Source organism: Mesorhizobium sp. WSM4904 (assembly GCF_029674545.1).
Taxonomy (GTDB): Bacteria; Pseudomonadota; Alphaproteobacteria; order Rhizobiales; family Rhizobiaceae; genus Mesorhizobium.
On sequence record NZ_CP121354.1, the window covers coordinates 111392 to 168146 of the forward strand.

Annotated in this window: 51 protein-coding genes (1 of these 51 only partly in view); 29 read left to right on the plus strand and 22 right to left on the minus strand. The window is 64.6% G+C overall.

The window, feature by feature from the left end; all coding sequences use genetic code 11:
- Positions 1-250: 250 nt before the first annotated feature.
- The 10 genes from QAZ47_RS00535 (at position 251) to QAZ47_RS00580 (ending at position 9809) form a co-directional block, all read left to right on the plus strand.
- The gene (locus QAZ47_RS00535; protein ID WP_278232127.1) at positions 251-1009 is read left to right on the plus strand and encodes an SDR family NAD(P)-dependent oxidoreductase; all 759 of its coding nucleotides are present in this window, start codon (positions 251-253) and stop codon (positions 1007-1009) included.
- Complete coding sequence (locus tag QAZ47_RS00540; protein ID WP_278232128.1) at positions 1003-1467, plus strand: MarR family transcriptional regulator; 465 nt, start codon at positions 1003-1005, stop codon at positions 1465-1467. The genes QAZ47_RS00535 and QAZ47_RS00540 overlap by 7 nt, the downstream gene beginning before the upstream one ends.
- On the plus strand, positions 1464-2276 hold the full coding sequence (locus QAZ47_RS00545; RefSeq protein ID WP_278205011.1) for an enoyl-CoA hydratase family protein: 813 nt from the start codon (positions 1464-1466) through the stop codon (positions 2274-2276). The genes QAZ47_RS00540 and QAZ47_RS00545 overlap by 4 nt, the downstream gene beginning before the upstream one ends.
- Before the next feature lie 231 nt (positions 2277-2507).
- A complete protein-coding gene (locus QAZ47_RS00550; RefSeq protein WP_278232129.1) occupies positions 2508-3656 on the plus strand; it encodes an acyl-CoA dehydrogenase family protein in 1149 nt (382 codons plus the stop codon).
- A 29-nt stretch (positions 3657-3685) separates the two neighbouring features.
- On the plus strand, positions 3686-4081 hold the full coding sequence (locus QAZ47_RS00555) for a RidA family protein (RefSeq protein ID WP_278205013.1): 396 nt from the start codon (positions 3686-3688) through the stop codon (positions 4079-4081).
- 403 nt (positions 4082-4484) lie between these two features.
- Positions 4485-5213 carry a GntR family transcriptional regulator gene (locus QAZ47_RS00560; protein WP_278232130.1) on the plus strand — a complete coding sequence of 243 codons (729 nt, stop codon included), beginning with the start codon at positions 4485-4487 and terminating at the stop codon, positions 5211-5213.
- 447 nt (positions 5214-5660) lie between these two features.
- Positions 5661-6800: an aminotransferase class V-fold PLP-dependent enzyme gene (locus tag QAZ47_RS00565; protein WP_278232131.1), complete on the plus strand. Its 1140-nt coding sequence runs from the start codon at positions 5661-5663 to the stop codon at positions 6798-6800.
- An 82-nt stretch (positions 6801-6882) separates the two neighbouring features.
- Positions 6883-7668 (plus strand): ABC transporter substrate-binding protein, encoded by a 786-nt coding sequence (locus QAZ47_RS00570; RefSeq protein ID WP_059189761.1) that lies wholly within the window; start codon positions 6883-6885, stop codon positions 7666-7668.
- A 111-nt stretch (positions 7669-7779) separates the two neighbouring features.
- Entirely contained in the window at positions 7780-8457 is a 678-nt protein-coding gene (locus QAZ47_RS00575; protein WP_278205017.1) for an amino acid ABC transporter permease, read from the plus strand.
- A 41-nt stretch (positions 8458-8498) separates the two neighbouring features.
- The gene (locus QAZ47_RS00580; RefSeq protein ID WP_278232132.1) at positions 8499-9809 is read left to right on the plus strand and encodes a cysteine desulfurase-like protein; all 1311 of its coding nucleotides are present in this window, start codon (positions 8499-8501) and stop codon (positions 9807-9809) included.
- A gap of 234 nt (positions 9810-10043) precedes the next feature.
- On the opposite strand, the gene QAZ47_RS00585 is transcribed toward QAZ47_RS00580, so the two are convergent.
- The 5 genes from QAZ47_RS00585 to QAZ47_RS00605 are packed head-to-tail and all read right to left on the minus strand — an operon-like array spanning position 10044 to position 15300.
- The gene (locus tag QAZ47_RS00585; RefSeq protein WP_278232133.1) at positions 10044-10868 is read right to left on the minus strand and encodes a dipeptide ABC transporter ATP-binding protein; all 825 of its coding nucleotides are present in this window, start codon (positions 10866-10868) and stop codon (positions 10044-10046) included.
- Positions 10869-10881: 13 nt separating this feature from the next.
- Positions 10882-11733 (minus strand): ABC transporter ATP-binding protein, encoded by an 852-nt coding sequence (locus tag QAZ47_RS00590; protein ID WP_278232134.1) that lies wholly within the window; start codon positions 11731-11733, stop codon positions 10882-10884.
- Positions 11733-12617, minus strand: coding sequence for an ABC transporter permease subunit (locus QAZ47_RS00595; protein ID WP_278077346.1), 885 nt, complete (start codon positions 12615-12617; stop codon positions 11733-11735). The genes QAZ47_RS00590 and QAZ47_RS00595 overlap by 1 nt, the downstream gene beginning before the upstream one ends.
- A 26-nt stretch (positions 12618-12643) precedes the next feature.
- Positions 12644-13651: an ABC transporter permease subunit gene (locus tag QAZ47_RS00600; protein ID WP_278205020.1), complete on the minus strand. Its 1008-nt coding sequence runs from the start codon at positions 13649-13651 to the stop codon at positions 12644-12646.
- Positions 13652-13701: 50 nt separating this feature from the next.
- Positions 13702-15300 carry an ABC transporter substrate-binding protein gene (locus QAZ47_RS00605; protein WP_278205021.1) on the minus strand — a complete coding sequence of 533 codons (1599 nt, stop codon included), beginning with the start codon at positions 15298-15300 and terminating at the stop codon, positions 13702-13704.
- A 479-nt stretch (positions 15301-15779) separates the two neighbouring features.
- Here QAZ47_RS00605 and QAZ47_RS00610 point away from each other — a divergent pair, with 479 nt between their 5' ends.
- On the plus strand, positions 15780-17780 hold the full coding sequence (locus QAZ47_RS00610) for a long-chain-fatty-acid--CoA ligase (RefSeq protein ID WP_278232135.1): 2001 nt from the start codon (positions 15780-15782) through the stop codon (positions 17778-17780).
- Positions 17781-17856: 76 nt separating this feature from the next.
- Positions 17857-18495: a 50S ribosomal protein L11 methyltransferase gene (locus tag QAZ47_RS00615; RefSeq protein ID WP_278233742.1), complete on the plus strand. Its 639-nt coding sequence runs from the start codon at positions 17857-17859 to the stop codon at positions 18493-18495.
- A gap of 72 nt (positions 18496-18567) precedes the next feature.
- On the opposite strand, the gene QAZ47_RS00620 is transcribed toward QAZ47_RS00615, so the two are convergent.
- Positions 18568-19293 (minus strand): HAD family hydrolase, encoded by a 726-nt coding sequence (locus QAZ47_RS00620; protein ID WP_278232136.1) that lies wholly within the window; start codon positions 19291-19293, stop codon positions 18568-18570.
- 6 nt (positions 19294-19299) lie between these two features.
- Positions 19300-20907, minus strand: a complete 1608-nt coding sequence (pgi, locus tag QAZ47_RS00625; RefSeq protein WP_278233743.1) for a glucose-6-phosphate isomerase — start codon at positions 20905-20907, stop codon at positions 19300-19302.
- Positions 20908-21413: 506 nt separating this feature from the next.
- Here pgi and QAZ47_RS00630 point away from each other — a divergent pair.
- Together QAZ47_RS00630 and QAZ47_RS00635 are read left to right on the plus strand one after the other, a co-directional pair.
- Positions 21414-22907, plus strand: a complete 1494-nt coding sequence (locus QAZ47_RS00630; protein WP_278077293.1) for a PLP-dependent aminotransferase family protein — start codon at positions 21414-21416, stop codon at positions 22905-22907.
- Between the two features lie 219 nt (positions 22908-23126).
- Positions 23127-24716, plus strand: coding sequence for a trimethylamine methyltransferase family protein (locus QAZ47_RS00635; protein WP_278232137.1), 1590 nt, complete (start codon positions 23127-23129; stop codon positions 24714-24716).
- A 15-nt stretch (positions 24717-24731) separates the two neighbouring features.
- Here the strand turns inward: QAZ47_RS00635 and QAZ47_RS00640 are convergent, their stop codons facing one another.
- Positions 24732-25130: a hypothetical protein gene (locus QAZ47_RS00640; protein ID WP_278232138.1), complete on the minus strand. Its 399-nt coding sequence runs from the start codon at positions 25128-25130 to the stop codon at positions 24732-24734.
- A 121-nt stretch (positions 25131-25251) separates the two neighbouring features.
- The gene (locus QAZ47_RS00645) at positions 25252-27057 is read right to left on the minus strand and encodes an IlvD/Edd family dehydratase (RefSeq protein ID WP_278232139.1); all 1806 of its coding nucleotides are present in this window, start codon (positions 27055-27057) and stop codon (positions 25252-25254) included.
- 150 nt (positions 27058-27207) lie between these two features.
- Here QAZ47_RS00645 and QAZ47_RS00650 point away from each other — a divergent pair, with 150 nt between their 5' ends.
- The gene (locus QAZ47_RS00650) at positions 27208-27660 is read left to right on the plus strand and encodes a carbon monoxide dehydrogenase subunit G (protein ID WP_278232140.1); all 453 of its coding nucleotides are present in this window, start codon (positions 27208-27210) and stop codon (positions 27658-27660) included.
- Positions 27661-27768: 108 nt separating this feature from the next.
- Here the strand turns inward: QAZ47_RS00650 and QAZ47_RS00655 are convergent, their stop codons facing one another.
- Entirely contained in the window at positions 27769-28944 is a 1176-nt protein-coding gene (locus tag QAZ47_RS00655; protein WP_278232141.1) for an Mrp/NBP35 family ATP-binding protein, read from the minus strand.
- A gap of 253 nt (positions 28945-29197) precedes the next feature.
- On the opposite strand from QAZ47_RS00655, the gene QAZ47_RS00660 reads away from it, so the two are divergent.
- Positions 29198-29575 (plus strand): VOC family protein, encoded by a 378-nt coding sequence (locus QAZ47_RS00660; RefSeq protein ID WP_278232142.1) that lies wholly within the window; start codon positions 29198-29200, stop codon positions 29573-29575.
- A gap of 28 nt (positions 29576-29603) precedes the next feature.
- Here the strand turns inward: QAZ47_RS00660 and QAZ47_RS00665 are convergent, their stop codons facing one another.
- The gene (locus QAZ47_RS00665) at positions 29604-30608 is read right to left on the minus strand and encodes an inorganic phosphate transporter (RefSeq protein ID WP_278205030.1); all 1005 of its coding nucleotides are present in this window, start codon (positions 30606-30608) and stop codon (positions 29604-29606) included.
- 3 nt (positions 30609-30611) lie between these two features.
- Positions 30612-31253 carry a DUF47 domain-containing protein gene (locus tag QAZ47_RS00670; RefSeq protein WP_278233744.1) on the minus strand — a complete coding sequence of 214 codons (642 nt, stop codon included), beginning with the start codon at positions 31251-31253 and terminating at the stop codon, positions 30612-30614.
- 155 nt (positions 31254-31408) lie between these two features.
- Between QAZ47_RS00670 and QAZ47_RS00675 the strand changes: the two genes are divergently transcribed.
- From QAZ47_RS00675 to QAZ47_RS00720, 10 genes are all read left to right on the plus strand, one after another.
- On the plus strand, positions 31409-32308 hold the full coding sequence (locus QAZ47_RS00675; protein ID WP_278077309.1) for a LysR family transcriptional regulator: 900 nt from the start codon (positions 31409-31411) through the stop codon (positions 32306-32308).
- A 194-nt stretch (positions 32309-32502) separates the two neighbouring features.
- A complete protein-coding gene (locus QAZ47_RS00680) occupies positions 32503-32982 on the plus strand; it encodes a formate dehydrogenase subunit gamma (protein WP_278205031.1) in 480 nt (159 codons plus the stop codon).
- Positions 32979-34535, plus strand: a complete 1557-nt coding sequence (locus tag QAZ47_RS00685; protein ID WP_278232143.1) for an NADH-quinone oxidoreductase subunit NuoF — start codon at positions 32979-32981, stop codon at positions 34533-34535. Before QAZ47_RS00680 ends, QAZ47_RS00685 begins: the two co-directional genes overlap by 4 nt.
- A 10-nt stretch (positions 34536-34545) precedes the next feature.
- Entirely contained in the window at positions 34546-37458 is a 2913-nt protein-coding gene (gene fdhF / locus QAZ47_RS00690) for a formate dehydrogenase subunit alpha (protein WP_278205033.1), read from the plus strand.
- A 378-nt stretch (positions 37459-37836) separates the two neighbouring features.
- Complete coding sequence (gene fdhD / locus QAZ47_RS00695; RefSeq protein ID WP_278232144.1) at positions 37837-38661, plus strand: formate dehydrogenase accessory sulfurtransferase FdhD; 825 nt, start codon at positions 37837-37839, stop codon at positions 38659-38661.
- Positions 38651-38965, plus strand: a complete 315-nt coding sequence (locus QAZ47_RS00700) for a formate dehydrogenase subunit delta (protein ID WP_278232145.1) — start codon at positions 38651-38653, stop codon at positions 38963-38965. Before fdhD ends, QAZ47_RS00700 begins: the two co-directional genes overlap by 11 nt.
- 162 nt (positions 38966-39127) lie before the next feature.
- Positions 39128-40642, plus strand: a complete 1515-nt coding sequence (locus tag QAZ47_RS00705) for an alpha/beta fold hydrolase (RefSeq protein WP_278232146.1) — start codon at positions 39128-39130, stop codon at positions 40640-40642.
- Between the two features lie 108 nt (positions 40643-40750).
- Positions 40751-41224: a carboxymuconolactone decarboxylase family protein gene (locus tag QAZ47_RS00710; RefSeq protein ID WP_278232147.1), complete on the plus strand. Its 474-nt coding sequence runs from the start codon at positions 40751-40753 to the stop codon at positions 41222-41224.
- A gap of 72 nt (positions 41225-41296) precedes the next feature.
- Positions 41297-41659 (plus strand): nuclear transport factor 2 family protein, encoded by a 363-nt coding sequence (locus QAZ47_RS00715; protein ID WP_278232148.1) that lies wholly within the window; start codon positions 41297-41299, stop codon positions 41657-41659.
- 40 nt (positions 41660-41699) lie between these two features.
- Positions 41700-42014: a hypothetical protein gene (locus tag QAZ47_RS00720; protein WP_278077318.1), complete on the plus strand. Its 315-nt coding sequence runs from the start codon at positions 41700-41702 to the stop codon at positions 42012-42014.
- 79 nt (positions 42015-42093) lie between these two features.
- Here QAZ47_RS00720 and QAZ47_RS00725 read toward each other — a convergent pair whose 3' ends face one another.
- The 8 genes from QAZ47_RS00725 to QAZ47_RS00760 form a co-directional block, all read right to left on the minus strand.
- Positions 42094-42579: an ester cyclase gene (locus tag QAZ47_RS00725; RefSeq protein WP_278232149.1), complete on the minus strand. Its 486-nt coding sequence runs from the start codon at positions 42577-42579 to the stop codon at positions 42094-42096.
- Between the two features lie 187 nt (positions 42580-42766).
- Positions 42767-44194 carry a gamma-aminobutyraldehyde dehydrogenase gene (locus tag QAZ47_RS00730; protein WP_278232150.1) on the minus strand — a complete coding sequence of 476 codons (1428 nt, stop codon included), beginning with the start codon at positions 44192-44194 and terminating at the stop codon, positions 42767-42769.
- Positions 44195-44298: 104 nt separating this feature from the next.
- Entirely contained in the window at positions 44299-45114 is an 816-nt protein-coding gene (locus tag QAZ47_RS00735) for an ABC transporter permease (protein ID WP_278232151.1), read from the minus strand.
- Positions 45104-46069 (minus strand): ABC transporter permease, encoded by a 966-nt coding sequence (locus tag QAZ47_RS00740; protein ID WP_278232152.1) that lies wholly within the window; start codon positions 46067-46069, stop codon positions 45104-45106. Before QAZ47_RS00740 ends, QAZ47_RS00735 begins: the two co-directional genes overlap by 11 nt.
- A gap of 253 nt (positions 46070-46322) precedes the next feature.
- A complete protein-coding gene (locus QAZ47_RS00745; RefSeq protein ID WP_278232153.1) occupies positions 46323-47321 on the minus strand; it encodes an ABC transporter ATP-binding protein in 999 nt (332 codons plus the stop codon).
- Positions 47322-47508: 187 nt separating this feature from the next.
- Positions 47509-48663, minus strand: coding sequence for an ABC transporter substrate-binding protein (locus QAZ47_RS00750; RefSeq protein ID WP_278205044.1), 1155 nt, complete (start codon positions 48661-48663; stop codon positions 47509-47511).
- 204 nt (positions 48664-48867) lie between these two features.
- Positions 48868-49779 carry a LysR substrate-binding domain-containing protein gene (locus QAZ47_RS00755; protein WP_278205045.1) on the minus strand — a complete coding sequence of 304 codons (912 nt, stop codon included), beginning with the start codon at positions 49777-49779 and terminating at the stop codon, positions 48868-48870.
- A 110-nt stretch (positions 49780-49889) separates the two neighbouring features.
- On the minus strand, positions 49890-50654 hold the full coding sequence (locus QAZ47_RS00760) for a DeoR/GlpR family DNA-binding transcription regulator (RefSeq protein WP_278232154.1): 765 nt from the start codon (positions 50652-50654) through the stop codon (positions 49890-49892).
- Between the two features lie 400 nt (positions 50655-51054).
- Here QAZ47_RS00760 and QAZ47_RS00765 point away from each other — a divergent pair, with 400 nt between their 5' ends.
- Both QAZ47_RS00765 and QAZ47_RS00770 read left to right on the plus strand, forming a co-directional pair.
- A complete protein-coding gene (locus QAZ47_RS00765; RefSeq protein ID WP_278232155.1) occupies positions 51055-51954 on the plus strand; it encodes a phosphotransferase family protein in 900 nt (299 codons plus the stop codon).
- Positions 51951-54404 carry an FAD-dependent oxidoreductase gene (locus QAZ47_RS00770; protein WP_278232156.1) on the plus strand — a complete coding sequence of 818 codons (2454 nt, stop codon included), beginning with the start codon at positions 51951-51953 and terminating at the stop codon, positions 54402-54404. The genes QAZ47_RS00765 and QAZ47_RS00770 overlap by 4 nt, the downstream gene beginning before the upstream one ends.
- A 323-nt stretch (positions 54405-54727) precedes the next feature.
- Here the strand turns inward: QAZ47_RS00770 and QAZ47_RS00775 are convergent, their stop codons facing one another.
- The gene (locus QAZ47_RS00775) at positions 54728-55360 is read right to left on the minus strand and encodes a class I SAM-dependent methyltransferase (RefSeq protein ID WP_278205049.1); all 633 of its coding nucleotides are present in this window, start codon (positions 55358-55360) and stop codon (positions 54728-54730) included.
- 97 nt (positions 55361-55457) lie between these two features.
- On the opposite strand from QAZ47_RS00775, the gene QAZ47_RS00780 reads away from it, so the two are divergent.
- Positions 55458-56360, plus strand: coding sequence for a phosphotransferase family protein (locus QAZ47_RS00780; RefSeq protein WP_278232157.1), 903 nt, complete (start codon positions 55458-55460; stop codon positions 56358-56360).
- Here QAZ47_RS00780 and QAZ47_RS00785 read toward each other — a convergent pair.
- On the minus strand, positions 56357-56755 hold the end of the coding sequence (locus tag QAZ47_RS00785; RefSeq protein WP_278232158.1) for a DMT family transporter. 522 nt of this gene lie beyond the right edge of the window; 399 of the gene's 921 nt are visible here — the last part of the coding sequence; its start codon lies beyond the right edge, outside the window; its stop codon occupies positions 56357-56359. The genes QAZ47_RS00780 and QAZ47_RS00785 overlap by 4 nt on opposite strands.

Genomic DNA, 56755 nt, shown 5'->3' on the forward strand with positions numbered 1-56755 from the left:
CGTCTCGGCTTCGCCGATCCACCTCTCCCCCGATCGACGGGGGAGAGGAAGGGCGCGAGCCGATGAGGCTCCCTTCCTTTCCCTCCGGAGGGGGGAAAGGTGGCGCTGCGAAGCAGCGACGGATTGGGGGAACCACCTGGCAACCAAGCATCGGGCCAATCAGTCACACCAGTCACAGAATATCTTTGCATGCCATGGCGTTGGTCTGGCGTGAGGGTGAGGAGCAGCGCGATGTTTCGAGGGTTGGCGCATGATCTCCGGCAGGCACGCCCTCGTCACCGGCGGCGGTTCCGGCGTTGGCCGCGCCATCGCGCTGGCGCTGGCGAAAGCGGGCGTTGACGTCACCATCTGCGGCCGGCGCGAAGAAGCGCTCGCCGAGGTCGCAAAGGAAAACGACCGCATCTTCGGCATCGCCGCCGATGTCACCGACGAAGCCGAAATGGCGACCCTCTACGAGAAGGCGGGGGCCGCGCGCGGACCGTTCGACATCGTGGTCGCCAATGCCGGCATGGCCGGCAGTGCGCCGGCGCATAAGGCCTCGCTGGCCGACTGGCAGCGCACGCTCGACGTCAACCTCACCGGTGCCTTCCTGACCGTTAAGCCGGCGCTTGCCGGCATGCTGGCGCGGAAGACGGGCCGCATCGTCTTTGTCGCTTCGACGGCCGGCCTGAAAGGCTATGCCTATGTCGCGCCTTATGTCGCCGCCAAGCATGGCGTCGTAGGATTGATGCGGGCCTTGGCCACTGAGACCGCCAAGTCGGGCGTCACCGTGAATGCCGTCTGCCCCGGCTTCGTCGAGACGGACATGCTGGAAGAATCCATCCAGCGTATCGTCGAAAAGACCGGACGCCCCGCCGACGAGGCGCGCGCGAGTCTTGTCGCGACCAACCCGCAAGGGCGTTTCATCCAGCCCGAGGAAGTCGCCGAAGCCGTGCTGTGGCTGTGCAGTGACGCGGCGCGGTCGATCACCGGACAGGCGATCTCGGTCTCGGGGGGCGAGACATGGTAGCGGGACCGACGTCCACCGGGCCGGGCAAGGACAGGCTGCGCCTATGGATACGCCTGCTGCGCGCCTCGCGCACCATCGAGGCCGAGCTGCGCGAGCGGCTGAAGAAGGAGTTCGACACCACGCTGCCGCGCTTCGACGTGATGGCGGCGCTCTACCGGTCGCCGGAAGGCATGCTGATGAGCGACCTGTCGCGCTTCCTGCTGGTGTCGAACGGCAATGTGACGGGCATCGTCGACCGGCTGGTCTCGGAAGGGCTGGTGACACGGGCGCGGCGCAACGGCGATCGTCGCACCTCGATGGTGCGGCTGACCGAGGAAGGTTCGAAGTCTTTCGCGGCAATCGCCGCCGCGCATGAAAGCTGGGTCGGCGAGCTGCTCGGCACTGTCAGCGAGGACGAGGCGCGAAGCCTGACCGGCATGCTGAAATCGTTCCGCAGCAATTGGGAGGGACGCGAATGAGCGCCATGGCCAAGCTCAAGCCGAAGCACTTCCTCTGGGAGGTCGAAGGCCGGGTCGCAAGGATCCGGCTCGACCGCCCGGAGCGCAAGAACCCGCTGACCTTCGACAGCTACGCCGAGCTGCGCGACACGTTTCGCGAGCTCGTTTATGCCGAGGATGTCGACGCCGTGGTGTTCCTGCCCAATGGCGGCAATTTCTGCTCGGGCGGCGATGTCCACGACATCATCGGCCCGCTGGTCAAGATGGATATGAAGGCGCTGCTCGCCTTCACGCGCATGACCGGCGACTTCGTCAGGGCGATGCTCAACTGCGGCAAGCCGATCATCTCGGCAGTCGACGGCGTCGCGGTCGGCGCCGGCGCGATCATCGCCATGGCTTCCGATATCCGCGTCGCCACGCCTGAGGCAAAGACGGCTTTCCTGTTCACCCGCGTCGGGCTTGCCGGCTGCGACATGGGCGCCTGCGCGATCCTGCCGCGCATCATCGGCCAGGGCCGCGCCGCCGAGCTGCTCTACACCGGCCGCACCATGAGCGCTGCCGAAGGCGAGCGCTGGGGGTTCTACAATCGCCTGGTCGATGCGGCGACGCTCGAGGCGGACGCGCTCGATATGGCGGCGCGCATCGTCTCCGGGCCGACCTTTGCGCATGGCATCACCAAGACGCAGCTCAACCAGGAATGGTCGATGAGCCTCGACCAGGCGATCGAGGCGGAAGCGCAGGCGCAGGCGATCTGCATGCGGACCGGCGATTTCGAGCGGGCGTACAAGGCGTTCGTGGCGAAAGAGAAGCCGGTGTTCGAGGGGAATTGAGGATGGATTGTTTATTGGAGACGCTGGCGGGACAGCGCCCCCCTCTGGCCTGCCGGCCATCTCCCCCACAAGGGGGGAGATCAGATGTCACGTCGGCTTTCGCTAATTTCCAACGTCGAAGGAAGAGCGTCGCCGGCGAAGCTGCCGATCTCCCCCCTTGTGGGGGAGATGTCCGGCAGGACAGAGGGGGGCGCCGTAGAGCGGAGATCTTAGAGAGTAGCGGGGGCGCCAATGCCTGACCGCACCTTCCTCGACTGGCCTTTCTTCGAAGACCGCCACCGCCAACTCGCCGAGCGCCTCGACGCCTGGTGCGCGAAAAACCTGCCGGTCGATCATCACGACGTCGACGCCGCCTGCCGCGCGCTGGTGGCGATGCTTGGCCAGGACGGCTGGCTCAAGCCGACCGCGCTCGATCCGGACAATCCCGCACCGCTCGATGTACGCGCGCTCTGCATCACGCGCGAGACGCTGGCGCGCCATGACGGCCTCGCCGATTTCGCCTTTGCCATGCAGGGGCTGGGCACCGGCGCGATCTCGCTCTTCGGCACGCCGGACCAGCAGCGCTGGCTGGAAAAGACGCGGGCCGGCGAGGCGATCTCCGCCTTTGCACTTTCGGAACCGCGCTCAGGCTCGGATGTCGCCAACATGGAGATGACGGCCGTCCGCGACGGCGGCGACTATGTGCTTTCCGGCGAAAAGACCTGGATCTCCAATGGCGGCATCGCCGACGTCTATACCGTCTTTGCACGGACCGGCGAGGCGCCGGGCGCCAAGGGGATTTCCGCCTTCGTCGTGCCCGCCAACGCGAAGGGCCTCGGCGTTGCCGAACGGCTGGAAGTGATTGCCCCGCATCCGCTGGCTAGGCTGTCTTTCGACAATGTGCGCGCTCCTGCGTCCGCCATGATCGGCAAGCCCGGCGATGGTTTCCGCATCGCCATGTCGGTGCTCGACGTCTTCCGCTCGACGGTCGGCGCCGCGGCTCTCGGCTTCGCCCGCCGGGCGCTGGACGAAAGCGTCAAGCGGGCCGCCGAACGAAAACTGTTCGGCGCGCCGATGGCAGAGCTGCAGATGGTGCAGGGCCACATCGCCGACATGGCGCTGGATGTCGACGCCGCCGCGTTGCTCATCTATCGCGCCGCCTGGACCAAGGACATGGGCGCCGCGCGCGTCACACGCGAGGCGGCGATGGCGAAGCTCTTCGCCACCGACAAGGCGCAGGAGGTGATCGACAAGGCGGTGCAGCTGCATGGCGGCGACGGCGTGCGCAAGGGTCACATCGTCGAGAGCCTCTATCGCGAGATCCGGGCGTTGCGCATCTATGAGGGAGCATCGGACGTGCAGAAGGTGGTGATCGCCAGGCAGGTGATGGGTGCGGCGTGAGCCGGAAAAATGAACTCAAGGGGCTAGATATGCACACCATCCTGCAGCCGAAAGGCTGGGCCAAGCCGATCGGCTACGCCAATGGCGTCGCGGCGCGCGGACGCCTCGTGTTCGTCGGCGGCCAGGTCGGCTGGAACGCCGAATGTCGTTTCGAAACCGACGACTTCGTCGGCCAGGTGCGCCAGACGCTCGCCAACATCGTCACGGTGCTGGCCGAAGCGGGCGGAGAGCCGCAGCACATCACGTCGATGACCTGGTATTTCACCGACAAGGCCGAATATCTCGCCAATCTCAAAGGAATCGGCGCGGCCTACCGCGCCGTCATCGGCCGGCATTTCCCGGCGATGGCCGCCATGCAGGTGATGGCGCTGGTTGAGGATCGGGCGAAGGTCGAGATACAGGCTACGGCGGTTATACCGGAGTGAGGTCTGGGCTTGGGTTTGATTGCTCGACAATAGGTCGCTGGCGCCCCCAGCCTGGACGGCCAATTTTCAACATCGGCGCTGCCCCTCATCTGGCTGCCGCCATCTTCTCCCCGTAAAACGGGGAGAAGGGGCTGTCATCGGCGGTTTCGCCAATCGCCAGAGTTGTTGAGCAAGCGCCAACGCTGCGATCAGCCCCCTTCTCCCCGTTCGCGGGGAGAAGGTGCCGGCAGGCAGATGAGGGGCGGCGCCAACGCCGGTAGTTAGAACCTCAGCCCAGGTTGTTGATCGCGATCCACACGCGTCGCTTGGCTCCCGCCACAATTTGTGATCAGATGATCATGCCTGCTTCGGTGGGCCGCTTATGTGTCTTCGCACATAGGCTTTATCGGAGGAAAGCAAAAGCGTGGCTCTGGGCTTCGAACCGGTATCGGGACGCATCACCGTCCAGGATGGCGTCTATCAGCAGCTTCGCCATGCCTTGATGGTCGGCAGCTTCGATCCCGGGCAGGTGCTGACCATCGCCTCGCTGGCCGAGGCTTTCGGCACGTCGAACATGCCGGTGCGCGAGGCCTTGCGGCGGCTGGCGGCGGAGAACGCGCTGGAAATCTCGCAAAACGGCTCGGCCTGCGTGCCGGTGGTGACGCAGGCGCGGCTCGACGACCTCTGCCGGGCCCGCCTCGCCGTCGAGGGGCTCGCCGCCGAGCTTGGCGCGCCGCGCCTGACCGCGGCCGAGATCGCCACCCTGCAGAGGGTCACCGACGAGCAGCAGGCGATCGGCCGCGACGGCAGCATCTACGAGCTGATCGCCAAGAACCAGCAGTTCCACTTCACCATCTATCGCGCCTCCGGCTCCGACGTGCTGTTCCAACTGATCGAGACGCTGTGGCTGCGGTTCGGCCCTTACATGCGGCTGTTGTCCAACCATGTCGCGCCGCTGATGCGCGCAGGTGTCATGGAGCCCTCGGGCCGGCACGTCGCGATCATCGCGGCGCTCAAGGACAAGGATTTCGCGCGAGCCCGCGAGGAAGTGGTGGCCGACATCACCGCGACGCAACAGACCCTGCGCACGATCTGCCCGGATGTGCCCGAGCCCCGTGCGGTGGATTTCGCCGCCTTCGGCAAGGCTTCCTGATTCCCAACAGGTCGCTGACATGTCGGCGGCCAAGGGTTTCATGGCTCGCTTTGCTCAATCATCGCAAACGTTTGGCATTGGCTGAAGCCTCCACAACGTCGTCATCCTCGGGCGTAGCGACGCGAAGCGGAGCGAAGACCCGAGGATCCATGCCGTGACGCTTGAGCGCTCCCGCGGTGCAGAATTCTGCTCCGCTGCACCCTTCGACCAAGGTAACGGCATGGATCCTATGGTCTGCGCAGCGTCGCTTCGCTCCTTGCTCCGCTGTAGGATGACGAAACTGAGAGGCGCTTCGACCTATCCCCACAGTGTGCGATTTTGCAGCGGCTTCCTGGACCAAAACAATCGCACATTTTTTGCCCGCCAAACCGGTCCTTTCCGACCGCCGGCGATTGATCCCTGTCCGGTTTTGTGATCACATGATCACAAGGGAGCGAGAGACAGCAAATGTCCGGCTATTTTCTCTACCATTCGATCGGCACTTTCCCCGGCAAGGCCGAGCGGATGGCCACCGCGCTGACGGAGTTTTCCAACATCTGGTCGGCGGGGGATGATGGCCAATGGCCGGCCGCGCTTGCCGCGCGGCAGCGCTTCATCGATGCCTGGACGCGGCTGATCGAGGCGCCGCGGGGCACGCTCACCACTGCCGAAAATGTCACCGCCGCGCTCTACAGCCTGATCGGCGGCCTGCCGGCCGTGCGCCCGGTGGGAAAACGCCTGCTGGTTGCCGGCGACTGTTTTCCGAGCCTGCATTTCCTGCTCGCCGGTCTCGCCGAGCGCTTCGGGTTCACGCTCGACACGGTGCCGCTGCGGCCAGGCGAAAACTGGGTGCGCGACGAGGATTTCATCGCCCGCTGGCAGGAAGACGTCGGGCTGGCGCTGATCACCTTCGTCACCTCGACGGCCTCGCACCGCTGCGATGTCGGGCGGCTCGCCGCGCATGGCCGCGCCATGGGCAGCATCGTCGGCGTCGACGTCACGCAAGGCATCGGCGTCGCGCCGTTTTCCGTGGCAGCGACGCCGGTCGATTTCGTCGTCTCGACATCGCTGAAATGGCTGTGCGGTTCCTCCGGCGCCGGCATCCTGCAAATCACCCCCGACCTGCTCACGACCTGTCGGCCGGAGCTGCGCGGCTGGTTCAGCCAGCCGAACCCGTTCTCCTGGGACCTCGACGCCTTCACCTATGCCGACGATGCGCGCCGCTTCGACCACGGCACGCCGGCGATCCTCGCAAGCGTGGCCTCGCTGCCCGGGCTGGAATGGGTGGAGAAGACCGGCATCGACGCCATCCGCGCGCAGAATGCAATGCTCGTCGAGCGCATCATCAACGCCGCTCTGGACAATGGCTGGGCGGTCCGCTCGCCACTCGATGCCAAGGAACGCGGCGGCAGCGTCATGCTCGGCCTGCCGCAAGGCGCAGAGCCGGCAAAGATCGTCGCTTCGCTGCGCAACGAGCGGCTTTACTGCGATGCGCGTGGCACGACGCTGAGGCTGTCGCCGGGCATGGTCACGACGGAGGCGGCGACCGAAGCGCTGATCGCGCGGCTCAAGGAGCATATCGGTTCGCGGCGGCGCCGCGCATCCTGAATTCAGGCACCGCCTCGCCTGCGGCGCCCGGGAGTTGGGCGCCGAAAGGGGCGGATGAGGAACCGAACCAGAGGGAAGCAAGATGTTGAAACGTCTAGGACTGATTGGGGTGATCATCGCCGCAGGCGTCGCCTTCGCGGCACCTGCCTTTGCCGACAAGATCATGGTTGGCGCCTACCCGGCCAACCCGCCATGGGAATACAAGACCGATTCCGGCGGCTTCGAAGGTTTCGAGATCGACGTCGCCAACGATGTCGCCAAGCGCATCGGCGCCGAGGTCGAATTCCAGGATCTCGGCTTCCAGGCGCTGTTTGCGGCAACCGCTTCGGGCCGCATCGACTTTGCCGTCTCCTCGATCTCGGTGACCAAGGAGCGGCTGCAGAACCAGGGCTTCACGCAAGCCTATTACGACAGCGACGGCACCATCGTCGGCAAGGCGGATTCCACCATCAAGTCGCTCGACGACCTCAAGGGCAAGACCATCGGCGTCATCGCCGGCTCCACCGGCGAGGCCTACATGAAGGAAAACGCCGCCAAGCTCGGCGTCGCCGAGACCAAGAGCTACAACGCCCAGCAGGACCTTTTGCTCGACGTGCAGAACGGCCGCATCGACGGCGGCGCCGGCGAGCTCGCCGGCTTCCTGTTCGCCATCAAGCAGATGCCGGCGCTGAAGATCCTGGTCCGCATCCCGACCGGCGAGCGCTTCGCGATGATGACCAAGAAGGGCCATCCGCTGCTGGAGAAGGTCAACGACGCCATCAGCGAAATGAAGAAGGACGGCACGATGGCCGCGATCCACAAGAAGTGGTTCGGCGTCGATCCGGAGGCCGGTACCAGCACGGTGACGCCGGGCCCTATCCCGCAGTAAGCCGGCTAATCACAATATTCGACGAGAGCGGCGGCAAGGGCTGGCGCTCTCGCTTCGACAATTCGGGTCCTTGCCGAACATGGCGGGCCTTGTCTGACGGTGAGCGCGCCGATGGAATTGATCGATACCTTCTTCAACTGGGGCATCCTGGTCCGATCCTTTCCGATCCTCATTCGCGGGCTCGGCAACACCATCCTGCTCGGCTGCGCCGCGATCGTCTTTGGCACCATCGCCGGGCTGGCGATCTGCCTGGTGCGGCTCTACGCCCCGAAGCCGCTCAGGCGGCTGGCGACGCTCTATATCGACATGTTCCGCGCGCTGCCGATCCTGGTGGTGCTGATCCTGATCTACTACGCCCTGCCCTTCATCGGCATCCGGCTCTCGTCCTTCGTGTCGGCTGCGCTTGCGCTGTCGCTGGTGCTCGCGGCCTTCACCGCGGAAGTCTGCCGCGCCGGCATCCAGAACATCCCGAAAGGCCAGTTCGAGGCGGCCGCGGCACTCGGCCTGCCCTTCTGGGTCGCCATGCGCAAGGTGATCCTGCCGCAGGCGATCCGCGTCGTCATCCCGCCGCTCACCAGCAACTGCGTCTCGGTGTTCAAGGACACCGCGCTCGCCTCCGTCGTTGCGATGCCGGACCTCTTGAAACAGGCGACCGACGCGCAGGCGCTGATGGCCAACCCGACGCCGCTGATCGGCGCCGCGATCATCTACCTCGCCTTCCTGTGGCCGCTGGTGCGGCTGGTCGGCTACCTCGAAGAGCGCGGCAAGGCCCAGTCCGGCGCGCACTAACCTCCCCTCGAATGACATTGATGACCTAAAGGAGACTCCTCGTGAACCAGCACCATGTTTCGAAAGCGCCGAATTCGAAAGCGCATGATGGGGCCGCTTCGTTCCCGGTCGAGAGGATCCGCGCCATGTTCCCTGCGCTGAAGCAGGCCGGCGACTTCATCTTCATGGACAACGCCGCCGGCGCGCAGATCCCGCAAAGCGTGCTCGACGCCGTGACCAACCATCTGGTCGGGCACAACGTCCAGCGCGGCGGCCGCTACGGCCGCAGCGTCACCGTCGACCAGTCGGTCGCCGACGCCCGCGAAAGCGTTGCGCTTTTGATCAACGCCTACAGCCCATCCGAAATCTGCTTCGGCATGAACGCCACCTCGTTCATCCGTCTGGTCAGCCTCGGCATCGGCCAGATGCTTGCCAAAGACACAGATGAGGGACGCGACGAGATCGTCGTCACCGACATGGACCATGACGCCAACATCGCCACCTGGCTGGCGCTGGAGCAGGCCGGCGCCAAGTTTAGATGGTGGCGCATGCGCGAGGACGGCAATCTCCATGTCGACGACCTCAAGCCGCTGGTCTCGGAGCGCACCCGGCTCGTCGCCTGTACGGTGACGGCGCATTCGATCGGCTCGATCGTAGACGTCGCTTCCGTCTCCCGGATCGCGCATGCGGCAGGCGCGGAAGTGTTTCTCGACTGCGTGCATTACGGCCCGCACGGGCTGATCGACGTGCAGGCCTGGGACTGCGACTATCTCGTCTGCTCCGGCTACAAGAATTTCTCGCCGCATATGGGCTTCCTCTGGGGCCGCTTCGACACGCTGAAGCAACTGCCGACCTTCCGCGAGGACTTCATTCCGGACGAGCCGCCCTACAAGGTTGAAGCTGGCACCTTCATCTACGAGAACGTCTCCGGCATGGATGCGGCGGTGCGCTATCTGGAATCGGTCGGCCGCAATTTCCTAGCTCAGAACAACCGCTCGCGCCGCGACAACATCGTCGCCGGCATGAACGCCATCCGCGACTACGAGCTGATGCTGGCGCGCGAGATGCTGAAGGTGCTGAAGGATTGCGGCGCGACCATCTACGGCGTCGCCGACGAAGCGCGCATCAACGAGCGCGTGCCGACCTTCTGCTTCAACATCGGCACGCTGTCGCCGCAAAGGATCGTCGAGGAGATGGCCGCCATGCAGATCGGCATCCGCGACGGGCACATGTACGCGCCACGGCTGATGAAGCGGCTCAACCTGTCGATGGACAGCGGCGCAATCCGCGCCTCACTGGTGCACTACAACACGGTGGAGGAGGTGCACCGCTTCGGCGAGGCGCTGCGGGCGATCATCGCGAAGCTGTCGTGAAACAACCGAGCCTTCTTGGGGGAAGTGGTGCGTAGCAAGTTCCGCTTCGTCATCCACGGGCGAAGCAAGGAGCGAAGCGACGCGGCGCAGACCCGAGGATCCATTCCGTGACATACGAGCGTCGCAACGGTGCAGAATTCTGCTCCGCTGCACCATTCGGCTGAGGAAACGGAATGGATCCTAGGTCTGCGCGACGCTTCGCGTCGCTCCGCCTAGGATGACGACCTCCTAGGCCTAAGCCGCCTTCTTCGCCAGCCGCGCCTTGATACTAGCCACGTCGGCGCGCGGCGTCGCGGCGAAGAGCGTCTTGGTGTAGCTGTGCTTGGGGTCCGAAAAGACCTCGTCGCGCGAGCCGTATTCGACCGCTTCGCCGAAATACATCACCATCACGTCGTCGGCGATGTAGCGCACCACCGAGAGGTCATGGCTGATGAAGACGTAGGTCAGCTTGAACTCGTCCTGCAGGTCGGCGAGGAGGTTGAGCACCTGCGCCTGCACCGAAAGGTCGAGCGCCGAGACCGGCTCGTCCAGCACCAGCAGGCTCGGGTTCAGCATCAGCGCGCGGGCGATCGCGATGCGCTGGCGCTGGCCGCCGGAGAACATGTGTGGATAGCGGTTGTAGTGCTCCGGGCCGAGACCGACCTTCTTCAGCATCTTCATCGCAAGGTCGCGGCGTTCCTCGGCCGGCTTGTCGGTGTTGATCAAGAGCGGCTCGCCGAGCACGTCGCCGATCTTCTGGCGCGGGTTGAGCGAGCCGTAGGGGTTCTGGAAGACGATCTGCACCTTGCGGCGCATCTCCTTGGTCAGTCCGTCCCTGGCGATGTCGACCTTCTTGCCGTCGATCAAAAGCTCGCCGGCCGTCGCCGGATCGATCAAAGTGATGATGCGGGCGAGCGTGGACTTGCCGCAGCCGCTTTCGCCGACGATGGCAAGCGTCTTGCCCTTCTCGACGCTGAAGGAGACGCCCTTCACCGCATGCACTGTGCGCGCAGGGCGGAACAGGCCGCCGCCGACATGGTAGTCGCGCTTGATGTTCTTGCCTTCGACGACCTTGGTCATGCGGCGGCTCCAGTCATGCACTAGCTCCCTGGGGCGCCGGCTCGAACAGCATGTCGGAGACGGTCGGCAGCCGGTCGCCGACGGCGTTTTCCGGCAGCGCCGACAGCAGCGCGCGCGTGTAGTTGCTCTTCGGCGATTCAAAGAGCGACAACACGTCGGCCTCTTCCATCTTGCGGCCCTTGTACTGGACGATGACGCGATCGGCGGTCTCGGCGACCACGCCCATATTGTGGGTGATCATGATCAGGCCCATGCCGTATTTGGCCTGCAGTGAAACCAAGAGATCGAGGATCTGCTTCTGGATGGTGACGTCGAGCGCGGTGGTCGGCTCGTCGGCGATCAGGAGCTTCGGATTGCAGGCGATCGCCATCGCGATCATGACGCGCTGGCACTGGCCGCCCGACATCTGATGCGGGAAGGAATTGAGCCGCTCGGCCGGCTCGGGAATGCCGACCTGCTTCAACAGCTCTATGGCGCGCGCCCGGCGCTGCGCACGGTCCATTCCGAGATGGAAGCGCAGCACTTCCTCGATCTGGAAGCCGACGGTGAAGCAGGGATTGAGGCTGGCGATCGGCTCCTGGAAGATCATGGCAATGTCCTTGCCGATGATCTTGCGACGCTCGGCCGGATTGATCTTGAGGAGATCGCGGCCGTTGAAGGTCATGCGGTCGGCGGTGACGGTGGCCGTCCACGGCAGAAGGCCCATCACCGCCAGCATCGACACCGACTTGCCTGAGCCGGATTCGCCGACGATGGCGAGCACCTCGCGCTCGTCGACATGGAGCGAAACGCCGTCGACGGCGCGGAACGGGCCGGACGCGGTCTGGAATTCGACGACGAGGTTATGGATGTCGAGCAATGCCATCACGACCTCCTGAGCTTCGGATCGAGCGCGTCGCGCAGGCCGTCGCCGATCAGGTTGATGGCGAGCACGGTGATGAGGATGGCAAGACCGGGGAAGGTCACCACCCACCAGGCGCGCAGGATGAACTCGCGCGCCGAGGCGAGCATCGTGCCCCATTCCGGCGTCGGCGGCTGCGCGCCGAGGCCGAGGAAACCCAGCGCCGCCGCTTCGAGGATGGCGTTGGAGAAGGACAGCGTGCCCTGGACGATCAGCGGCGCCAGGCAATTGGGCAGGATCGTGCGAAGCATCAGCCTCAGATGGCCGGCGCCGGCGACCTTCGCCGCCACGACATATTCGCGGCTCTTCTCGGCCATGACGGCGGCACGAACCAGGCGGGCGAAATGCGGCTGGAGCACCAGTGAGATCGCCAGCATCGCATTGAACAGGCCGGGGCCGAGGATGGTCACCAGAACCAGTGCCAAGAGCAGCGACGGGAAAGCCAGGATAAGGTCCATGACGCGCATGATCGCGACGTCGACCCAGCCGCGGAAATAACCGGCGAGCAGGCCAAGCGTGATGCCACCGGTGAGCGCCAGCGTGACCACGACCGCGCCGATCAGCAGCGAGAAGCGCGCGCCGTAGAGCAGGCGCGAAAGGATGTCGCGGCCGACCGGATCGGTGCCAAGCAGATATTGAGTGCTGCCACCCGTCTGCCAGGCCGGCGGCCTGAGGAACGCGGTCTTGTCCTGGATGTCGGGCGCATAGGGCGCGAGCAGCGGCGCGAAGAGTGCCGCCAGCACCAAAAGGATGAAGACGAAGAGGCCGATGACGGCGCCGCGGTTGACCGAGAAATAGTGCCAGAAGGTCTTGAAGCCGGTCAGTCGGTCCGGGCTGCCGGCGGCCATGGGGGCGATTTCGGTCGACTGACTCATCACGCCGCCCTGATGCGCGGGTTGATGACGGCATAGAGCACGTCGACGATGAGATTCACGGCCATGACGATGAGGGCGATCAAAAGCAGACCTGACTGCACGACGACATAGTCGCGCTTGAAGATGGAATCGACCATCCACTTGCCGATGCCCGGCCAGGCGAAGATGGTTTCGGTGAGAATGGCGCCGGCAAGCAGCGTGCCGACCTGCAGGCCGATGGTGGTGACGACCGGGATCAGCGCGTTGCGCAGCGCGTGCACGCCAATGACGCGGGCGGCGGAAAGCCCCTTGGCGCGGGCGGTGCGGACATAGTCCTCGCCCAGCACCTCGAGCATGGCCGAGCGCGTCTGGCGCGCGATCACCGCCAGCGGAATGGTGCCGAGCACGATCGCGGGCAGGACGAGATGGCTGAGCGCCGAGCGCAGCGCGTCCCATTTGCCATAGAGGATGCTGTCGATGGTCATGAAGCCGGTGATCGGCTTCAGGAAGAACTGCAGGCCCATGCGGCCCGACACCGGCGTCCAGCCGAGATAGCCGGAAAAGAAGATGATGAGCAGCAGGCCCCACCAGAAGATCGGCATGGAATAGCCGACGAGCGCGGTGCCCATCAGCGACTGGTCGAACCACGAGCCGCGCTTGACGGCAGCGAATATGCCGGCCGGGATGCCGATCACCATGGCGAAGATCATGGCGAAGAAGGACAGTTCCAGCGTCGCCGGGAAGAGCGTCTTGAACTCCTCGAGAACCGGGCGCTTGGATGAAATCGAGACGCCGAAGTCACCCGTGGCGACCTCGCCGACATAGCGCGCATACTGCTCCCAGATCGGCAGGTTGTAGCCGAACTGTTCCTTGAGCTCTTCGTAGCGGGCGGGGGTGACGCCATGCTCGCCGGCCATGGCCAGGATCGGATCGCCGGGCAGCAGCCGGACGAAGGCGAAGGCGCAGATGGTGATGCCGACCAGGGTCGGGATCAGAAGTGCTATTTTGTTGAGAAGATATCGGAGCATCGTCGAATGGAATGGGGCGGCGCTAAAATCGCGCCGCCCCGTTCGCAATATTACTCGGCCTTGTCAACGCCGTCGAAGCGATGAATGCCGAGCGGGTCCATCTTGAAGCCGCTGACATTGTTGCGAACGACCGCATAAACCTGGCTGTGAGCCAGCAGGAAGGCGGGCGCCTGCTTGGCGAAGATTTCCTGCGCCTGCTCATAGAGCTTGGTGCGCTCGCCCTGGTCGCTGGTCTTCTTGGCCTTCTGGATCAGGTCCTCGAAGTCCTTGTCGCACCAGCTGGAGTAGTTCGAGACGCCGATGGCCGAGCAGGCGAAGAGGGTGGCGAAGAAGTTGTCCGGATCGCCATTGTCGCCGGTCCAGCCGATCTGGAAGGCGCCGGGACGGTCCTTCTTCTTGCCTTCCTCGCGATACTTCGTCCATTCGTAGTTGACGATGTTGGCCTTGACGCCGACCTTGGCCCAGTCGGCCTGGATCAGCTCAGCCGCGCGCTGGAAGTTCGGGTTGTACGGACGCACGCGGTCGGCGGCCCAGAGCTGGATTTCCTTCAGCCCGGCATCGGCCAGCACCTTCTTGGCCGCTTCAGGGTCGTAGGAATCGAACTTCACATCCTTGTTCCACGACCACATGGTCGGCGGGATCAGGTTCTGGGCCGGCGTGGCACCTGCATCCTGGAACAGCGACTTGATCAGGGCTTCCCGGTCGATCGCCTGGTTGAGCGCATGACGAACCTCGGGCTTGTCGAGCGGCGGGATCGTCGTGTTGTAGCTCATGTAGCCGATGTTGAGGCCGGCCTGGTCCATCAGGGTCACGTCCTTGTTGGCCTTGATGGTGGCGATGTCGGCCGGGTTCGGATAGGGCGCGACGTCGCATTCGCCGGCCAGCACCTTCTGGATGCGGGCGGTCGCGTCAGGCGTGATGGCGAAGACGAGGTCGTCGATCTTCTCCTTGCCCTTGAAGTAGTCGGGGTTCGCCGCATAGCGGATGACCGAATCCAGCTGATAGTCGACGAACTGGAACGGGCCGGTGCCGATCGGCTTGGTCGAGAAGTCGGCCATCTTGCCATCCTTCTCGAGCTGGTCGGCATATTCCTTCGAGACGATCGAGGCGAAGTCCATGCCGAGATTGGCCAGCATCGGCGCGTTCGGCTCGGTCAGCGTCAGCTTGACGGTCAGGTCGTCGACCTTTTCCCACTTGGCGACGTATTTCGGCATGTCCATGCCGGTGTAATAGTCCCAGGTCAGGTTCGGCAGATACTTCTCGCCGTTCCACGGATTCTGCTTGTTGAACTGACGGTCGAAGGAGAAGACGACGTCATCGGCATTGAGATCGCGGGTCGGCTTGAAATAGTCGGTGGTCTGGAACTTCACGCCCGGATGCAGGTGGAAAGTATAGACCAGGCCGTCGTCGGAGATTTCCCATTTGTCGGCGAGGCCGGGCTCGATCTCGGTGCCGCCATGCTTGAACTCGACGAGGCGCGAATAGACCGTGCGCGACGAAGCGTCGAAGTCGTTACCGCCCGTCGTCGTACCCGGGTCGAAATTGGCCGGCGACGCTTCCGAGCAATAGACAAGCGTCTTTGCATTGGCCATGCCACCCAGGACGCTTGCAGCCAGCAACGCGGCTGCAAAAGTCATTGTCTTTTTCATTGAGCACTCCCTGATGTTCTTCCAAGCCCCTCTATCAGGCTCGCGAAGCGCGCATATAAGCACCGTTTTTCGGGCTTTGGAACACCCCGTTTGCGTACCCCATGGTAAGCAGGAAAAGAATCCGTATTCTCCTCAAATAGCGGAAAAAATGAGCAGAATTTTTCACTCACGACATTGTTAACGACCGCATTTTTTTATTGATCGACCGTTTGCCGGAATCAGAACGAGTAGCCCCTGCTTGCAATCCCGGTCCTCGTCCGCATGCGCTTCGAGGAGCGGTCGGGCGAAGAGATTTCGACGGCAAATCTTTCCGCCGCTGTCGCTGGGGCAAGACTTGCACGGCCGCTGATAGAGGCAATACATAGGCGCTATGCCGGATTTGTTGGGAATCCGCGATCGGCGGCAGCGGAGAACGCTTCCGATATCGGAGGCGGACGCGCCGCGAGGCAGCAAGACAAGGCACACCAGGGAGGGATTTGGTGGCAAAAGCAGCAAAGACGACGCCCCCGGCGAAGGCAAAAGCCAAGGCCGCGACCACCAATGCCGGCGCACCCAAGGCTTCACCTGCAAAGACTTCATCGGCCAAGGCCTCACCGGCCAAGACTTCTTCACCGGCAAAGACGGCGTCAAAGCCCAAGGTCGTCGCGAAGCCAGTTGCCGCTCAAGCGAAGACGAGCCCCAAGTCCATAACCAAGGCTGAGACCGCAAAAACCAGCAAGCCCGCCGCCACGAAGGCAGCGAGCACCGCAAAGCCGGCATCCGCTCCGGCCAGGCATCTGCCGAAGGCGATCACGGAACTCACCGCCGGGTTGCCGGACAAGCCGTGGCTCAAGAACTATCCGAAGAACATGCCTGCCGAGATCGGCCCGCTGCCATACAATTCGATCGGCGACTTCCTTGTCGGCGCCTGCAAGGAGTTTGCCGGCCGACCGGCCTTCGTCTGCATGGGCAAGTCGATCTCCTACGCCGAGCTCGAGCGGCTTTCGGCGGCCTTCGCCGCCTATCTGCAGTCGAAAGGACTGGAGAAGGGTGCGCGCGTGGCGCTGATGATGCCGAATGTGCTGCAATATCCGGTGGCGATGATGGCGGTGCTTCGCGCCGGCTTCACGGTGGTGAACGTCAACCCGCTCTACACGCCGCGCGAGCTGGAGCATCAGCTCAAGGATTCCGGCGCGCAGGCCATCGTCATCCTGGAAAACTTCGCCAACACGCTGCAGGCGGTGATCGCCCGGACGCCGGTCAAGCATGTGGTGGTCGCGGCGATGGGCGACATGCTGGGCGGCCTGAAGGGAGCGATCGTCAACCTCGTCGTGCGGCGGGTGAAGAAGATGGTTCCCGCCTGGTCGCTGCCCGGCCACGTCAAATTCAACGCCGCGCTGAAGGCCGGCGGGCACCTCGCCTTCAAGCCCGCGGCGGTGTCGGGTGACGATATCGCCTTCCTGCAATATACCGGCGGCACGACCGGCGTCTCGAAGGGTGCGACGCTGCTGCACCGGAACGTCTTGTCCAACGTGGCGCAGAATTCGCTGTGGGTGGAGGACGCCTACACGGTCAAGCCGAAGCCGGCGCATCTCAACTTCATCTGCGCGCTGCCGCTCTACCACATCTTCGCGCTGACTGTGAACGCGCTGATGGGCATGCAGCAAGGCGCGCAGAACGTGCTCGTCCCGAACCCGCGCGACATTCCGGGCTTCGTCAAGGAACTGCAGAAATATCCGGCCCACATCTTCCCCGGCCTCAACACGCTGTTCAACGCGCTGCTCAACAATGAGGATTTCCGCAAGCTCGACTTCAAGCCGCTGATCCTGACGCTTGGCGGCGGCATGGCGGTGCAGAAGGGCGTGGCCGAGCGCTGGAAGGCGCTGACCGGCTGTCCGGTGAGCGAGGGCTACGGGCTTTCCGAAACCTCGCCGGTGGCCACCGCCAACAAGTTCAGCTCAAGCGACTTCACCGGCACGATCGGCCTGCCGCTGCCTTCGACCGAGATTGCCATCCGCGACGACGACGGCAACAACGTGCCGCTCGGTGAAGTCGGCGAGATCTGCATCCGCGGGCCGCAGGTGATGGCCGGCTACTGGAACCGTCTGGACGAGACCGCCAAGGTGATGACCAAGGACGGCTTCTTCAAGTCGGGCGACATGGGCTTCATGGACGAGCGTGGCTACACCAAGATCGTCGACCGCAAGAAGGACATGATCCTGGTCTCCGGCTTCAACGTCTATCCGAACGAGCTGGAAGAGGTCGTGGCGCACCACCCGGGCGTGCTGGAAGTGGCGGCGATCGGTGTGCCGGACGAGCATTCCGGCGAGGTGCCGAAGCTGTTCGTGGTCAAGAAGGACCCCGCGCTCACCGTTGAGGCGCTGACTGCCTATTGCCGCGAGAACCTGACCGGCTACAAGCGGCCGAGATACATCGAATTCCGCAGCGAGCTGCCGAAGACGCCGGTCGGCAAGATCCTGCGGCGCGCATTGCGGGAATAACTTGGCCGACAGTGCCGCCGGTGTGACGCCAGAGCGCCGCGCGGGCCTCGATCCGGCGGAATTCATCAAGGCGAACATGCGGCTTTTGCCGGTGCCGTCGCTGCCTGAAATCCGCCTCTATACGGCCCATCCCGGCAGCGGGCTGAGGCGGCTCCTGGAACCGGACGACGGCAAATACGACCGCTCAGCCGAGCCGCAGCCGCCCTACTGGGCCTATGCCTGGGCGGGCGGCGCGGTGCTGGCGCGCTACATCCTCGACCGGCCTTCGAGCGTCGCGGGCCGTCGCGTGCTCGACCTCGGGGCCGGCTCCGGCCTTGTCGCCATCGCTGCGGCAAAGGCCGGAGCAAGCGAGGTGGTCGCGGCGGAAATCGACCGCAACGGTATTGTCGCGCTTGGCCTCAACGCCGCGGCCAACGGCGTCGCCATGACCATAATCGGCGAGGACATCACCGACGGTCCGCCGCCCGGCGTCGATCTGGTGCTGGCCGGCGATGTTTTTTACGGACGGGCGGTCGCGCGGCGGGTCATCCCATTCCTCGACCGGTGCCTTGCCGCCGGCATCGACGTGCTGGTCGGCGACCCGGGCCGCGCCTGGCTGCCCAGGCGGCGGCTTCGCCTGCTTGGCGAATATCAGGTGCCAGATGTCGGCGGGAACGGCGGCGGCGAGCCGAAGCCGAGCGGAGTGTTTGCGTTTGTGCCGAAGGGCGCCGGTTAGAGCAGCTCATCTCTGGCGGAATCGCTGACCTGCTCTAACGGAAAGCCGTCGCACGCTTTTTCTGGAAGTGCTTCAGCCAGCCGCCACGCTCACCCGCGCGGCCAGAAAATCCGGCAGGTCGGCGACCGAATCCAGGATGACGTCGGCCATCGGCGACAGCGAGTCGCGCGTGCCGGTGCCGGAAAGAACGCCCACCGCCAGCCCGCAGCCGCCGGCGCGCGCCATTTCGAGGTCGTGGCGGTTGTCGCCGACCATGGCGATCTCGCTGGGCTTCAGCCCGGTCAGGTCGCAGAACGCGACGACCGTATCGGGCGCCGGCTTGGGGTTGGCCACGGCATCGTAACCGAAGGCGGCGTCGAAGAGCTGCGCGACGCCGAGCGTGGCGAGCGTCTTCTCGGCGCCGCTGGTGGAATCGTTGGTGGCGACGCCCATGCGGAAGGATTTCTTGTGCAGCGTCCTCAGCGAATCGATGATGCCGGGAAGCGCGACCGCCATCGATGAGCCCTGCACCGAGGTGATCTCGTTGAAGCGGGAGACGGCCAGCATCTGGTCCTCGTCGGACAGGCGCGGGAACCAGAGCTCGACGACATCCATGTTCGAGCCGGACGCGAAGATCGAATCGGGCTTGAAGCGCTTGCTGACGAAATCGAAGCCGGCGGCGGCGAGCAGCCTGTCGGCCTTCCAGCGGTCGCCCTCGGCGGCGTCCATGGCCATGAAGTCGGCAATGCCGAGCCAGGTTGCGTTGAAGTCGACAAGCGTGCCGTCCTTGTCGAACAGAATTCCCTTGATATCCGCCAAATCCTTTTACTCCGCGCCGCGCAATTGGTGGATATGAGCCACCAGCCCGGCAGTCGAGGCGTCGCGTTTTGCGGCAGTCTCCTTGCCTTCCACGACAGGCAGCAGGCCCGTCGCCAATTCCTTGCCAAGTTCGACACCCCACTGGTCGAACGAATTGATGTTGAACAGCGTGCCCTCGACGAAGACGCGATGCTCGTATAGCGCGATCAGCCGGCCGAGCGTGCGCGGATCGAGCTTGCGATAGAGGATGGTGAGCGAGGGCCGGTTGCCCGAAAACACACGGTGCGGCGCGATGCGGTCGACATCGGCGGGCTTCAAGCCCTTGGCCAGCATCTGCGCGCGCGCCTCTTCCAGCGTGCGGCCCTTCATGAAGGCCTCCGACTGGGCCAGGCAGTTGGCGAGCAGCAGGTCGTGATGGGTCTTCAGTTCCGGCTCGTGGCCGACGGCGGCAGCGAGGAACTCGACCGGGATGAAATCGGTGCCCTGATGCAAAAGCTGGAAGAAGGCATGCTGGCCGTTGGTGCCGGGCTCGCCCCAGACCAGCGGACCGGTCGGCGTCGCGACGGCGCCGCCATCCAGCGTCACACTCTTGCCGTTCGATTCCATATCGAGCTGCTGCAGGTAGGCCGGCAGGCGCGACAGGCGCTGGTCGTAGGGAATGACGGCGCGCGCCGGATATTTGCAGACGACGCGGTGCCACCAGCCGATCAGCCCGAGCAGAGCCGGCAGGTTCTTCCGCAGGGGTGCTGAGCGGAAATGCTCGTCCATCTCATGCGCGCCGTCGAGGAAGGCGCGGAAGTTGCGCGGACCGATGGCGATCATCACCGGCAGGCCGATGGCGCTCCAGACCGAGTAGCGGCCGCCGACCCAGTCCCAGAAGCCGAAGACGCGGTCCTTTTCGATGCCGAACTTCGCCACCAGGTCGAGCGCGGTCGAGACGGCGGCGAAATGCTTGCCGATCGCCTCCTTGCCCAGCGCCTTCTCCACCCATTTGCGCGCCGTCTCGGCGTTGGTCATCGTCTCGACCGTGGTGAAGGTCTTGGAGGCGACGATGAACAGCGTCGTTTCTGGAGACAAACCCTTCAGCGTGTCGTGGATATGGGCGCCGTCGACATTGGAGACGTAATGCGCGCGCGGGCCGTCGTGGTAGGGGGCGAGCGCCAGCGTGACCATCGCCGGCCCAAGGTCCGAGCCGCCGATGCCGATATTGACGATGTCGGTGATCTTCTTGCCGGTGGCGCCGGCGGCCTCGCCGGAGCGGATGGCATCGGCAAAGGCGCCCATGGCGTCGAGCACGGCAATCACATCGGCCTTGGTGTCCTGGCCATCGACCACGACGCCCTTGCCGGTCAAATTGCGCAACGCCGTGTGCAGCACGGCGCGGCCCTCGGTGACGTTGATCTTCTTGCCTTCGAACATCGCGGCGCGGCGGCCTTCGAGATCGGCGGCGCCGGCTAGCTTCTCCAGCATGGCCATCGTGTCGGCGTCGACCGCGCATTTCGACCAGTCGAGCAGAAGGTCGCCATCGGTGGCGGAGAATTTTTCGAAGCGCCTGGGATCGGCGGCGAAGGCTTCGCGCATGGTGCCCTTGGCCGCAACGCGCTGGTCACGCAACGCGGCAAGCTGCTTGTCGAAGGCTGACTGGTCCACTGGCGGGCTCCTGGCGGGTTTTTACAATGATTTTAACAGGCTGGATGTTTCCGGCGCGTGTCGTCGCGACATTCTATTGAGCCGATTTCCCTTTTTTCGTTCAAGCGCGGCGGCGATGACCTAAGGTCACGCCTCGATGACCTAAGGGTCACGCCCCGATGATGCAAAGCGACACGTCTCGATGACGCGAGGCGTCACGCTTCGATGACCTAAGGCATCACGCCTCGATGAGGCAAGGCGCCACGCCTTTATGCCGCACCGCATCACGCTTTTATGATGCGGTGCGGCACCATTTTGCGGCCAATGGACGGACCACTTCGTGGCCAATGGATGGACCACTTCCTGGCCAATGGATCACTGGCATAAATCCCAGCGATCAGAAAAATTGATTGGCGCAACCCCTTGTGCCACCCCTACACTCGACTGGTCCAGCCAAGTGAAAACAGCTGGCCATCCGAGGAAGACCTCCCATGCCACAGCGCAATGACACGGCCATATGGTCCGGCCTGTTCCGGATTTCGGCCGAATCCGGACAAACCCTCCAGGCGCAGATCCGCCAGGCGATCGTAGCAGCCATCCTCGACCGACAAATCGCCGCCTCGATGCCGCTGCCGTCCTGCCGGATTCTGGCGGAAAAACTTGGGGTTGCCCGCGGCACGGTGGTGCTTGCCTTCCAGCAGCTGGTCGACCAGGGCTTTTTGGTGGCGCGCGAGCGGCGCGGCCACTTCGTCAACCCCGACGTGCTGGCCACCCCCGCCAAGCCACACCAGAAGGCACCCGACCAGCAGAACGAGATCGACTGGAAGGCCCGCCGGCAGATCGCCGCCAGCGACATGCCGCCGCCGGCCAAGCATGACAACTGGATCAAGTCCTCCTATCCGTTCGTCTACGGCCAGTTCGATCCGGCGCTGTTCCCGACCGCCGAATGGCGCGAATGCAACCGCATGGCGCTCGCGGTGCTCGAGATCCGCAACTGGGCATCCGACATGGTGGACCGCGACGATCCGCTGCTGATCGAGCAGATCCAGGCCCGGCTTTTGCCGCGCCGCGGCATCTTCGCCAATCCGGACGAGATCATCGTGACGCTGGGCGCGCAGAACGCACTCTATATGCTGGCCTCGCTGCTGATGACGAAGGGCTCGAAGGTGGCGATGGAAGACCCGGGCTATCCGGACGCCCGCTCGATCTTCCGGCTCGCCGGCGCCGACATCCAGCCGGTACCGGTCGACCAGTCGGGCATCGTGACCTCGGCGATCCCCAGCGATTCAGGCTTCGTCTTCGTCACCCCCAGCCATCATTGCCCGACCATGGTGCCGCTGTCGGCGGAGCGGCGGCAGGACCTGTTGGCGCGGGCCAACCGCAACAACCAGATCATCATCGAGGACGGCTACGACAGCCAGCTCCTCGACGAGGCGCCGCAGCAGGCGCTGAAGAGCCTCGACCGCTCGGGCCGCGTCATCTATGTCGGCTCGATGTCGAAGACGCTGGCGCCAGGCCTGCGGCTCGGCTACATCGTCGCCTCGGCCGGGCTGATCGCCGAGCTTCGCGCGCTTCGCCGCTTCATGCTCAGGCACCCGCCGGCGAACAACCAGCGCGCGGTGGCGCTGTTCCTGTCGCTCGGCCACCACGAGGCGCTGGTGCGCCGGCTGTCCGCCGCCTTCGACGAGCGGCGCAAGCGCCTGGTCCATGCGATTTCCGCTTTCCTGCCAGAGTGGCGTTCGACCGACTCGGCGGGCGGAACGTCGCTCTGGCTGGAGGGGCCGCGCGGCACCGATTCACGTGGTCTAGCGGAGGCCGCCGCGTCGCGCAGCGTCATCATCGAGCCCGGCGACCGCTTCTTCGAACGCAGCGAAAAGCCCTCGCGTTTCATGCGCTTGGGCATCTCCTCGATCTCGCTGCAGCACATCGAGCCGGGCATCCGGGAACTCGCCACGGCGGCCGGACGCAGGCCCGCTGCCGCCTGATCGCTACGAACTACCCAAAAGAGAGCCGGCGCTTCGCCGGCTCTTTTTTTTGGCGCGTTTCATCGCTTTAGCATTCTGGCATATTCGACGGAGTTGGTTGGCCCATAGGCTGTGCCAATGCCGGCGGCATAGTCGGGGCCTATAGGGGACGAGGCAGGCCGATGGTGGACCAACCGCCACGCACCCTGCCCCTGAAAAACCAAAGGTGGAGTGCTTTCCATGTCAGTGGCTCTTGAGAAGCAGGAAGCGTCGTCGGACCAGCGTTCGCGACGGTCCGGCGGGCGCGAAGCGCGCCGCGCGATGCGGGCAGCACCGCTCGCAGACGATATCCGTCCGGTGCGGCCCGGCCTCGAAGGCGGCAGCTACGGCCCATTGAGCCAGAACGACTGCGAGCGCATCCACGAGGCGGTGCTGACGCTTCTGGAGACGGTCGGCTTCGCCAACGCCATTCCCTCTTGCATCGAAGCGCTGACCAGGGTCGGCGCAACCTATGGCGATGACGGGCGCGTCCGCCTGCCGAGGGGGCTGGTGCTCGACACGATCAAAAAAGCGGCGCGCCACTTCACGCTTCACGGCCAGGATCCCAAACACGACATGGTGATCCAGGGTAAGCGCGTTCACTACGGCACGGCGGGTGCTGCCGTGCATCTTGTCGACGTCGAGAAGCGCGAATACCGCGAATCGCAACTGCAGGACATCTACGACGCCGCCCGCCTCGTCGACGGGCTCGACAACATCCATTTCTTCCAGCGCACGATGGTGCCGCGCGACATCCCCGATCCGCTCGAGATGGATTTCAACACGCTCTATGCCTGCGTGATGGGGACATCGAAACATGTCGGCACCTCGTTCACGGTGCGCGAGAACGTCAAGCCGGCGCTGGAAATGCTCTATGCGATTGCCGGCGGCGAGGAGAATTTCCGGGCGCGGCCGTTCGTCTCCAACTCGAACTGCTTCGTCGTGCCGCCGATGAAATTCGCCGAGGACGCCTGCGGCGTGCTCGAAGCCTGCGTCGAGGGCGGCATCCCGATCCTGCTCCTGTCGGCCGGCCAGGCCGGCGCCACGGCTCCCGCCGCCATCGCCGGCGCGGTTGTCCAGGCGGTGGCGGAAGTGCTGATGGGCCTGGTCTATGTCAACGCGATAAAACCCGGCCATCCGGCGATCTTCGGCACCTGGCCGTTCGTCTCCGACCTCAGGACCGGCGCCATGTCCGGCGGCTCGGCCGAGCAGTCGGTGCTGACCGCGGCGTGCGCGCAGATGGCGCAATATTACGACCTGCCCGGCGGCTCGGCCGCCGGCATGACGGACTCGAAGCTGCCCGACATCCAATCCGGCTACGAAAAGGGCATCACCAATGTGATGGCGGGACTGTCAGGTCTCAACCTCGTCTATGAATCGGCCGGCATGCATGCCTCGCTGCTCGGCTTCTGCCTCGAAAGCCTGATCATCGACAACGACATGCTCGGCCACTGCCTGCGCTGTGTGCGCGGCATCGAGGTAACCGACGACGCGCTGTCGATCGACACCATTACCGATGTCTGCCTGAAGGGACCTGGCCATTATCTCGGCAACGAGCAGACGCTGAAGCTGATGCAGACCGAGTATTTCTATCCCGCTGTCGGCGACCGGTTCTCGCCCAAGGAATGGAACGAGAAGGGTCGGCCCGACATCCTGCAACGGGCGATCGCCGAGAAGAAGCGGGTGCTTGCCGAGCGTTTTCCGCGGCATGTGTCGCGGCTCGTCGACGACAAGCTGCGCGCGCGCTTCGGCGAGATGATCAAGCTGCCGCGCAACAAGATGGGCGGATAAGCTCTATCGCGCAGATCACTCGGCCGTCAGTCCGTAGCGCTCGACGACTTCGGCGCTGATAAGCTTCGCGTGCAGCGTCATCAGCACGATCTGCGCATCGAAACTGTCGCCGGCTTCGAGCGCGGCCTCGATGCGGTGCTCGGCCTCCAGCGTAAGTTCCTTGCCGTTGGCCTGCTCGAAGGTATCCCGTCCGGCAACACAATAGCTGCAAAGCTGCGCCACCGATTGATAGGCCTGCGGCGGCGGCTCTTCCGGCCAACGGTCGTTCATCAGATTGACGATGGTGAGTTTCACGCCCTCTGGCACCAAGGCGGGATGCAGGTCCGCCTGGCGCAGCGCATCATCGAGCTGGCGCAGGTCGCCCGAGCGAGCGAACATGCCGAGGAAGCCGAGGGAAGAGCGCCGTTTCGCCATTATGGTCTTGGTCCAGCCGGGATGACGCTATCTGGATGTGCAAAGCGGCTGAAACAAGGGCGTAAGAAAAGGGCGGCCCGCGCTTCGCAAGCCGCCCCGTCGATTCCCTAAGCAGGAAACCTCAGTGATTGTCGCGCGGCACGCCGCTGGTATGCGCTACATCCTGGTATTTCACCGCCGGCTTCAGCACCATTCCGGCCGAGAACTGGTCGACCATGCCGCGCTGGATCTCCTGCCAAGGCGTCTGGTGCTTGGGATAGTGATAGCCGCCATTGCCCTGCAGCTCGGCCCGCCGCCTTGCGATCTCCTCGTCGCTGACGAGGATGTTGGCGGTACCCTTCCTGAGATCGATGCGTACGCGGTCGCCGGTCTTGAGCAGCGCAAGGCCGCCGCCGATGGCGGCTTCCGGCGAGGCATTGAGGATCGACGGCGAGCCGGACGTGCCGGACTGACGGCCGTCGCCGATGCAGGCCAGCGAATGGATGCCCTTCTTGATAAGGTAGGCCGGCGGCTGCATGTTGACCACCTCGGCGCCGCCTGGATAGCCGACCGGACCGGCGCCGCGCATGAACAGGATCGTGTGCTCGTCGATCCCTTGCGCCGGATCGTCGATGCGGGCGTGGTAATCTTCCGGACCGTCGAAGACCATGGCGTTGCCTTCGAAGGCCTCCGGATCGTTCGGGTTGGAGAGATAGCGCTCGCGGAATTCGGGCGAGATGCCGCTGGTCTTCATGATCGCGGAATCGAACAGATTGCCCTTGAGGTTGATGAAGCCGGCATTGGCCTTGAGTGGCTTGGCGGCGCTGCTGATCACCTCCGGGTTCTCGTTGACGGCGTCCCTGCAATTGTCGCCCATGGTCTTGCCGTTGGCGGTGATCGCATCGGGATGCGGCAGCAGGCCGCCCTTCATCAGCTCGGCCACCACCGCCGGCACACCGCCGGCACGGTGGTAGTCCTCGCCGAGATACTCGCCCGTCGGCTGCAGGTTGACGAGGAGCGGGATGTTGAGGCCAACCTTCTGCCAGTCGTCGTTGTCGAGCGCCACGCCGAGATGGCGGGCAATCGCGTTGAGGTGGATCGGCGCGTTGGTGGAGCCGCCGATCGCCGAGTTGACGACGATGGCGTTCTCGAACGCCTTGCGGGTCATGATGTCGGAAGGCTTCAGGTCCTCATGCACCATCTCGACGATGCGCCTGCCCGTCTCGTAGCCCATCTGGCCGCGCTCGCGATAGGGCGCGGGGATGGCGGCCGAGCCGGGTAGCTGCATGCCGAGCGCCTCGGCCAGCGAGTTCATCGTGGTGGCGGTGCCCATGGTGTTGCAATAACCGGTCGACGGCGCCGAGGAGGCGACGATGTCCATGAATTCGTCATAGTCGATCTCGCCGGCCGACAGCCGCTGGCGCGATTCCCAGACGATGGTGCCGGAACCGGTGCGCTTGCCCTTGTGCCAGCCGTTGAGCATCGGACCGACCGAAAACGCGATAGCCGGAATATTGACGGTGGCGGCCGCCATCAGCAGCGCGGGCGTAGTCTTGTCGCAGCCGATGGTGAGCACCACGCCGTCGATCGGATAGCCGTAGAGCACCTCGACGAGGCTAAGATAGGCGAGGTTGCGGTCGAGCGCCGCGGTCGGGCGCTTGCCGGTTTCCTGGATCGGGTGGCACGGGAACTCGAAGGGGATGCCGCCCATCGACACGATGCCTTCGCGCACGCGCTTGGCGAGTTCGACATGGTGCCGATTGCAGGGCGAAAGATCGGAGCCCGTCTGCGCGATGCCGATCAGCGGCTTGCCCGACATCAGCTCGGCGCGTGTCAGTCCGTAATTGAGGTAGCGCTCGAGATAGAGCGCCGTCATGCCCGGATTGTCGGGATTATCGAACCACTCCTGCGAGCGAAATTTCTTCTTCTTGGTGGGGGCGCCTGCCATGGTGGTCTCCGTATTTGTATGACAAATCGATATGACAACGCGCTCACGCAAGCAAGAGGCACGAGCGCCGCAGACCCGCACTTTGGTGCGATAGACAGATTAGGGGCCACGCGCTACGACCAATCGGCATCAGCAATCCGGGAGGTCTTGATGGCTTTGGTGATCGAAGGCGAGGAACGGATCGCCGCACCCGTTGAGAAAGTCTGGAAGGCCCTCAACGACCCGGACATCCTCAAGGAGGCCATTCCCGGCTGCAAGAGCCTGGAAAAGAAATCGGACACCGAGATGGCCGCGACCGTAGTTTTGAAGATCGGGCCGATCAAGGCGACCTTCAACGGCGAGGTGACGTTGAAGAACCTCAAGCCGCCGCATTCCTACACCATCCAGGGCGAAGGCAAGGGCGGCGTCGCCGGCTTTGCCAAGGGCGGTGCCGACGTGACGCTGACCGCCGACGGCGCGGACACGACGGTGCTCAAATATGCCGCCAAGGCCGATGTCGGCGGCAAGATCGCCCAGCTCGGCAGCCGTCTGATCGAATCGACATCGAAGAAGCTGGCGGGACAGTTTTTTTCGACTTTTGGCGAGAAGGTCGGCGCGGCTTAACTTTGTGCCTGAAGCAATTCAAGGAGAAGCGGTTCGGCTTTTCCGTGAGACGGTGGACAGCACCAGCCTGAACAACACCCGGTTTTCTCGAGCGCCGACCGAATAGAATTATTCGAAAACGATGCTCGGCACGGCAGCTTCTGCCGCGCCGCGCTCCTCTTGGACCCTGTCCCAGACCTTAGCCGCGATATCGCGGTAGATCCTCGCCTCGGCGCCGTCGGGCTTGGCCACGACCACGGGCGAGCCGGCGTCCGAGCTTTCACGGATACCCATTTCGAGCGGCACTTCGCCCAGGAAGGTGACACCCAGACGCTCGGCCTCGCGGCGCGCGCCGCCATGACCGAAGATGTCGTAGCGCTTGCCGGTGTCGGGCGCGAGGAAATAGCTCATGTTCTCGACGATGCCGAGCAGCGGCACGTCGACCTTCTTGAACATGTTGAGGCCCTTGCGCGCATCGATCAGGGCGAGATCCTGCGGCGTCGAGACAATGACGGCGCCGGCGAGAGGTACCTGCTGGGCCATGGTGAGCTGGGCATCGCCGGTGCCGGGCGGCATGTCCACAACCAGCACGTCGAGCGGCCCCCACTCGACCTCGCGCAACATCTGGGTGAGCGCCGACATCACCATCGGGCCGCGCCAGATCATCGGCGTCTCCTCATCGACGAGGAAACCCATCGACATCACCTTGAGGCCATAATTCTGCATCGGCCTCAGGACCTTGCCATCGACGGTCTGGGGCCGGCCATGGATGTTGAGCAGCCTCGGCATCGACGGCCCGTATATATCGGCATCGAGCACGCCGACGTTCAGTCCATTGGCGGCAAGGCCGAGCGCCAGGTTGACGGCGGTGGTCGACTTGCCGACGCCGCCCTTGCCGGAGGCCACCGCAATGATCGCATCGATGCCGGGCACGCCGCGCTTGCCGTGGCTGTGCGAAGCGGGCGCTGGACGCTGCGGCGCTGCCTGGGGAGTTGGGTGCGGCGGCGCTGCCTGCGGAGCCGGACGCGGCCGAACCGGCGCTTCCATGCCGCCGCCCTTTTTTTCCGCCGTCAGCGCAACGACGGCGCTGGCGACGCCGGGGATGGCCTTCACCACGCGCTCGGCGGCGGCGCGCAGCGGCTCCATCTCCTGCGCGCGGGCGGCGGGAACGGTGATCGAGAAGAACACTTTGGAATCGGCGATGAAAATCTCCGAGACCAGGCCGAGGTCGACGATATTGCCGGTGAAATCCGGTCCGTTGACCGTCTTCAGGCGCTCGATAACGGTTTCCTTGCTGACGGACATGAGCTTTTTCCCAAGCGTTTGCCGGTTCAGATAATGCAGTTCCCGCAGAGAACCAAGCTCCGGAACGACATGTGCGGCGACATGCCTTCAAAAACTTGCGCTCGCGTGTCGGGTTTTGCGGGCGTCTTTCGTCTTCAAGAAAGATGCATCCCGATTGCGCAGGCCGCAGTCGCCGGAAGACAGCGCAACTCTATTTTCCTGGTTTCGGGCGCGGCAGCCGACAGGGAGCAGCCAACGGAGAAAGGAGACAGTCATGCTCGAACACAGCAACGCGACAGCCAATCTCGCGGTGAAGGACCTGGAGAAGGCAAAGGCCTTCTATGCGGGAACGCTCGGCCTCAAGCAGGTCGACGACATGGACGGCGAGCTGATCGTCTACAAAAGCGGCGACACGGTCATCAATGTCTATCATTCGCAATTCGCCGGCACCAACAAGGCGACGGCGGTAACCTGGGCGGTGGGCGACCAGATCGAACCGATCGTCAAGTCGTTGCGCTCGAAGGGCGTCAGCTTCGAGCACTACGATATGCCCGGTCTGTCGCTCGAGGGCGACATCCACGTCGGCCACGGCATGAAAGTCGCATGGTTCAAGGATCCCGACGGGAACATCTTGAATCTCGTGGGAAAGTAGCTTCGCCCGCAGACGCAGGCGGGCCGCATCATCCGGCCAGCCTCGTGGCGAGGTAGGTGAGCGCTGAAATCGCCGCTGTCGCCGGCAGGGTGATGACCCATGCCACGACGATGTTGCCGGCTATGCCCCAGCGCACCGCCGAGACGCGGCGGGCGGCGCCGACGCCGATGATCGCCCCTGTAATGGTATGCGTGGTGGAGACGGGGACACCGAGCCACGTCGCGGCAAAAAGCGTTATGGCGCCGCCCGTCTCGGCGCAAAAACCCTGCATCGGGTTCAGCCGGGTGATCTTCGACCCCATGGTGTGAACGATGCGCCAGCCGCCGAGCAGCGTGCCCAGCGCCAGCGCCGACTGGCAGGTGATGACCACCCACAGCGGCACATAGAAGCTCTGGCCGAGCATGCCTTGCGAATAGAGCAGCACGGCGATGATGCCCATGGTCTTCTGTGCGTCATTGCCGCCATGTCCCAGCGAATAGAGCGAGGCGGAAAAGAACTGCAGGACACGAAACGAGCTGTCGACGGCGAACGGTGTCTGGCGCACGAACAGCCACGAGACGATGAGGACGAGAACGAGCGCCAGGACGAATCCGGTAGCCGGCGAAAGCACGATCGCCGCGACCGTCTTGCCGAGCCCGGACCAGACGATGGCGCCGGTTCCGGCCTTGGCGACACCGGCGCCGACCAGCCCGCCGATCAGCGCATGCGAGCTGCTCGACGGAATGCCCACGATCCAGGTGACGATGTTCCAGACGATGGCGCCGACGAGCGCGGCGAAGATCACCGCCGGCGTCACGATGCTGGCGTCGACGATGCCTTTTCCAACAGTCTCGGCGACATGCAGGCCGAAGAACAGGAAGGCGATGAAATTGAAGAAAGCCGCCCAAAAGACCGCATAGTGCGGCCTGAGCACGCGGGTGGAAACGATGGTCGCGATCGAATTGGCGGCATCGTGCAGGCCGTTGAGGAAATCGAAGAACAGCGCCACGGCGACGAGGCCGACCAGCAGGGGAAAGGCGATCGTGGCGTCCATCGCCTAAACGTTCTCGATGACGATGCCGCTGATCTCGTTGGCGACATCCTCGAAACGGTCGACCACCTTTTCCAGCTGACCGTAGATCTCCGAGCCGATCAGATAGGCCATCGGGTCGCTGCGGCCGTGTCGCTTGAACAGGTCCTTCAGGCCCTGCTCGTGCAGGTCGTCGGCGCGGCCTTCGACGCGCATGACCTCTTCGGCTATGGCATTCAGGCGCGCGGCGTTCGCGCCCACCTTGCCGAGCAGCGGGATGGCCTCCGCGACCAACCGGGCAGCCTGGACGATGACGCCGCCCATTTCCCGCATCAGGGGATCGAACTCCCTCATCTCGAACAATTTCACCGTCTTGACGGTCTTGTGCATCATGTCGATGGCGTCATCCATCGACTGGATCAGATCCTTGATGTCGCCGCGATCGAAGGGCGTGATGAAGGAGCGCCTGACGGCAAGCAGGACCTCCGCGGTGATGCCGTCCGCCTCGTCCTCGAGGTCGATGATCGTCTGACACCAGCGGTCGATGTCCTTGCCCTGGAGAAGCCGCTCGAGCGCCTCGGCGCCGCCGACCACCGTGCGCGAATGCCGTTCGAACAGGTCGAAAAAGCGATCCTCGCGGGGCAACAGCTTGCGAAACCAACCCAGCATCTCGTCCTCCCTGCTTCCGCCCATCCCACATAACGCCATGCGCGACGCGGGAAAACAGATAGCCGGCTCAAAAATGTGGATGAGATCCGATTGGCCATGCGTCTTGCGCAGCAGGGCGATTTCCCCGACCTTGGGCAAACCGCGGATCGGATGACATGATCGACAAGCTGGAATTCTTCATTGCGCTCGCCAGGGAAGAGCATTTCGGCCGCGCGGCCGAGGTGTGCGGCGTCACCCAGCCGACGCTGTCGGCCGGCATCAAGCAACTCGAAGAGCAGCTCGGCGTCATGCTGGTGCTGCGCGGCTCGCGCTTCCAGGGCCTGACGCCGGAAGGCAAGCAGGTACTGGTATGGGCTCGACGCATCGTCGGAGATTCAAGGACCATGCGCGAGGAGATGCGGGCGGCGCGCCACGGCCTGTCCGGCCGCATCCGCATCGCCGCCGTCCCGACCGCGCTCGCCATGGTGGCGCGACTGACGACGCCGTTCCGCGAAAAGCATCCCGGCGTCACCTTCTCGGTGCTGTCGCGCACCTCGATCGAGGTGCTGACGCTGCTCGGCAATCTCGATATCGATGCCGGCATCACCTATCTCGACAACGAGCCGCTGGGGCGGGTGACCAGCGTGCCGCTCTATGATGAGCGCTACCAGCTGATCACGGCGGTCGGGAACCCCTATTCCGACCGCGACAAAGTGACGTGGGCCGAGATCAGCCAGCTGCCGCTCTGCCTGCTGACGCCGGACATGCAGAACCGCCGCATCATCGACCAGCATCTGGCCGAAGCCGGCGTGCAGGTGCGGCCGACGCTGGAATCCAACTCGATGATCGTGCTGTTCTCGCATATCCGGACCGGCAAATGGTCGTCGATCATGCCGCTCAACCTGGCGGAAACATTCGGCTTTTCCGAACCTATCCGCGCCATTCCGATCGTCGATCCGGATGCCAGCCACACGGTCGGGCTGGTTGCGGCGCCGCGCGAGCCGCATACGCCGCTGGTGCAGGCGCTGCTGGACGAGGCGATGGCGCTGGCAGACGATTTCCGCGCCCATCGCTAGGCTAGACAATGCGGACCGATCGTCCTTGATAGAAATTTTCTATCAAGCGACGGGAGAGCTTTATTGATCTCGGGGGTTTCCTCTGATTTCGTAAGGACTTAGCGATAATGCGCCCTTTGCATGTCGTTGCCCCGAAACCGCTCTATATTCTGGGGTGACATATGTTGGGCCGCCACGACCAGGGAGGGCGCTGCATGCCGATGCAGCCTGCAAGTACCGAGATCGCGTCGCGCACGGCGGCGATCGTCAACGAGTTCAAGGGCCTCGAAGGTCCGCTGCTGCCGATCCTCCACGGCATCCAGGAAGAATTCGGCCATGTGCCGCAGGCGGCCCTGCCGGTCATCGCAGACGGGCTGAACCTCTCCAGGGCCGAGGTGCACGGCGTCGTCACGTTCTATCACGATTTCCGCGCCCAGCCCGCCGGCCGACACGTGCTGAAGCTCTGCCAGGCGGAAGCCTGCCAGTCGATGGGCTCGGAGGCGGTCGCCGCCAAGGTCAAGCAACTGCTCGGCATCGATTTCCACGAGACCGCGCGTGACGGATCGGTTACATTGGAGCCGGTCTACTGCCTCGGGCTTTGCGCCTGCTCGCCGTCGGCGATGCTGGATGGCGAAGTGATCGGCCGGCTCGACGACGAGAAGATCGAAGAGATCGTCGCGGAGGTGCGTTCATGATCCCGCGCATCTACATCCCCGCAGATTCCGGCGCGCTGGCGCTCGGCGCCGAAAAGGTCGCCAAGGCGATCGAGAAGGAGCTCACGGAGCGCGGCGTCGAGGCCAAGATCGTGCGCAACGGCTCGCGCGGCGCCTATTTTCTGGAGCCGATGGTGGAAGTGGCCACCGCCGAAGGCCGCATCGCCTACGGGCCGGTGAAGCCCTCGGACGTCAAGAGCCTGTTCGACTGCGGCTTCCTCAAGGGCGGCCATCACAAGCGCTGGCTCGGCGCGCCGGACAAGATTCCCTTCCTCGCCAAGCAGACGCGGCTGACCTTTGCCCGTTGCGGCGTCATCGATCCGTTGTCGCTCGACAGCTACAAGTCGCATGGCGGTCTCAACGGGCTGCAGAAAGCCGTCGCCATGGCGCCGGCCGACATCGTCAGCCAAGTCACGGAGTCCGGCTTGCGCGGCCGCGGCGGCGCCGGCTTCCCGACTGGCATCAAGTGGAAGACGGTTCTCGATACGACTTCCGACCAGAAATACATCGTCTGCAACGCCGATGAGGGCGACAGCGCCACCTTCGCCGACCGCATGATCATGGAGGGCGATCCCTTCGTGCTGATCGAAGGCATGGCGATTGCCGGCATCGCCACCGGCGCGACCAAGGGCTTCGTCTATATCCGCTCGGAATATCCGCATGCGGTGGCGACGATGAACAAGGCCGTCGCGATCGCCCGCAAGGCCGGCGTGCTCGGCGCCAACGTGCTGGGTTCGCCTCATGCCTTCGACATGGAGATCCGCGTCGGCGCAGGCGCCTATGTCTGCGGCGAAGAAACCTCGTTGCTCAACAGCCTCGAGGGCAAGCGCGGCGTGGTACGTGCCAAGCCGCCGCTGCCGGCGATCCAGGGCTTGTTCGGCAAGCCGACGGTGATCAACAACGTGATCAGCCTGGCCTCCGTGCCGATCATCATGGACAAGGGCGCCGCCTACTACAAGGATTTCGGCATGGGCCGCTCACGCGGCACGATCCCGATCCAGATCGCCGGCAACGTCAAGCATGGCGGGCTGTTCGAGACGGCCTTCGGCCTGACGCTCGGCGAGATCGTCGACGAGATCGGCGGCGGCACGGCTTCGGGCCGTCCGGTGAAAGCGGTGCAGGTCGGCGGCCCGCTCGGCGCCTATTTCCCGCGCGCGCTTTTCGACACGCCGTTCGACTACGAAGAATTCGCCAACCGCGATGGACTGATCGGCCATGCCGGCATCACCGTGTTCGACGACAGCGCCGACATGATGAAGCAGGCGCGCTTCGCCATGGAGTTCTGCGCCATCGAGAGCTGCGGCAAGTGCACGCCCTGCCGCATCGGCTCAACGCGCGGCATGGAGGTTCTCGACAAGGTCGCCGCCGGCATCGAGGCGGAGAAGAACCTCGCTTTGGTCAGCGACCTCTGCAACACGATGAAGTTCGGATCGCTCTGCGCGCTGGGCGGCTTCACGCCCTACCCGGTGATGAGCTCGATCACGCATTTCCCCGAGGATTTCAAGCCCGCGCCGACGCGCGTGGCTGCTGAATAGGAGCTGGCAGATGAACATCAGGGCCGACTTCCCGACACTCATCGAAGAGATCGACTACGGCACGCCGGAGTCGAAAGCGACGAAGCAGGTCACGCTGACGGTCGACGGGCAGAGCATCACCGTGCCGGAAGGCACCTCGATCATGCGCGCGGCGATGGAAGGCGGGGTCGAGATCCCGAAGCTTTGCGCCACCGACATGCTGGATTCCTTCGGCTCCTGCCGCGTCTGCCTTGTCGAGATCGAAGGCCGCGGCGGCACGCCGGCCTCCTGCACCACGCCGGTCGGCGAAGGCATGGTGGTGCGCACGCAGTCGGAGCGGCTCGACGCCATCCGACGCGGCGTCATGGAGCTCTATGTCTCCGACCATCCGACCGGCTGGAACGAGAAGGCCGGAACCGGCGCCAGCGAGTTCGACGCGGTGGCGAAGTCGGTCGGTCTCACGGAGAACCGTTACGGCGTCGAAGGACGCAACCACGTCAAGGAAGAAGGCGGTGTGGCGCCCGGCCATGGCTCTTTGGCCGTCGACTACATCGCCCGCGACGAATCCAACCCTTATTTCACCTATGATCCGGCGCAGTGCATCGTCTGCTCGCGCTGCGTACGCGCCTGCGAAGAAGTGCAGGGCACCTTCGCGCTGACCATCGAGGGCCGCGGCTTCGAGTCCCGCATGGTCGCCGGCATGCATGAGGATTTCATCGCTTCCGAATGCGTGTCCTGCGGCGCCTGCGTGCAGGCCTGCCCGACCGACGCGCTGCGCGAGAAGACGGTGCTCGAAAAGGGCATGCCCGAGCGCTCGGCCGTCACCACCTGCGCCTATTGCGGCGTCGGCTGCTCGTTCAAGGCAGAGGTGAAGGGTGACGAGGTCATCCGCATGATGCCCTACAAGGACGGCAAGGCGAACCACGGCCATTCCTGCGTGAAGGGCCGCTTCGCCTATGGCTACGCCACCCACAAGGACCGCATCCTTTCGCCGATGATCCGCGAGAAGATCACCGATCCGTGGCGCGAGGTGACCTGGGAAGAGGCGATCGCCCACACCGCGAAGGAATTCCGCCGCATCCAGTATCAGTATGGACGCGGCTCGATCGGCGGCATCACCTCCTCGCGCTGCACGAACGAAGAGACCTATCTGGTGCAGAAGCTGGTGCGGCAGGGCTTCCGCAACAACAATGTCGACACCTGCGCCCGCGTCTGCCACTCGCCGACCGGATACGGGCTCGGCCAGACCTACGGCACCTCGGCCGGCACGCAGGACTTCGATTCGGTCGAATTCACCGACGTCGCCGTCATCATCGGCGCCAACCCGGCTTCCGCCCATCCGGTGTTCGCCTCGCGACTGAAGAAGCGGCTGCGTCAGGGCGCCAAGCTGATCGTGCTCGATCCGCGCCGCACCGAGATGGTGAAGTCGGTGCATGTCGAGGCGGACTACCACCTGCCGCTGAAGCCCGGCACCAATGTGGCGGTGCTGACGGCGCTGGCGCATGTCATCGTCACCGAGGGCCTGTTCGACGAAGCCTTCATCCGCGAGCGCTGCGACTGGGCCGAGTTCCAGGACTGGGCGTCCTTCGTCGCTCTGCCGGAAAACAGTCCGGAGACCGTCGGCAAGCTGGCCGGCGTCGATCCGGAGGCGATTCGGGGTGCCGCGCGCCTCTACGCCAAGGGTGGCAACGGAGCGATCTATTACGGCCTCGGCGTGACCGAGCACAGCCAGGGCTCGACGACGGTGATGGCGATCGCCAACCTTGCCATGGCCACCGGCAATATCGGACGTCCGGGCGTCGGCGTGAACCCGCTGCGCGGCCAGAACAACGTGCAGGGCTCCTGCGACATGGGCTCCTTCCCGCACGAGCTGCCGGGCTATCGCCACATCTCCGGCGAAGCCGTGCGCGACATCTATGAGAGCCTGTGGGGCGTTAAGCTGGACGAAGAGCCCGGCCTGCGCATCCCCAACATGCTGGATGCCGCCGTCGACGGCTCCTTCAAGGGCATCTACATCCAGGGCGAGGACATCCTGCAGTCCGATCCCGACACCAAGCATGTCGCCGCCGGCCTCGCCGCGATGGAATGCGTCGTCGTGCACGACCTCTTCCTCAACGAGACGGCGAATTACGCGCATGTCTTCCTGCCGGGCTCGACCTTCCTCGAGAAGGACGGCACCTTCACCAATGCCGAGCGCCGCATCAACATGGTGCGCAAGGTGCTGGAGCCGAAGGCGCGCTACGCCGACTGGGAGGCGACGCAGGTGCTTGCCCGCGCTATCGGCCTCGACTGGAACTATACGCATCCGTCGCAGATCATGGACGAGATCGCCAAGACGACGCCGAGCTTCGCCGGCGTCTCCTTCGAGCTGCTCGACCGCGTCGGCTCGGTGCAGTGGCCCTGCAACGAGAAGGCGCCGCTCGGCACCCCGATCATGCATGTTGACGGCTTCGTGCGCGGCAAGGGCAAGTTCATCCGCACCGAATATGTGGCGACGGACGAACGGACCGGACCGCGCTACCCGCTGCTGCTCACCACCGGGCGGATCCTGTCGCAGTACAATGTCGGTGCGCAGACCAGGCGCACCGAGAATGTCACATGGCATGCCGAGGACCGGCTGGAGATCCATCCGCACGACGCCGAGGATCGCGGCATCCGCGACGGCGACTGGGTGCGGCTGGCGAGCCGTTCCGGCGAAACCACGCTGCGCGCGCTGATCACCGACCGCGTCTCGCCCGGCGTCGTCTACACGACCTTCCACCATCCGGACACGCAGGCCAACGTGATCACGACCGACTTCTCGGACTGGGCGACCAACTGTCCGGAATACAAGGTCACCGCCGTGCAGGTGGCGCCGTCCAACGGCCCGACCGAGTGGCAGAGGGAGTATAACGAGCAGGCTCGCCAGAGCCGCCGCATCGCCCCGCTGGAAGCGGCGGAGTAGATGTGTCGAGGCAAGAGCTTCAATCTTGACGGCTGATCGCCCCCCACTCCGTCAAGCTTCGCTTGACACCTCTCCCCCGGTCGACGGGGGAGAGGAAAGGCGTGCGGCGATTCCAACTAGCTCCTTTCCTCTCCCTCCGGAGGGGGGAGAGGTGGCGCTGCGAAGCAGCGACGGAGTGGGGGAAGGCGCGGCTCAAACGCGAAGCCGTGGAAATTCGGACACAAGCCAAAGAAGAGGCAATCCGGCGTATCTGGCGAGCAGTCGACCCCCACTCCGTCAAGCTTCGCTTGACACCTCTCCCCCGATCGACGGGGGAGAGGAAAGGCGCGTGCGTCCAAAGCTGTCGCGGAGGACAGGCAGTACAGAGGTTGGCGCCTCGTGACCCGCCCTCCTGTCACTCAAATCTCTCGTCTCGCGCGTCGCGCCGGCGGCACCGCGGCCGCGAACCGCATGGTGCCGGAGGAGACGCCGGTGGCGTTCTCCTATGCCGGCACCACCCATGCGGTGATGATGGCAAGCCCCTCCGATTTCGAGGACTTCGCGCTCGGCTTCTCGCTGACCGAGGGCATCATTGCCGACCCGGAAGAGATCGAAGCGATCGAGGTGGAGGATCTCGGCGCCGGCATCGACATCCAGATCAAGCTGAAGGACAAGGCCAATACGCGCTTCCAGGCGCGGCGGCGCCGGCTCGCCGGACCCGTCGGCTGCGGCCTGTGCGGCATCGAATCCATCGAGGAAGCGATGCGTTCGGTCGACGCTGTGGGTGCGTCGAAGCTTACGCTTGAGGCCGAGGACGTCATCCGTTCGGTCAAGCTTCTGTCGAAGCTGCAGCCGTTGCATACAAAAACCGGCGCGGTGCACGCCGCGGCCTTCTACGTTCCCGGCAAGGGCATCGTGATGGCGCGCGAGGATGTCGGCCGGCACAACGCGCTGGACAAGCTCGCGGGCGCGCTGGCGAAAGCCGGCATCGACGGCGCGAGCGGCGCCGTCGTCGTCACCTCGCGCGTGTCGGTGGAGATGGTGCAAAAGACAGCTGCCATCGGCGCGCCGATCATCATGGCGGTCTCGGCGCCGACCGCACTTGCCATCCGCACAGCCGAGGCTGCCGGCATGACGCTGGTGGCGCTGGTGCGCGGCGACGATTTCGATATTTTCACCCACCCCGACCGGGTGGCTTCCGGAGTTGCCAAGCATGTCGCATGACGAAGACCACATCGCCAGCACCAAGGAAAAGCTGGTGCGCATGGCCAATCAGATCGCCACCTTCTTCCATTCGAAGCCGCGCGAGGAAGGCATTACCGGCGTTGCCGAGCACATCAACAAGTTCTGGGAGCCCAGGATGCGGCGGCAGTTCTTCGAGCTGCTGGACGGCGATCCGGAGGATTTCGACGACCTGGTGATCGCCGCCTCGGCCAAGATCAAGCGCCCGCTGACTCCCGAACAGGCCGACAAGAGCCTCGGCTATGCCAGGCCCGCGGATGCCGAGGGCACAGTTCCGCACAAATAGGGGCCGCCGCGCCCTCGGCGCCAGAGGTCTTATATTTCCGCCCTCTAAAGTTTGGCTGCCGCAAGCGGCCCGTCTCTGCTATGGTCGGCGCAGGAATTCGTCTGGCCGGACGGGGGCAATTGCGTGAGGCCGATCGAGACCAGATACGCCCGTAGCGGGGATATGCGGATCGCCTACCAAGTGGTCGGCCAGGGTTCGTTCGATCTCGTCTTCGTGCCGGGCTTCATCTCCAATCTCGACCTGCAGTGGGAAGACGAAGGCTACAGCCGCCTGCTGAAACGGCTCTCGGCCTTCTCGCGGCTGATCCTGTTCGACAAACGCGGCACCGGCCTTTCCGACCGCGTCGACACCCGTCACCTGCCGAGCCTCGAGACCCGCATGGACGACGTGCGCGCGGTGATGGATGCCGCCGGCAGCGGCCGCGCCGCGATCCTCGGCGCGTCGGAAGGCGCGCCAATGGCGATGCTGTTCGGCGCCACCTATCCGGAGCGAACGCGGGCGCTGGTGGTTTACGGCGGCTATGCGCATTTCCACAAATGGGTGATGCCACCGGAGCGGCTGGAAGCCTTCATCGAGACGGCGGAGACCTCCTGGGGCACCGGCGCGACCTTGCCCAATTTCGCGCCGGGCCGGGTGGACGACACGCATTTTTCCCATTGGTGGGCCCGGTTCGAACGGCTGTCGGCCAGCCCGACCGCCGCGGCGGCCCTTGCCCGCATGAATGCCGGCATCGACGTGCGCGGCATACTGCCGGCGATCAGCGCGCCGACGCTGCTCGTCCATCGCCGTAACGACGCGCGCGTCGACCCGAAGGCCAGCCGCTTCCTCGCCAGGAAGATCCACGGTGCCCGGCTGGTCGAAATCCCCGGCCGCGACCATCCGATCTGGACCGGAGACGTCGACCGCGTGGCCGACCTGATCGAGGAGTTCCTGACCGGCCAGCCGGCGGTCGCCGACACCGAGCGCGTGCTCGCCGCGCTGCTGGTGACGCGCATCTACGACACGGCCAAGCTCGGCGACCGCATGTGGAGCGAACGCAGCCAGCGCTTCCAGGAGACATGGCGGCTCTTGGTCGGCCGCCATGGCGGGCGTGTCGCCGGCACGCATGGCGAATTGATGATCTCGCGCTTCGATGGGCCGGCGCGCTCCATACGCTGCGCGGCGGCGCTGCGCGACGCCGCGCAGCAGATCGGCGTGGCGAGCGCGCAAGGGGTGCATGTCGGCGAGATCGAAATGCGCGGCGCGCCGGTCGGCCTGACGGCGCGGGTGACGATGCAGCTCGCCACCCATGCCGGGCGCGGGGACATCCTAGCCTCGCAGCTGGTCGCCGAACTCGCGGTAGGCTCCGGCCTGCATTTCGTCGACGCCGGCCGCATCACCCTCGACGAATTGGGCGAGCCGCTGCCGGTGGTACAGGCGACGTCGGAACAGCATCTGGAACCCGCCTGCCGCCCCAAACCCAAAGCAATGGAGCCGGTCGCCTTGACGGCCCGGGAAAGCGAGGTGGTGAGCCTGATCGCGGACGGCATGAGCAATGCGGCGATCGCCGCCGAGCTGAAACTCAGCGAGCATACGGTCAAGCGGCACGTCGCCAACATACTGCTCAAGCTCGACCTGCCGTCGCGGGCAGCGGCGGCGGCGTTCTCGGCAAGGCACGCTGGCCCGGACGGGCCATGAGAGCCATGGCGCTTTCGAGCGAAGCGGGCGAAGCGCCTTAAGGGTTACGAATTCTTCCCATGCAGGCCGGGCGATGTCGCCGAGACGGCACTGCGAATGGAGGATGAAATGCTGAAACTGAATCGCAAGATCGGATTGCTGGCGTTTGCCGCAGGCGCATTGCTGGCCATCACCTCGGCTCGAGCCGAAGACGCTTCGGCCACCGCCGCCTACAAGGACATCCAGGCGACGCTCGGCTCGGTGCCAGATATGTTCAAGACATTGCCGGACGTCGCCGTGGCCGGCGCCTGGGCCGAGATCAAGGGCGTCCAGCTCAATCCGAACACCGCCCTCAACGGCAAGACCAAGGAACTGATGGGCCTCGCGGTCGCCTCGCAGATCCCCTGCCAGTACTGCATCTATTTCCACACGCTGGCGGCCAAGGCCAACGGCGCGAGCGACGAAGAGATCAAGGAGGCCGTGGCGATGGCGGCGATCGTGCGGCACTGGTCGACCATGCTCAACGGCAGCCAGGTCGACCTCGCCGCCTTCAAGAAGCAGACCGACGACCTGTTCGCCGCCGTCAAGGCGAAGTCGCAGTGAGAACTCGCTGCCCGGCACGTGCCGGGCAGCGCCCCAATCGAATGCCCGGTCAGACGGGCCATGGAGATCAAAATGCTGACCAAGACACAAATTGTGGACGGCGCGGCGATCAAGAAGGCGATCGAAGGCCGTGACGGCAGGCTGCTTTCAAGCTTCTACACCGATGACGCGCTGGTGCGCGTGATCGACCGCAACAACCCGCCGAGCAAGCCGCGCGAAATCCGCGGCCGCGCGGCGATCACCACGTTCTGGGACGACATCTGCAGCCGGGCGATGACCCACAAGGTCGACACCACAATCGCCGAAGGCGACAGCCTCGCCTTCACGCAAGCCTGCGCCTATCCGGACGGCACGAAAGTGTTCTGCGCGGCGATGCTGGAACTGAAGAACGGCCGCATTGCACGGCAGACGGTCGTGCAGGCCTGGGACGAGTAGACCAACCGCGGCTCAACCGCAAATCTGGGAGGAGAAGCAAATGTTCAGCGCCAGATGGCAGATCGATGCCAAATTCGGGCACAAGCAAACCGCACTGGAACTGATGCGGAAATGGGAGCGCGAGATCGGCTCGCAGGTCGGCCTCGCCGACCTGAAGTTCCGACTCATGACCGGTTCAGTCGGCGCGCGGGAAGCTACGATCGAGGCCCACCACGAGGTCGAGAGCCTGGCCCAGCTGGAGGAATTCTTCGCCAAGATCGCCAAGATCGAAGCGCACGCCAAATGGGGCAAGGAGCTGGAGCCCTATGTGGTGTCGGGCACCAGCGTCTGGCAGATCTTCCGGATCGTGGAGTAGTGGCTTGAGCGGCAGGTAGATGAGGGGCGGAGCTGACTTCTCAGAACTTGGCGCTGCCCCTCATCCGGCCCTTCGGTCCCTACATCAAGCCGAGCTGCTTGTAGAAGCCGAGCGCATCGTAATAGTCGCTCTGGGTCGCGATCTTGCCGTCCTTGATGGAAAACATCGAGGCACCGGTGAAGGAGAACTTCTTGCCGGTGGCGGCCGTGCCGTCGCCCCAGGCACCGGTGTTGGTGCCGGAGAACTCCCACTCGAACGAGACGCGGTCGCCATCGACAACCGGCTTGCCCTTCATTGTCCAAACGGCATCGGGAACGGCCTTCAGGAAGTTGTCGATGACGCCGGTCTTGGCGGCGTCCTTGCCGGCCACCGGCTTGCCGACGGAGGCATCGTAATAGGTCACGTCATCGGCGAAGTAGCCGGCGGCCTTGGCCGAGTCATGCGCATTCCAGGCCGCGACGTAGGCCTCGACCACCGACTGCGCGGTGTCTCCGGCAAAGGACGGCGTCACGGCGAAAAGCGCGGCGACGACGGCTGCTGATGTCAGAAATTGGCGGCGCTGCATCGTTGTTTCCTCCCTGGTTGAAATGCTTGCCTCCGTTTCCTCCTCCCCTGTAGGAGAAGGTGACGAAGCTCGGTCGGATGAGGGGCGCCAGCCTGGCGCCAAGCTTACCCCTCACTCGGATTGCCAACCGATTTGCGAAGAGCAAATCGGGCAATCCGACCTCTCCCACAAGGGAAGAGGTAAAGCGCTAGCCGTGCGCCACCATGACGTGGCGAACGGCGGTGTAGTCTTCCAGCGCGTAAAGCGACATGTCCTTGCCGTAGCCGGACTGCTTGAGCCCGCCATGCGGCATCTCGTTGGTCAGCATGAAGTGGGTGTTGATCCAGGTGCAGCCATATTGCAGGCGGGCGGCCGTCGCCATGGCGCGCGAGATGTCCTTGGTCCACACGGACGAGGCGAGGCCGTAGTCGCTGTCGTTGGCCCAGTTCACCGCTTCGTCGACCTCCGAGAAGCGGGTGATCGAGACGACCGGGCCGAATACCTCGCGGCGCACGATCTCGTCCTCCTGCAGCGCGCCGGCGACAACCGTCGGCTGATAGTAGAAGCCCGAGCCCTCGCCCGGCTTACCGCCGGTGGTGATCTCGATGTGCTTCAGTTCCGAGGCGCGCTCGACGAAACTCGAGACGCGGTCGCGCTGGCGACGCGAGATCAGCGGCCCGATCTCGTTCTCGGTATCTTCGGGAAGGTTGTACCTGATGGTCGAGACCGCCGAGGAGAGGTCGGCAACGAGCTTGTCGTAAATCTTCTTGCCGGCATAGATGCGGCAGGCGGCAGTGCAGTCCTGGCCGGCATTGTAGTAGCCGAAGGCGCGCAGCCCGTTGACCACGGCGCCGAGGTCGGCATCGTCGAACACGATCACCGGCGCCTTGCCGCCGAGTTCGAGATGCGTGCGCTTGACCGATTTGGCGGCGGCCTGCAGCACCTTCTTGCCGGTGGCAACGTCACCGGTGATCGAGATCATGTTGACCTTGGCATGGTTGATCAGCGTGTTGCCGACGCTGTCGCCGCGGCCGAGCACGACATTGACGACGCCTTCCGGCAGAATCTCCGAGAGGATCTTCGCCAGCTTCAACGCCGTCAGCGGCGTCTGCTCCGACGGCTTGAAGACGACCGTGTTGCCGCCGCCGATCGCCGGCGCCAGCTTCCAGGCCATCATCATCAGCGGATAGTTCCAAGGCGCGATGGAGGCGACGATGCCGATCGGATCGCGCCTGACCATCGAGGTGTGGCCCGGCAGATATTCGCCGGCGACCTGGCCGGGCATCGAACGGACCGCGCCGGCGAAGAAGCGGTAGCAGTCGACGATCGCCGGAATCTCGTCATTGAGCACCGCGTTGATCGGCTTGCCGCAATTCAACGCCTCGAGCTCCGCGAACTCCTTCGCCTCCGCCTCGATACGGTCCGCGATCTTCAAGAGATAGCCCGAGCGCTGCGCAGGCGTCGTGCGCGACCAACTGACGAACGCTTGTTCGGCGGCACTGACGGCGGCCTCGATCTGCGCCGGGCTCGCTTCGGCCAAGTTGAAGATGGTCGCCCCGGTTTTCGGATTGAGGATCGGCTCCTCGGTTTCGGTGCCCTTCTCGAATTTCGAGCCGATCAGCATCTGGGTGTCCATTGGGTGTCTCCCTTAAAAGGAGCGAATAGCGAGTAGCGAATAGCGAGTAGAGGGACGGCTATGATTTCCCTATTGGCTATTCGCTACTCCCTACTCGCTGTTTTTCATTTTCCACTGCCGGCGATCTGGTCGCCGTCGCGGGTCAGGTAATAGGCAAGCAAGATCGGCAGCAGCGTCACCAGCACGACCACCATGGCCACGACATTGGTGACCGGGCGCTGGCGCGGGCGGATCAGCTCCTCCAGCATCCAGATCGGCACGGTCTGCTGTTGGCCGGCAGTGAAGGTGGTGACGATGACCTCGTCGAAGGACAGCGCGAAGGCGAGCATGCCGCCGGCAAGGAGCGCGGTGGCAATATTGGGCAGCACGACATGCCTGAACGTCTGGAAGCCGTCGGCGCCGAGGTCCATCGAGGCCTCGATCATCGAGCCGGAGGTGCGGCGGAAGCGGGCGACGGCGTTGTTGTAGACGACGACCACGCAGAAGGTGGCGTGGCCGAGCACGATCGTCCAGAACGAGAACGGGATGTCGGCCAGAGCGAAGGCCGAGCGCAGCGCGATGCCGGTGATGATGCCTGGCAGCGCGATCGGCAATATGACCAGCAGCGAAATGGTCTCGCGGCCGAAGAAGTGCGTCTGCGAGACGGCAGCGGCGCAGAGCGTGCCCAGCACCAGGGCGATCGCCGTCGAGATGGCGGCGACGCGGATCGACAGCGACAGCGCCTCCCATACGTCCGGCCGGTTCCAGGTGACGGCGAACCATTGCGTGGTCAGCCCCGGCGGCGGCCAGACGAAGCTCTTTTCTTCCGTCGTGAAGGCGTAGACGAAGATCAGAAGGATCGGCAGGTGCAGGAACAGCAGGCCGCAGGCGGCTGCGATCTTCAGGCCGAGCGGGGCGGACTGGCCGCGATCAGAGCGCATCGAAAGCCCCCAAGCGCTTGGCGCCCCAGAGGTAGAAGCCCATGATGACGATGGGCACCACGGTGAAGGCGGCGGCTAAAGGGATGTTGCCGGCGGTTCCCTGCTGCGAATAGACGGCCTGGCCGATGAAGAGCCGCGAGGTGCCGATGATCTGCGGGATGATGTAGTCGCCCAATGTCAGCGAGAAGGTGAAGATCGAGCCGGCGACGATGCCGGGCAGCGCCAGCGGAAACAGCACGTTGCGGAAGGTCTGGCCGGGTGAGGCGCCGAGATCGGACGAGGCCTCGACCAGATTGCCTGGCACGCGCTCGAGCGCCGCCTGAACGGGGAGGATCATGAAAGGCAGCCAGACATAGACGAAGGCGATGAAGGTGCCGGTGAAGGACACCGAGAGCGAGTTGCCGCCGACGATCGGCAGCGACAGCCAGCCATCGAGCAGCCAAAGCAGGTTCAGCTTGGCGAACAGCCAGGTGAGGATGCCTTCCTTGGCGAGGATCAGCTTCCAGGCATAGATCTTGACCAGGTAGCTCGACCACAGCGGCAGCATGACGCCGAGATAGAACAGCGCCTTCCAGCGGCCGCGCGCATAGCGTGCAGCGTAGTATGCGATGGGGAAAGCCACGACCGCGGAGGCGAGCGTGACAAGCGCCGCCATCGTCACCGTGCGCAGGATGATGTCGAGATTGGCGGCCTGGAACAGGTCGCCATAGGTCTTCAGCGTGAACTCGCGGTTGATGAGGCCGGAGAATTCGTCGATCGAGAAGAAGCTCTGCAAAAGCAGAGCGAAGAGCGAGCCGATATAGACGATGCCCAACCACTGAAGCGGCGGCAGCAGCATCAGAAGAAGCAGGAGTTTCGGCCGGCGCCAGAAGAGGTCGGAGAGCGCGCCGCGCATGCCGCCGCTGCCCGGCAGGATGGCGGGGGCCGGATTGGAGTTGAGCGCGGCGATGGTCATGGGGCCGCCTCGCCTTTGGGGAGGACATGGGAAAGGCAGAGTTCCTTCGCGCCCCCCTCTGTCCTGCCGGACATCTCCCCCACGAGGGGGGAGATCAGCAGCTCAGCCGCCGGCCCTCTCCCTGAAACTTTGATGATTGGCGAAAGCGGTCGCGACGTCCAATCTCCCCCCTTGCGGGGGAGATGTCCGGCAGGACAGAGGGGGGCGCCGTAGAGCGCCTCGCCTGCCCGACAGGCTACTATCCCAAGTGCCGTCATACCGTCTCGTCCATCAGATGCAGGTGCTCGCGGTTGAAGGTGAGCATCACCGCCTCGCCCTCGGCGGGCAGCGCCATGCCCGCCGGCACCATGGCATGGAGCCTGAGCCCGTCGGCATCGAGCGCCAACCTCGTGGTGGCGCCGAGATAGTTGGTGCCGACCAGGCGAGCGGCGACGCCGTCGCCGCTCGTCGCGGGAGAGACGCGGATGGATTCAGGCCTGAGACTCCCCCAGCGGTGCTGGCCGGAATAGCGGTGGACGAAATCCGGCGGCAGCACGTTGGACGAGCCGACGAAATCGGCGACGAAGCGCGTCTTCGGCCGCTGGTAGATGTCCTCCGGCGTGCCGACCTGCATGATCCTGCCGTCGTTGAAGACGGCGACGCGGTCGGCCATCGAGAGCGCTTCACCTTGGTCGTGGGTAACGAAGACGAAGGTGATGCCGAGCACTTTCTGCAGCGACTTCAATTCCTCCTGCATGTTCTCGCGCAGCTTGAGGTCGAGCGCGCCGAGCGGCTCGTCCAGCAGCAGCACCTTGGGCTGGTTGACCAGCGCGCGGGCAAGCGCGACGCGCTGGCGCTGGCCGCCGGAGAGCTGGCCGGGACGGCGGGTGCCGTAGCCCGGCAGCCGGACCAGCGACAGCGCCTCTTCCGCCGCCTTCAACCGCTCGGCCTTGCCAACGCCCTTGACCATCAACCCGTAGGCGACATTGTCGAGCACGTTCAAGTGCGGAAAGAGCGCGTAGTCCTGGAAGACGGTGTTGACGTTGCGGCGATAGGGCGGAACGCCCTCGGCGCGCTCACCGAAGATGGAAATGGAGCCCGCCGTCGGCTGCTCGAAGCCGGCGATCAGCCTGAGGCAGGTCGTCTTGCCGGAACCGGACGGCCCGAGCATGGCGAAGAACTCGCCCGGCGCGATATCGAGATCGACCGCATCGACGGCGCGCACGCTGCCGAAATGGCGCGAGACTTGTTTGAAGGAAACGGCGGAGGTCATGGGCTGCCTTGAAGATCAGGCCTCAAATTCGGGCGTCTGCGCTGCCCCTCATCCGCCTGCCGGCACCTTCTCCCCGTGAAGGACGGAGAGAAGGGACAACCTCCAGCGCTGGCGACCCCTCTCCCCGTTCTTCACGGGGAGAGGGTAAGGGTGAGGGGCAGCGCCAATTTCCAAAGGCTAGGCGAGCCTACCGCCCGCCGATGACGCCGATATAGTCCGACACCCAGCGGTAATAGGGCACGCACTGGTCGTTCTGGCTGGCGCATTTCGACACCGGCGTCTTCCAGAACTTGATCTTCTCGAAATTGTCGTAGCCATTGGTCTTGCAGCCTTCCTCGCCGAGCAGCTCGTTACCCTTGCAGGCGGCCGGCACGACCGGCAGCGAGCCGAACCAGGCCGAAACGTCGCCCTGGACCTTGGGCGACAGGGAGTGCTCGAGCCACATATAGGCGCAGTTCGGATGGGCGGCGTCCGCCTCCATCATGGTGGTGTCGGCCCAGCCGGTGACGCCTTCTTCGGGAACGGTCGAGGCGATCGGCTTCTTGGCGGCGACCAGCGTGTTCACCTGATAGGGCCACGAGCCGGAGGCGACCACGCCTTCGTTCTGGAAGTCGTCGACCTGGATGGCGGCGTCATGCCAGTAGCGGCCGACCAGCGTGCGCTGCGTGCGCAGCAGATCGAGCGCCGCCTTGTACTGGTCCTCGTTGAGCTCATAGGGGTCCTTGATGCCGAGTTCCGGCTTGTGGAACATCAGGTAGTTGGCGGCATCGGCGATGTGGATCGGGCCGTCATAGGCCTGGACGCGGCCCTTGTTCGACTTGCCGTCGGGCAGCTTCATTTCCTCGAAGACGACGTTCCAGCTCTTGGGCGCTTCCTTGAACACGTCGGTGTTGTACATCAGGACGTTCGGGCCCCACTGATAGGGAACGCCATAGTGCACCTTGTCGACCGTGAACCAGGGCGCGTCCTTCAGGCGATCGTCGACCGTCTTCCAGTTCTTGATGAGATCGGTGTTGATGGGCTGCACGCGCTTGCCGGCGACGAGGCGCAGCGAAGCGTCACCCGAAGCCGTCACGAGATCGAAGCCGCCCTCGTTCATCAGCGAGACCATTTCGTCCGAGGTGTTGGCGGTCTTGACGTTGACCTTGCAGCCGCTCTCCTTCTCGAAGGCGCTCACCCAGTCGTAGTTCTTGTCGGTCTCGCCGCGCTCGATATAGCCGGGCCAGGCGACGATATTGACCTCGCCCTCGCCCTTGCCGAGCTCCTTGACCTGGGCGATCGCCTGACCCGAGAAGGTCAGCGCAACCGTCAACGCCGTGCATGACTTCAGGAATGCACTCATCATCGATCTCCCATTTTGGCGCATGACCCCGAAACCGGTCCGGTTTTCGGAAAGGATCATGCGCAAACCTGAACGCCGGAGCTCTCAGCGCCCCGACCGCCGCGCTCCCGGGCGGCTCTGTTCCCTGGCAGGAAAATTGCTGTGAAAAATCCGGTTTCGCAAATTCATTTATCAGAAAGGCGATATCGGATTTTCCGATAGATTTCAGAGCCGCTGACGGACCATGCGCTGCGACTGGGCGAGGCCGATGAAGTCGCGGGCGGCCTGCGGCAGGCTGGAACCACGGCGCCAGACCATGCCGACCTGGACTACCGGAAGCGAGCCGGAGATATCGCGGGATTCAATGCGGTCGCCCTCGAGCGACCATGGGCGGTAGACGAGGTCGGGCAGCAGCGCGACGCCGGCTCCGGTGGCGACGAGGCTGCGCACGGCTTCGACCGAGCGGGTACGGAAGGCGACGTGGGGTCTCGCGCCGATCGCCGAGAGCAGCTTGCCGGTGTTCTCCTCGATCTCATCGACGGTGAGCATGATCAGCGGTTCGGAGGCGATGTCGCCGATCGAGATGATATCGGCGCTGGCGAGCTTGTGACTGAGCGGCAGCCAGAGCCGATAGGCGGAAACCTCGAGGATTTCGGATTGCAGCGCGGTGCGGTCGCGCAAATTCGAGGTGACCATGACGGCGATGTCGAGCTTGCCGCCGACCAGCAGGTGCTCGAGATAGTCGCCGTTGTCCTCGATGGCCGAGACTTCGACGCTCGGGTAGGCACGGCGGTAGCGCGCCAGCAAATCGGAAAGCACGTAGCCGGCAACCAGCGAGGTGACGCCGAGCTGCAGCCGCCCGCCGGCCGTCATCTGGTCGCCGAGAAAAGCGCGGCGTGCATCGGAGACATCGGCCAGGATCTTGGTCGCGTGGCGCAGGAACTGGTGACCCTTGTGCGTGATGTTCAAGCCGCGCGGATGACGCTCGAACAATTCGACGCCGAGGTCGCTCTCCAGTTCCTTGATCGCCTCGGTGACCGAGGATTGCGAAATGGAGAGGTTCTGCGCGGCGCCCGACACCGTGCCTTGTTCGGCGACGGCGACGAAGAACTGGAGCTGACGAATGGTGAAGGCCATGACCGGACTAAACACGGCCAATGCGGCTGCGGGAAGTGGGACAATTGAGCTTTGACGGCCCGTCGGAGCTCACCAACCGCTCATCTCCGGCTGGATCTCCTGGAATTGCCTTAAGCCACCGCAATGCTGAGCCGCGCGCCGGCATGGCTCAGCGCGGCGGCGATGTCGCGCGGCGGCGGCTGGTCGGTGGCAAGCTCGGAAAAGGCGTCGAAGCCGCAGACCTGGACCAATCCCTGCCGGCCGAACTTGGTATGGTCGGTGATGACCAACGAACGTTGGCCGCGCGACAGCACCATGCGAGCGAATTCCGCTTCCTCCAGCTCGTAGTCGGTAAGGCCGGCGACGGCATCGACCGCGCCGATCGAGATCACGGCGTGGCTGACCGAGAAGCGGCTGACGAAATCGATCGCGGTGACGCCGAAAGCCGCGCCCGAATCGCTGCGCAGCTCGCCGCCGGCCATGTAGACCTTGTTGCCGTTCACCGTCGCCAGCGTGCGGGCAATGTCGGACGAGTTGGTGACCACCGTCAGCCGGCGATGGCCGAGCAGCTCGCGCGCCAGAAAGGACGTGGTGGTGCCGGTGTCGAGCATGACCGACTCACCGTCGCGGATGGTGGCCGCGACCATGCGGGCGATCAGGCGCTTTGCCTCGGCATTCTCGCGCATGCGGCGCTCGAACGGCGCCTCGCCGGCCATCGACGGGAGGCCGACGGCGCCATGCATCTTCAGGATCGATCCCTCGTCGGTGAGCGGCCTGACGTCGCGCCGCACCGTCTCCAGCGACACGCCCAGCCGCTCGGCCAGGCTGGCGATGGTGATCGTGCCCTCCTCGTTGAGGAGCCGCAGGATTTCGCCATGCCGTTTCGAGTGGATCATGTGAATGTCCGGAATTTTGACCGATTCTAAGGCATTCCTAACGCTTTTAAAGGAATTGCTTATATTTTCGGGCAAAACACCCAAAAAAGGTCACAGCTTTTGATTGACAGTCGGGTCGCGCTGGCGTGAGATCAACGCCGTGACAGGCTCGGAACTGCCACGGGAGGATGATGGCAGAGCCGCAATCGACCGACCAGATCTTCTGGAACGTGCCTGGCGCGAGCTTTTTTCGAATCCGCGGGGGCGGATGCCGGGATCCTAAACCTGGCCAAGGGGCTCGTCGGTGCGGTGAGGGATATCAATCCCGGCGTCCCGCACCGACGAGGCTTTTTTGTTCTTTTTTATCGCTTTTTCAGAAACCGGCGCTTTGTCGAAAGCCGGCTGAAGCAGGGACAAAGCCGTGAGTGGCCCCGCAGTTGCCGAAGATCGCATCCGTGCCCTGCCCTGCTGGACCGGCAGCATCGAGATCGAGCCGCTGCCAGGTGGCCTGAGCAACGCCAACTATGTCGTCACGGACGGCGCCGGACGGCATGTCGTGCGCTTCGGCCAGGACTTCCCGTTCCACCATGTTTTTCGCGAGCGCGAGGTGATGACGGCGCGGGCGGCGCATGCGGCTGGGTTCGCGCCGGCCGTGCATTATGCCGAGCCCGGAATCCTGGTGACGGAATTTCTAGGCGCCAGGACCTTTCTCGGGGAGGACGTGCGCGCCAATCTCGGCCGCGTGGCGGCGCTGCTGCGCGGCTTCCATCGCGAGATGCCGAACCACGTCTCCGGCGCCGGCTTCATGTTCTGGGTGTTCCACGTGATCCGCGACTATGCCCGCACGCTGGACGAAGGCCGCAGCCGCAAAAAGGACCAGCTGCCGCGTTATCTGACGCTGGCGGACGAGCTCGAACGGGCGCAGAAGCTTTTGCCGATCGTCTTCGGCCACAATGATCTGTTGCCGGCGAACATCCTCGACGACGGCAAGCGGCTGTGGCTGATCGATTTCGAATATGCCGGCTTCAACACGGCCATGTTCGATCTCGCCGGGGCGGCCTCCAATGCCGGCATGAGCGACGAGGAGTCCTTCGCCTTCCTGACCGCCTACTTCATGAAGGAGCCGGACAGCGAGATCCGCCGGTCGCACGCGGCCATGCAATGCGCCTCCCTGCTGCGCGAGGCGATGTGGAGCATGGTCTCCGAGCTCTATCTCGACGCACCCGGCATCGACTACGTCGCCTACACCGAGGAGAACCTGGTGCGGCTCGACGCGGCGCTGGAAAACTACCAGACGAAATACGGAAAACTGCACCCATGAGCCTGCCCAGCCACGCCGGAATCGTCGTCATCGGCGGCGGCATCATCGGCTGCTCGACCGCCTATCACCTGGCGCGCGACCACAAGGCCGACGTGGTGCTGCTGGAACAGGGTAAGCTGACCTCGGGCTCGACCTGGCACGCGGCCGGCCTGGTCGGGCAGTTGCGCTCCTCGGCCTCGATCACGCGCGTGCTCAAATATTCGGTCGAGCTCTACAAGGGGCTTGAGGCCGAGACGGGGCTTGCCACCGGCTGGAAGATGACCGGCTGTTTGCGACTGGCGACCAACGCCGACCGTTGGACCGAGTTCAAGCGGCTGGCGACGACGGCAAAGAGCTTCGGCATGGATATGCAGCTGCTCTCCCCGGCCGAAGTGAGGCGCATGTGGCCGCTGATGGAAACCAGCGACCTCGTCGGCGCCTCCTGGTTGCCGACCGACGGCCAGGCGAGCCCTTCCGACATCACGCAGTCGCTTGCCAAGGGTGCCCGCATGCACGGCGCCAGGCTCTACGAGGACGTGCGCGTCACCGGCTTCGAGATGAAGGACGGCCGCATCACGGCCGTGAAGACCGAGAAGGGCGATATCGCCTGCGACAAGGTGGTGAACTGCGCCGGACAATGGGCGCGCCAGGTCGGCGCGATGGCCGGCATCAACGTGCCGCTGCAGCCAGTGAAGCACCAATACATCATCACCGAGAAGATCGATGGGCTCGCCAACGACGCGCCGACGATCCGCGACCCCGACCGCCGCACCTATTTCAAGGAAGAGGTCGGCGGGCTGGTGATGGGCGGCTACGAGCCGAACCCCCAGGCCTGGACGACTGGTCTGCCTGGGGGCGACGTGCCCAACGACTGGGAGTTCCGCCTGTTCGACGACGACTACGACCACTTCGAACAGCATATGGCTCAGGCGATCGAGCGCGTTCCGGCGCTTGCCAACGCCGGCGTCAAGCAGATGATCAACGGGCCGGAGAGCTTCACGCCGGACGGCAATTTCATCCTGGGCGCAGCACCCGAATGCGCCAACATGTTCGTCGGCGCCGGCTTCAATGCCTTCGGCATCGCGTCGGGCGGCGGCGCCGGCTGGGTGCTGGCGCAATGGGTGGTCGACGGCGAGGCGCCGCTCGACCTCTGGGTGGTCGACATCAGACGTTTTTCCGACCTGCACCGCGACCGCGACTGGGTGCGCGACCGCACGCTCGAAGCCTATGGCAAGCACTACACGATCGGCTTCCCGCACGAGGAATATCTGACTGGACGGTCGCGCATCGTCTCGCCGCTCTATCAGCGGCTGAAGACGCATCGCGCCGTGTTCGGCTCCAAGCTCGGCTGGGAGCGGCCGAACTGGTTCGCGCCCGATAGCGTCGAGCCCGAAGATATTTACTCCATGGGTCGGCAAAACTGGTTCGGGCCGGTGGGCGAGGAACATCGCCATGTGCGCGAAAAAGTCGGCATCTTCGACCAATCCTCCTTCGCTAAATATGAGATGACCGGCGCCGATGCGCTGAAGGCGCTCGACTGGATCTGCGCCAACGACATCAACAAGCCGGTGGGACGGCTGACCTACACGCAGCTCCTCAACACGCGGGGCGGCATCGAGGCCGATCTTACCGTGGCGAGGCTCGGCGAAGACAGGTTCTACATCGTCACCGGCACCGGCTTCCGCACGCATGATCTTTCATGGATCGGCGACCATATCGGCCAAGGCCTCGATGCGAAGTTGAAAGACGTCACCGAGGATTTCGGCACGCTGTCGCTGATGGGGCCGCGTGCCCGCGACGTGCTGGCAGCTGTGACGGATGCGGATGTCTCCAACGCCGCCTTTCCCTTCGGCCATGCGCGTGAGATCAACATCGCCGGCCACAAGGTGCGGGCGCTGCGGGTGACCTATGTCGGCGAGCTCGGCTGGGAGCTGCATGTGCCGATCGCCGCCACGGGCGAGATCTTCGATGCGCTGATGGCGGCGGGAAAGAAGCATGACATCCGGCCGGTCGGCTACCGGGCGCTGGAATCGCTCCGGCTGGAAAAGGGCTACCGCGCCTGGGGTTCCGACATCACGCCGAACGACACGCCGCTGGAGGCTGGCCTCGGCTGGGCGGTGAAGCTGAGGAAGAACACCGACTTCGTCGGGCGGCGGGCGCTGGAGACGACGGCCGGCAAGCCGCCGACCAAACGCCTTGCCGGCTTCACGGTCGACGACCCCGAGATCGTGCTGCTCGGGCGCGAGACGATCCTGCGCGATGGCGAGCCGGTCGGCTACCTCACCAGCGGCGGCTACGGCTACACGGTGGAGAAGAACATCGGCTATGGCTATGTGCGCAACGCCGATGGCGTCAGCGACGATTTCCTGGCCTCAGGAGACTACGAGCTGGTGGTGGCGATGGAGCGGACGCCGGCAAAGATCCATCTCGAGCCGATGTACGATCCGGCGGGGGCGAAGATCAGGAGCTAGGGCTGGCACGCATCCGGCGCGCTCCTCGCGCCGCTCTCATACTGCAACTTTGGGGATTGGCGAAACCGCCGACACAGCGCCCCTCTCCCCGTCACTATACGGGGAGAGGATGCCGGCAGGCAGGTGAGGGGCGGCTCCAGCGCTGGATAGGCAAAATCGGAGCAACGGGCCTCGACTTGAAGCTGGACGCGTTAATCGTCGAAGTCAGCGCTGCCCCTCATCGCCCTGCCGGGCACTTCTCCCCGTATAGTGACGGGGAGAAGTGGGCTGGCCGCAGTGCCGGCGCTTTTCTTGCAACGTCGAAACCGTCGATGGCAGCGCTCCTAAATGACGCGCAGCACCAGGCCTCTGCTCGGCACCGTGTCAGCCTCGCCGGGCATCGAGGCGTAAGGCCGTGTCTCCTCGACGCGGGTTATCGCGCCCTGCGCTTCCAGCCCGGCGATACGCTCCGCAAAGCCGGCCTGCCAGAGCGTGTTCTTGACCGTCAGCACGATGATGCCGCCCGGACGGCAGATGCGGATCAGTTCGTCCAGGCCTTCGATCCCGACATGGCCCGAGGTGAAGACGCCGGCCGAGACGATGCCGGCATAGGTGCCGTCGGCGAAAGGCAAGGCGCCACCCAACGCCAGGCGATGCAGGGCCGCGTAGACGCCCTTCGCCGCAGCCTTGTCCAGCATGCCTTGCGAGATGTCGAGCGCTTCGACCTGTGGGTAGCCGGTGATGGCCAGCCATTCGCCGATCAGGCCGGTGCCGGCGCCGGCGTCGAGCAAAGGTTCGGCGCCGCGCGGCAGATGGCGGGCAAGCAGCGCCAGGCAGATCGTCGGATGGCGATAGCCGGCGGCCGACATCTCCGCGTCATAGGTCTCGGACCAGCTGTCATAGATCGCCGCCACTTCCTCCGGCCGCGTCGCCGCGTAGGCGGCGCCCAGCGCCTTGTTGTGCTTGCCGTCCGCCATAGCCGCTCCCGCCGCCGATTCGCGTCTCCCATGGTAGCCAAGCGGCAAAAACTGTGGAACCGTTCCGCCGCAAAACATGGAGTGATGGTAAAGGGGGATGACGATGGACGAGGCGCGCGTGGCGCTGGCCGCCATTCCGATGCTGGCCGGCTATGACGGTCCGCTGGAGCGGCTAGGCGGCCTTACCAACCGTGTTTACAGGGCCGGCGAGGTCTGCCTGCGCATTCCCGGCAAGGGCACGCAGGAATACATCAACCGCGCCAACGAGGCGGTGGCGGCGCGCGAGGCGGCGAAGGCCGGCGTCAGCCCTCAGGTGCTCTATGCCGATCCTGCTTCGGGTGTGATGGCGACGCGCTTCGTCGCCGGCGCCGAGACGATGTCGCCCGAGAAGTTCAAGACAAGGCCGGGCACCCCGGCGCGGGCCGGCGAAGCCTTCCGGAAACTTCATGCATCCGGCGCGGTCTTTCCCTTCCGCTTCGAGCTGTTCGCGATGATCGACGACTATCTGAAAGTGCTGTCGACCAAGGACGTCGCGCTGCCTGCCGGCTATCACGACGTGGTGCGCGAGGCCGAGGTGGTGCGCGCCGCACTTGCCGCCCATCCGATCCAGCTTGCCGCCTGCCACTGCGATCCGCTTTGCGAAAACTTCCTCGATACGGGCGAGCGGATGTGGATCGTGGACTGGGAATATTCCGGCATGAACGATCCGCTGTGGGATCTTGGCGACCTGTCCGTCGAAGGCAAGTTCGACGCCGCCCAGGACGAGGAGCTGATGCGCGCCTATTTCGGCGGCGAGGCGAGACCGGCCGAACGCGGCCGCGTCGTCATCCACAAGGCCATGTGCGACCTGCTCTGGACGCTGTGGGGGCTGATCCAGCTCGCCAACGACAACCCGGTTGACGATTTCCGCGCCTATGCCGATGGCCGCTTCGTCCGCTGCAAGGCGCTGATGGAAACGGAGGAGTTTTCACGGCACCTGGCAGCGATACGAAAAGGCTAATTGACGCCCTTCGGCACATTCTCGGGCGGCACCGCGGTTTCCACCACCTTCTGACGGTGGAAGATGAAGATGCCGGCGAGCACGACGATCGCCGAGCCTGCCAGGATACGCGGGCTCGGCATATCGCCGAAGAAAACCAGGCCGAAGACGATGGCCCACAGAAGCAGGCTGTAATGCAGGGGCGCCAGCGTCGAGGCCGGCGCCAGCTTCAGCGCCCTGGTGATCATCAGATGGGCGGCGCAGGAGACGACTCCGAGCAGAAGCATGGCAGCGAAATCGAGCGCGGTCGGCGCGCGCCAGGCGCCGATGGTGAACGCCCCGCCGACAATCAGCGTGCCGATGGTCTGCCAGGTCACCAGTGTCGTGTCGCTCGTTCCGCGCAAACGCCGGCCGAG

What these genes read in the sequence shown, in the direction of transcription:
- QAZ47_RS00535 (WP_278232127.1), top strand. Translation starts at nt 251, where the DNA reads ATGATCTCCGGCAGGCACGCCCTCGTCACCGGCGGCGGTTCCGGCGTT.
- QAZ47_RS00540 (WP_278232128.1), top strand. Translation starts at nt 1,003, where the DNA reads ATGGTAGCGGGACCGACGTCCACCGGGCCGGGCAAGGACAGGCTGCGC.
- QAZ47_RS00545 (WP_278205011.1), top strand. Translation starts at nt 1,464, where the DNA reads ATGAGCGCCATGGCCAAGCTCAAGCCGAAGCACTTCCTCTGGGAGGTC.
- QAZ47_RS00550 (WP_278232129.1), top strand. Translation starts at nt 2,508, where the DNA reads ATGCCTGACCGCACCTTCCTCGACTGGCCTTTCTTCGAAGACCGCCAC.
- QAZ47_RS00555 (WP_278205013.1), top strand. Translation starts at nt 3,686, where the DNA reads ATGCACACCATCCTGCAGCCGAAAGGCTGGGCCAAGCCGATCGGCTAC.
- QAZ47_RS00565 (WP_278232131.1), top strand. Translation starts at nt 5,661, where the DNA reads ATGTCCGGCTATTTTCTCTACCATTCGATCGGCACTTTCCCCGGCAAG.
- QAZ47_RS00570 (WP_059189761.1), top strand. Translation starts at nt 6,883, where the DNA reads ATGTTGAAACGTCTAGGACTGATTGGGGTGATCATCGCCGCAGGCGTC.
- QAZ47_RS00575 (WP_278205017.1), top strand. Translation starts at nt 7,780, where the DNA reads ATGGAATTGATCGATACCTTCTTCAACTGGGGCATCCTGGTCCGATCC.
- QAZ47_RS00585 (WP_278232133.1), bottom strand. Translation starts at nt 10,868, where the DNA reads ATGACCAAGGTCGTCGAAGGCAAGAACATCAAGCGCGACTACCATGTC.
- QAZ47_RS00590 (WP_278232134.1), bottom strand. Translation starts at nt 11,733, where the DNA reads ATGGCATTGCTCGACATCCATAACCTCGTCGTCGAATTCCAGACCGCG.
- QAZ47_RS00595 (WP_278077346.1), bottom strand. Translation starts at nt 12,617, where the DNA reads ATGGCCGCCGGCAGCCCGGACCGACTGACCGGCTTCAAGACCTTCTGG.
- QAZ47_RS00600 (WP_278205020.1), bottom strand. Translation starts at nt 13,651, where the DNA reads ATGCTCCGATATCTTCTCAACAAAATAGCACTTCTGATCCCGACCCTG.
- QAZ47_RS00605 (WP_278205021.1), bottom strand. Translation starts at nt 15,300, where the DNA reads ATGAAAAAGACAATGACTTTTGCAGCCGCGTTGCTGGCTGCAAGCGTC.
- QAZ47_RS00615 (WP_278233742.1), top strand. Translation starts at nt 17,857, where the DNA reads ATGCGGCTTTTGCCGGTGCCGTCGCTGCCTGAAATCCGCCTCTATACG.
- QAZ47_RS00630 (WP_278077293.1), top strand. Translation starts at nt 21,414, where the DNA reads ATGCCACAGCGCAATGACACGGCCATATGGTCCGGCCTGTTCCGGATT.
- QAZ47_RS00635 (WP_278232137.1), top strand. Translation starts at nt 23,127, where the DNA reads ATGTCAGTGGCTCTTGAGAAGCAGGAAGCGTCGTCGGACCAGCGTTCG.
- QAZ47_RS00640 (WP_278232138.1), bottom strand. Translation starts at nt 25,130, where the DNA reads ATGGCGAAACGGCGCTCTTCCCTCGGCTTCCTCGGCATGTTCGCTCGC.
- QAZ47_RS00645 (WP_278232139.1), bottom strand. Translation starts at nt 27,057, where the DNA reads ATGGCAGGCGCCCCCACCAAGAAGAAGAAATTTCGCTCGCAGGAGTGG.
- QAZ47_RS00650 (WP_278232140.1), top strand. Translation starts at nt 27,208, where the DNA reads ATGGCTTTGGTGATCGAAGGCGAGGAACGGATCGCCGCACCCGTTGAG.
- QAZ47_RS00655 (WP_278232141.1), bottom strand. Translation starts at nt 28,944, where the DNA reads ATGTCCGTCAGCAAGGAAACCGTTATCGAGCGCCTGAAGACGGTCAAC.
- QAZ47_RS00660 (WP_278232142.1), top strand. Translation starts at nt 29,198, where the DNA reads ATGCTCGAACACAGCAACGCGACAGCCAATCTCGCGGTGAAGGACCTG.
- QAZ47_RS00665 (WP_278205030.1), bottom strand. Translation starts at nt 30,608, where the DNA reads ATGGACGCCACGATCGCCTTTCCCCTGCTGGTCGGCCTCGTCGCCGTG.
- QAZ47_RS00670 (WP_278233744.1), bottom strand. Translation starts at nt 31,253, where the DNA reads ATGCTGGGTTGGTTTCGCAAGCTGTTGCCCCGCGAGGATCGCTTTTTC.
- QAZ47_RS00675 (WP_278077309.1), top strand. Translation starts at nt 31,409, where the DNA reads ATGATCGACAAGCTGGAATTCTTCATTGCGCTCGCCAGGGAAGAGCAT.
- QAZ47_RS00680 (WP_278205031.1), top strand. Translation starts at nt 32,503, where the DNA reads ATGCCGATGCAGCCTGCAAGTACCGAGATCGCGTCGCGCACGGCGGCG.
- QAZ47_RS00685 (WP_278232143.1), top strand. Translation starts at nt 32,979, where the DNA reads ATGATCCCGCGCATCTACATCCCCGCAGATTCCGGCGCGCTGGCGCTC.
- fdhF (WP_278205033.1), top strand. Translation starts at nt 34,546, where the DNA reads ATGAACATCAGGGCCGACTTCCCGACACTCATCGAAGAGATCGACTAC.
- QAZ47_RS00700 (WP_278232145.1), top strand. Translation starts at nt 38,651, where the DNA reads ATGTCGCATGACGAAGACCACATCGCCAGCACCAAGGAAAAGCTGGTG.
- QAZ47_RS00705 (WP_278232146.1), top strand. Translation starts at nt 39,128, where the DNA reads ATGCGGATCGCCTACCAAGTGGTCGGCCAGGGTTCGTTCGATCTCGTC.
- QAZ47_RS00710 (WP_278232147.1), top strand. Translation starts at nt 40,751, where the DNA reads ATGCTGAAACTGAATCGCAAGATCGGATTGCTGGCGTTTGCCGCAGGC.
- QAZ47_RS00715 (WP_278232148.1), top strand. Translation starts at nt 41,297, where the DNA reads ATGCTGACCAAGACACAAATTGTGGACGGCGCGGCGATCAAGAAGGCG.
- QAZ47_RS00720 (WP_278077318.1), top strand. Translation starts at nt 41,700, where the DNA reads ATGTTCAGCGCCAGATGGCAGATCGATGCCAAATTCGGGCACAAGCAA.
- QAZ47_RS00725 (WP_278232149.1), bottom strand. Translation starts at nt 42,579, where the DNA reads ATGCAGCGCCGCCAATTTCTGACATCAGCAGCCGTCGTCGCCGCGCTT.
- QAZ47_RS00730 (WP_278232150.1), bottom strand. Translation starts at nt 44,194, where the DNA reads ATGGACACCCAGATGCTGATCGGCTCGAAATTCGAGAAGGGCACCGAA.
- QAZ47_RS00735 (WP_278232151.1), bottom strand. Translation starts at nt 45,114, where the DNA reads ATGCGCTCTGATCGCGGCCAGTCCGCCCCGCTCGGCCTGAAGATCGCA.
- QAZ47_RS00740 (WP_278232152.1), bottom strand. Translation starts at nt 46,069, where the DNA reads ATGACCATCGCCGCGCTCAACTCCAATCCGGCCCCCGCCATCCTGCCG.
- QAZ47_RS00745 (WP_278232153.1), bottom strand. Translation starts at nt 47,321, where the DNA reads ATGACCTCCGCCGTTTCCTTCAAACAAGTCTCGCGCCATTTCGGCAGC.
- QAZ47_RS00750 (WP_278205044.1), bottom strand. Translation starts at nt 48,663, where the DNA reads ATGAGTGCATTCCTGAAGTCATGCACGGCGTTGACGGTTGCGCTGACC.
- QAZ47_RS00755 (WP_278205045.1), bottom strand. Translation starts at nt 49,779, where the DNA reads ATGGCCTTCACCATTCGTCAGCTCCAGTTCTTCGTCGCCGTCGCCGAA.
- QAZ47_RS00760 (WP_278232154.1), bottom strand. Translation starts at nt 50,654, where the DNA reads ATGATCCACTCGAAACGGCATGGCGAAATCCTGCGGCTCCTCAACGAG.
- QAZ47_RS00770 (WP_278232156.1), top strand. Translation starts at nt 51,951, where the DNA reads ATGAGCCTGCCCAGCCACGCCGGAATCGTCGTCATCGGCGGCGGCATC.
- QAZ47_RS00775 (WP_278205049.1), bottom strand. Translation starts at nt 55,360, where the DNA reads ATGGCGGACGGCAAGCACAACAAGGCGCTGGGCGCCGCCTACGCGGCG.
- QAZ47_RS00780 (WP_278232157.1), top strand. Translation starts at nt 55,458, where the DNA reads ATGACGATGGACGAGGCGCGCGTGGCGCTGGCCGCCATTCCGATGCTG.